At 61.3% G+C, this 56,948-nt stretch carries 55 protein-coding genes and 1 pseudogene (2 of these 56 only partly in view); 19 read left to right on the top strand and 37 right to left on the bottom strand.

The features are described 5' to 3' along the window. The 25 genes from VPH40_RS14965 to VPH40_RS15085 form a co-directional block, all read right to left on the bottom strand. A protein-coding gene (locus tag VPH40_RS14965; RefSeq protein ID WP_289897450.1) for a hypothetical protein crosses the window boundary here: on the bottom strand, positions 1–480 show its 5' portion. The gene continues 351 nt to the left of window position 1, outside the view; the window shows 480 of its 831 coding nt (coding positions 1–480); its start codon is at positions 478–480; the stop codon falls past the left edge of the window. A gap of 1 nt (position 481) precedes the next feature. Continuing rightward, entirely contained in the window at positions 482–1,324 is an 843-nt protein-coding gene (locus VPH40_RS14970) for a hypothetical protein (RefSeq protein ID WP_328573828.1), read from the bottom strand. Between the two features lie 376 nt (positions 1,325–1,700). Continuing rightward, a complete protein-coding gene (locus VPH40_RS14975; protein ID WP_328573829.1) occupies positions 1,701–2,732 on the bottom strand; it encodes a hypothetical protein in 1,032 nt (343 codons plus the stop codon). Further along, positions 2,729–4,198: a hypothetical protein gene (locus VPH40_RS14980; protein ID WP_328573830.1), complete on the bottom strand. Its 1,470-nt coding sequence runs from the start codon at positions 4,196–4,198 to the stop codon at positions 2,729–2,731. Before VPH40_RS14980 ends, VPH40_RS14975 begins: the two co-directional genes overlap by 4 nt. Next, entirely contained in the window at positions 4,195–9,168 is a 4,974-nt protein-coding gene (locus VPH40_RS14985; protein ID WP_328573831.1) for a phage tail length tape measure family protein, read from the bottom strand. The genes VPH40_RS14980 and VPH40_RS14985 overlap by 4 nt, the downstream gene beginning before the upstream one ends. 43 nt (positions 9,169–9,211) lie before the next feature. Next, on the bottom strand, positions 9,212–9,460 hold the full coding sequence (locus VPH40_RS14990; protein WP_328573832.1) for a DUF1799 domain-containing protein: 249 nt from the start codon (positions 9,458–9,460) through the stop codon (positions 9,212–9,214). Between the two features lie 62 nt (positions 9,461–9,522). Further along, a complete protein-coding gene (locus VPH40_RS14995) occupies positions 9,523–9,840 on the bottom strand; it encodes a phage tail assembly chaperone (RefSeq protein ID WP_328573833.1) in 318 nt (105 codons plus the stop codon). 98 nt (positions 9,841–9,938) lie between these two features. After that, positions 9,939–10,586 (bottom strand): phage tail tube protein, encoded by a 648-nt coding sequence (locus VPH40_RS15000; RefSeq protein WP_328573834.1) that lies wholly within the window; start codon positions 10,584–10,586, stop codon positions 9,939–9,941. A gap of 85 nt (positions 10,587–10,671) precedes the next feature. Beyond that, positions 10,672–11,022 carry a DUF3168 domain-containing protein gene (locus VPH40_RS15005; protein WP_328573835.1) on the bottom strand — a complete coding sequence of 117 codons (351 nt, stop codon included), beginning with the start codon at positions 11,020–11,022 and terminating at the stop codon, positions 10,672–10,674. After that, positions 11,019–11,420 (bottom strand): hypothetical protein, encoded by a 402-nt coding sequence (locus VPH40_RS15010; RefSeq protein ID WP_328573836.1) that lies wholly within the window; start codon positions 11,418–11,420, stop codon positions 11,019–11,021. Before VPH40_RS15010 ends, VPH40_RS15005 begins: the two co-directional genes overlap by 4 nt. Continuing rightward, positions 11,421–11,756, bottom strand: coding sequence for a phage head closure protein (locus tag VPH40_RS15015; RefSeq protein WP_328573837.1), 336 nt, complete (start codon positions 11,754–11,756; stop codon positions 11,421–11,423). Then, positions 11,753–12,310 (bottom strand): head-tail connector protein, encoded by a 558-nt coding sequence (locus VPH40_RS15020; protein ID WP_328573838.1) that lies wholly within the window; start codon positions 12,308–12,310, stop codon positions 11,753–11,755. The genes VPH40_RS15015 and VPH40_RS15020 overlap by 4 nt, the downstream gene beginning before the upstream one ends. A 25-nt stretch (positions 12,311–12,335) precedes the next feature. After that, entirely contained in the window at positions 12,336–12,749 is a 414-nt protein-coding gene (locus VPH40_RS15025; protein ID WP_328573839.1) for a hypothetical protein, read from the bottom strand. A 60-nt stretch (positions 12,750–12,809) separates the two neighbouring features. Next, a complete protein-coding gene (locus VPH40_RS15030; RefSeq protein ID WP_328573840.1) occupies positions 12,810–14,126 on the bottom strand; it encodes a phage major capsid protein in 1,317 nt (438 codons plus the stop codon). 8 nt (positions 14,127–14,134) lie between these two features. Then, positions 14,135–14,830 carry an HK97 family phage prohead protease gene (locus tag VPH40_RS15035; RefSeq protein ID WP_328573841.1) on the bottom strand — a complete coding sequence of 232 codons (696 nt, stop codon included), beginning with the start codon at positions 14,828–14,830 and terminating at the stop codon, positions 14,135–14,137. Next, positions 14,817–16,097, bottom strand: a complete 1,281-nt coding sequence (locus tag VPH40_RS15040; RefSeq protein WP_328573842.1) for a phage portal protein — start codon at positions 16,095–16,097, stop codon at positions 14,817–14,819. Before VPH40_RS15040 ends, VPH40_RS15035 begins: the two co-directional genes overlap by 14 nt. 4 nt (positions 16,098–16,101) lie before the next feature. Further along, positions 16,102–17,766 carry a terminase large subunit gene (locus VPH40_RS15045; RefSeq protein WP_328573843.1) on the bottom strand — a complete coding sequence of 555 codons (1,665 nt, stop codon included), beginning with the start codon at positions 17,764–17,766 and terminating at the stop codon, positions 16,102–16,104. Between the two features lie 44 nt (positions 17,767–17,810). Beyond that, positions 17,811–18,293: a hypothetical protein gene (locus VPH40_RS15050; protein ID WP_328573844.1), complete on the bottom strand. Its 483-nt coding sequence runs from the start codon at positions 18,291–18,293 to the stop codon at positions 17,811–17,813. Between the two features lie 156 nt (positions 18,294–18,449). Next, positions 18,450–18,791 carry an HNH endonuclease signature motif containing protein gene (locus VPH40_RS15055; RefSeq protein WP_328573845.1) on the bottom strand — a complete coding sequence of 114 codons (342 nt, stop codon included), beginning with the start codon at positions 18,789–18,791 and terminating at the stop codon, positions 18,450–18,452. Between the two features lie 280 nt (positions 18,792–19,071). After that, positions 19,072–19,749, bottom strand: coding sequence for a hypothetical protein (locus VPH40_RS15060; RefSeq protein ID WP_328573846.1), 678 nt, complete (start codon positions 19,747–19,749; stop codon positions 19,072–19,074). Between the two features lie 419 nt (positions 19,750–20,168). Beyond that, positions 20,169–20,816, bottom strand: coding sequence for a hypothetical protein (locus tag VPH40_RS15065; RefSeq protein ID WP_328573847.1), 648 nt, complete (start codon positions 20,814–20,816; stop codon positions 20,169–20,171). A 3-nt stretch (positions 20,817–20,819) separates the two neighbouring features. Then, positions 20,820–21,104 (bottom strand): hypothetical protein, encoded by a 285-nt coding sequence (locus VPH40_RS15070; RefSeq protein WP_328573848.1) that lies wholly within the window; start codon positions 21,102–21,104, stop codon positions 20,820–20,822. A gap of 303 nt (positions 21,105–21,407) precedes the next feature. Continuing rightward, a complete protein-coding gene (locus VPH40_RS15075) occupies positions 21,408–24,218 on the bottom strand; it encodes a DUF5906 domain-containing protein (RefSeq protein WP_328573849.1) in 2,811 nt (936 codons plus the stop codon). Positions 24,219–24,255: 37 nt separating this feature from the next. Then, positions 24,256–24,702, bottom strand: coding sequence for a hypothetical protein (locus VPH40_RS15080; protein WP_328573850.1), 447 nt, complete (start codon positions 24,700–24,702; stop codon positions 24,256–24,258). Further along, positions 24,699–25,235, bottom strand: a complete 537-nt coding sequence (locus VPH40_RS15085) for a YmfL family putative regulatory protein (RefSeq protein ID WP_328573851.1) — start codon at positions 25,233–25,235, stop codon at positions 24,699–24,701. The genes VPH40_RS15080 and VPH40_RS15085 overlap by 4 nt, the downstream gene beginning before the upstream one ends. 322 nt (positions 25,236–25,557) lie before the next feature. On the opposite strand from VPH40_RS15085, the gene VPH40_RS15090 reads away from it, so the two are divergent. The 10 genes from VPH40_RS15090 (at position 25,558) to VPH40_RS15135 (ending at position 34,642) form a co-directional block, all read left to right on the top strand. Continuing rightward, positions 25,558–26,247: a S24 family peptidase gene (locus VPH40_RS15090; RefSeq protein ID WP_328573852.1), complete on the top strand. Its 690-nt coding sequence runs from the start codon at positions 25,558–25,560 to the stop codon at positions 26,245–26,247. A gap of 368 nt (positions 26,248–26,615) precedes the next feature. Continuing rightward, positions 26,616–26,933 (top strand): hypothetical protein, encoded by a 318-nt coding sequence (locus VPH40_RS15095; RefSeq protein WP_328573853.1) that lies wholly within the window; start codon positions 26,616–26,618, stop codon positions 26,931–26,933. Beyond that, positions 26,930–27,133: a hypothetical protein gene (locus VPH40_RS15100; protein ID WP_328573854.1), complete on the top strand. Its 204-nt coding sequence runs from the start codon at positions 26,930–26,932 to the stop codon at positions 27,131–27,133. Before VPH40_RS15095 ends, VPH40_RS15100 begins: the two co-directional genes overlap by 4 nt. A gap of 34 nt (positions 27,134–27,167) precedes the next feature. After that, positions 27,168–29,327, top strand: a complete 2,160-nt coding sequence (locus VPH40_RS15105; RefSeq protein WP_328573855.1) for a ParB/RepB/Spo0J family partition protein — start codon at positions 27,168–27,170, stop codon at positions 29,325–29,327. After that, positions 29,324–29,974 (top strand): hypothetical protein, encoded by a 651-nt coding sequence (locus VPH40_RS15110; RefSeq protein WP_328573856.1) that lies wholly within the window; start codon positions 29,324–29,326, stop codon positions 29,972–29,974. The genes VPH40_RS15105 and VPH40_RS15110 overlap by 4 nt, the downstream gene beginning before the upstream one ends. After that, positions 29,971–30,240, top strand: a complete 270-nt coding sequence (locus VPH40_RS15115) for a hypothetical protein (RefSeq protein ID WP_328573857.1) — start codon at positions 29,971–29,973, stop codon at positions 30,238–30,240. Before VPH40_RS15110 ends, VPH40_RS15115 begins: the two co-directional genes overlap by 4 nt. A gap of 65 nt (positions 30,241–30,305) precedes the next feature. Then, positions 30,306–30,623 carry a hypothetical protein gene (locus VPH40_RS15120; protein WP_328573858.1) on the top strand — a complete coding sequence of 106 codons (318 nt, stop codon included), beginning with the start codon at positions 30,306–30,308 and terminating at the stop codon, positions 30,621–30,623. Between the two features lie 480 nt (positions 30,624–31,103). After that, positions 31,104–32,165: a radical SAM protein gene (locus VPH40_RS15125; protein WP_328573859.1), complete on the top strand. Its 1,062-nt coding sequence runs from the start codon at positions 31,104–31,106 to the stop codon at positions 32,163–32,165. Between the two features lie 4 nt (positions 32,166–32,169). Next, on the top strand, positions 32,170–33,600 hold the full coding sequence (locus VPH40_RS15130; protein WP_328573860.1) for an MBOAT family O-acyltransferase: 1,431 nt from the start codon (positions 32,170–32,172) through the stop codon (positions 33,598–33,600). Further along, entirely contained in the window at positions 33,587–34,642 is a 1,056-nt protein-coding gene (locus VPH40_RS15135; protein WP_328573861.1) for a hypothetical protein, read from the top strand. The genes VPH40_RS15130 and VPH40_RS15135 overlap by 14 nt, the downstream gene beginning before the upstream one ends. A 5-nt stretch (positions 34,643–34,647) precedes the next feature. On the opposite strand, the pseudogene VPH40_RS15140 reads toward VPH40_RS15135, so the two are convergent. The 3 genes and pseudogenes from VPH40_RS15140 to VPH40_RS15150 all read right to left on the bottom strand — a co-directional run. After that, positions 34,648–34,734, bottom strand: a pseudogene (locus VPH40_RS15140) (GNAT family N-acetyltransferase); the annotation flags it as partial. Further along, positions 34,735–35,349, bottom strand: coding sequence for an NnrU family protein (locus tag VPH40_RS15145; protein WP_328573862.1), 615 nt, complete (start codon positions 35,347–35,349; stop codon positions 34,735–34,737). 33 nt (positions 35,350–35,382) lie between these two features. Further along, complete coding sequence (locus VPH40_RS15150; protein ID WP_077408640.1) at positions 35,383–35,775, bottom strand: Imm10 family immunity protein; 393 nt, start codon at positions 35,773–35,775, stop codon at positions 35,383–35,385. A 147-nt stretch (positions 35,776–35,922) separates the two neighbouring features. Between VPH40_RS15150 and VPH40_RS15155 the strand changes: the two genes are divergently transcribed. From VPH40_RS15155 to VPH40_RS15165, 3 genes are all read left to right on the top strand, one after another. Beyond that, on the top strand, positions 35,923–36,339 hold the full coding sequence (locus VPH40_RS15155; RefSeq protein WP_328573863.1) for a GNAT family N-acetyltransferase: 417 nt from the start codon (positions 35,923–35,925) through the stop codon (positions 36,337–36,339). A gap of 7 nt (positions 36,340–36,346) precedes the next feature. Continuing rightward, positions 36,347–37,093, top strand: coding sequence for a M56 family metallopeptidase (locus tag VPH40_RS15160; protein ID WP_328573864.1), 747 nt, complete (start codon positions 36,347–36,349; stop codon positions 37,091–37,093). Positions 37,094–37,157: 64 nt separating this feature from the next. Beyond that, positions 37,158–37,658, top strand: a complete 501-nt coding sequence (locus VPH40_RS15165; RefSeq protein WP_305062834.1) for a hypothetical protein — start codon at positions 37,158–37,160, stop codon at positions 37,656–37,658. A 3-nt stretch (positions 37,659–37,661) separates the two neighbouring features. On the opposite strand, the gene VPH40_RS15170 is transcribed toward VPH40_RS15165, so the two are convergent. Continuing rightward, positions 37,662–38,468 carry a class I SAM-dependent methyltransferase gene (locus tag VPH40_RS15170; protein ID WP_328573865.1) on the bottom strand — a complete coding sequence of 269 codons (807 nt, stop codon included), beginning with the start codon at positions 38,466–38,468 and terminating at the stop codon, positions 37,662–37,664. 297 nt (positions 38,469–38,765) lie between these two features. On the opposite strand from VPH40_RS15170, the gene VPH40_RS15175 reads away from it, so the two are divergent. The 4 genes from VPH40_RS15175 (at position 38,766) to VPH40_RS15190 (ending at position 45,235) form a co-directional block, all read left to right on the top strand. Further along, a complete protein-coding gene (locus VPH40_RS15175; protein ID WP_328573866.1) occupies positions 38,766–42,137 on the top strand; it encodes an MHYT domain-containing protein in 3,372 nt (1,123 codons plus the stop codon). After that, a complete protein-coding gene (locus tag VPH40_RS15180) occupies positions 42,134–43,147 on the top strand; it encodes a response regulator (protein WP_328573867.1) in 1,014 nt (337 codons plus the stop codon). Before VPH40_RS15175 ends, VPH40_RS15180 begins: the two co-directional genes overlap by 4 nt. 312 nt (positions 43,148–43,459) lie before the next feature. Beyond that, positions 43,460–44,296, top strand: coding sequence for a universal stress protein (locus VPH40_RS15185; RefSeq protein ID WP_305054111.1), 837 nt, complete (start codon positions 43,460–43,462; stop codon positions 44,294–44,296). Positions 44,297–44,365: 69 nt separating this feature from the next. After that, the gene (locus tag VPH40_RS15190; RefSeq protein WP_328573868.1) at positions 44,366–45,235 is read left to right on the top strand and encodes a hypothetical protein; all 870 of its coding nucleotides are present in this window, start codon (positions 44,366–44,368) and stop codon (positions 45,233–45,235) included. Between the two features lie 53 nt (positions 45,236–45,288). Here the strand turns inward: VPH40_RS15190 and VPH40_RS15195 are convergent, their stop codons facing one another. The 4 genes from VPH40_RS15195 to VPH40_RS15210 all read right to left on the bottom strand — a co-directional run bounded on the left by VPH40_RS15195 (position 45,289) and on the right by VPH40_RS15210 (position 49,973). Further along, positions 45,289–47,607 carry an NADP-dependent malic enzyme gene (locus tag VPH40_RS15195; protein ID WP_099666388.1) on the bottom strand — a complete coding sequence of 773 codons (2,319 nt, stop codon included), beginning with the start codon at positions 47,605–47,607 and terminating at the stop codon, positions 45,289–45,291. A 192-nt stretch (positions 47,608–47,799) separates the two neighbouring features. After that, positions 47,800–48,159, bottom strand: coding sequence for a hypothetical protein (locus VPH40_RS15200; RefSeq protein WP_328573869.1), 360 nt, complete (start codon positions 48,157–48,159; stop codon positions 47,800–47,802). Next, a complete protein-coding gene (locus VPH40_RS15205) occupies positions 48,152–48,784 on the bottom strand; it encodes an SMI1/KNR4 family protein (protein ID WP_328573870.1) in 633 nt (210 codons plus the stop codon). Before VPH40_RS15205 ends, VPH40_RS15200 begins: the two co-directional genes overlap by 8 nt. Position 48,785: 1 nt before the next feature. Further along, a complete protein-coding gene (locus VPH40_RS15210) occupies positions 48,786–49,973 on the bottom strand; it encodes an MFS transporter (RefSeq protein WP_328573871.1) in 1,188 nt (395 codons plus the stop codon). Between the two features lie 125 nt (positions 49,974–50,098). Here VPH40_RS15210 and VPH40_RS15215 point away from each other — a divergent pair, with 125 nt between their 5' ends. Next, positions 50,099–50,620 (top strand): MarR family winged helix-turn-helix transcriptional regulator, encoded by a 522-nt coding sequence (locus VPH40_RS15215; protein WP_289903338.1) that lies wholly within the window; start codon positions 50,099–50,101, stop codon positions 50,618–50,620. A gap of 2 nt (positions 50,621–50,622) precedes the next feature. Here the strand turns inward: VPH40_RS15215 and VPH40_RS15220 are convergent, their stop codons facing one another. Then, on the bottom strand, positions 50,623–51,216 hold the full coding sequence (locus VPH40_RS15220; protein WP_328573872.1) for a hypothetical protein: 594 nt from the start codon (positions 51,214–51,216) through the stop codon (positions 50,623–50,625). 89 nt (positions 51,217–51,305) lie between these two features. On the opposite strand from VPH40_RS15220, the gene thiL reads away from it, so the two are divergent. After that, the gene (gene thiL / locus VPH40_RS15225; protein ID WP_328573873.1) at positions 51,306–52,286 is read left to right on the top strand and encodes a thiamine-phosphate kinase; all 981 of its coding nucleotides are present in this window, start codon (positions 51,306–51,308) and stop codon (positions 52,284–52,286) included. 3 nt (positions 52,287–52,289) lie between these two features. On the opposite strand, the gene VPH40_RS15230 is transcribed toward thiL, so the two are convergent. The 3 genes in view from VPH40_RS15230 to VPH40_RS15240 are tightly spaced (each overlapping or abutting the next) and all read right to left on the bottom strand, a layout consistent with a single transcriptional unit that may run on beyond the window. Continuing rightward, on the bottom strand, positions 52,290–54,866 hold the full coding sequence (locus tag VPH40_RS15230; protein WP_328573874.1) for an EAL domain-containing protein: 2,577 nt from the start codon (positions 54,864–54,866) through the stop codon (positions 52,290–52,292). Further along, positions 54,863–56,893 carry an ATP-binding protein gene (locus tag VPH40_RS15235; RefSeq protein ID WP_099666382.1) on the bottom strand — a complete coding sequence of 677 codons (2,031 nt, stop codon included), beginning with the start codon at positions 56,891–56,893 and terminating at the stop codon, positions 54,863–54,865. Before VPH40_RS15235 ends, VPH40_RS15230 begins: the two co-directional genes overlap by 4 nt. Then, positions 56,894–56,948, bottom strand: the 3' end of a protein-coding gene (locus tag VPH40_RS15240) for a YfiR family protein (protein ID WP_328573875.1). The gene runs 563 nt beyond the window's last position; the window shows 55 of its 618 coding nt (coding positions 564–618); its start codon lies beyond the right edge, outside the window; its stop codon occupies positions 56,894–56,896.

Genomic DNA, 56,948 nt, shown 5'->3' on the forward strand with positions numbered 1-56,948 from the left:
CCCCATCACCAGGCGCGAGAACTCGACGTAGCCGGCCGGATTGCCAGGGTCGGCGAGGTCGATCACAAAATGACGCGCGGTCTTGCGTGGGAACCAGGCCCGCGCATAGGCGCCGCCGCCAAATGAAAAAGCATTAGCTGCCAGTGCTGTGGCCCCAAAGTCCCAGGCACCCAGCGGCGCATAGCCGCAGGCCAGAATCAGGCCGGTATCAATCGCCGGCACGGTATCGCCTGGCTCGGTATAGCCACGCACACGGATTTTGGCATTCGAAGTCAGGTTGCAAAACGGCAAGACCACGCCGCCGACGATCTCGCCCAGCGGCAGCGTCGCGGTAATGGTCAGGGCCGTGCCGACCGAGCGCAGCACTGAAGACTTACGCTCGCGCTGCAGGTTGGCCGGGCCCAGCAGGCCAGCCTGGCTGGATGCGGTGAGCGCCGCGCGGTCGCCGGCGTTGTCGTAGATGATGCGAAGATTGGTCATATTATGGGAATTGGGAGTTGTCGATCACTGAAAGCCGCGAGTACACCGGCAAACGCCTGGAGTTATCAATAAAGTAAACCGATCCCGCTTGGGTGATGTATTGGTAGCGATCAGTCGGTATCCGTCGAACCCAGAGCCGCGAGCCAGATGCCCAGTACAGAGCATTGAACTTGAGAATGTCGTAATAATCCTCGAAGATACCCTCCCCGTTATTGAAGGTGCCTTGGTAGTACGCGCCACTAATCGTCCCGCGAGTGTTGGCCAGGATAGACTTGCCCACCAAGTTGAAAGGTGTATCAACAAAGGTGTCGCCCACATTTTCAGGATCATTCCCATTCTGTGCCGGAATATCCGCTTTCAGCACTGCCTGCGTATCGTAGGTGTTCCCTGCCTGCCGTAGCATGCGCACGGTACTGCAGAAAAGCATCGATCCATCCAGCGCCCGGACCATAATCCCCTTGCCATATGGGGGCCTTGGCGGGTTGAGATCAAGGCGTCCAAATATCCGCAGGCTGAGCCCCATATCTTCCACTACGCCCCCTGCTCCCAAAAGAACGATACGGGGGCTATAGATGAACGTCGCCCGCCAGGACGAGCCGCCAAGATTCTCCAATCGACACAAAGCGATTCCGGTCCTGGGCGCACCAGGAGCAGTTCCGACGACGTTATAGGGAACATCAAAATACACTTGAGGCACGCCGTTGCAGGAAAAGTCGACCGACGTAAATCGAGCGCCGCTTCCGGTCGGGATGGCCTTCTTGCCTAAATAAACGAACGCCCGATGACTGGCATCGATGGTGATGTTCCCCGCCGCTAGGTTCTTGGTCTCGATCCCGAATCTCAAAGCTTTGCCCCTGTGTAAAAAACTGATAACAGCCCATTGCTAGCCATGGGAAGCCTGTCATCCTCGTTGTCCGAGAAGACAGTGACGGTAGGTATCCCGGAGGGGTAGGAAACTTTGCAACTCAATACGCCGCCACCATCGTCCAGCCCATATCCATCACTCTGCCCACCGCCTGCCGGCAGCCCTGGTGCCTGATAGGGCGAGATCAGACTCGCACTGATTTTCTTTCCAGCGTACGCAGGATATGAAAAGGTCCGCGACACGTTCTGCCCTCGAGGGATCACCTCTTGGACAAGCCAGAACAGAGTGGACTCGATTCGTGAATCGTACGTAATGGCATTGCTATTCAAGTCCTTGCACAACACTCCATGGCTGCTCATGCGTCCAGGTCCCCGATTTGCACAACCACGACCTCGGCGCCGCTTGCGTTGATGCCGATTACCTTTTGCACATCGCCACGGATTTCCATGCGCGCGCCGTTGGCGCGACTACGCAGCAGGTCAATCGTGCCAGTAGCCGCCACCAGTTCACCGGAAAACCTCGCAACGGGGGCAGCTGTCGGCGTTCCAGGCGTCACGGTAAGTCCTGGCAGCTCAACGTAGCCCGTACTCGATAACTGGATAAATCCACCTGGCACATTGATATTGCCGATAAGCAAACCTTTGTCGCTTAAATGAAAGCCGGTTCCGCCATTGTTGGGCCAGCCGTAGTTACTGGACGGATACCCGGCGCCGCCATGCAGCGTCGCGCTGTAGATATCGCCTGCCGTCACCTTGCCCAGGTCGGCGCTGATTGCGCTCAACTGCCCCACCTTCAGCGCATTCAAATACGGTGCCGCCCACTTGGTGGTGCCGCTGGCCGGATTGAAAATGCCATCGGACCGGTACAGCGATTCGCCGGCGCCAAACAGCGGCGGCGAACCCTCCCATACCGTGCCGGCGCCCCAGGTATCAATCGGCGGATAGGATGTTGCCCCCTCCGTGCTGAGCGTCGCGGGCGCGCTGCCCAGGGACAGCAGACTGGTCTTGCTGTAGCAGACCCGTGCTGAATTACCCGTCACTCCGTCGAAAATCTTGCTGACCGTCTGGCTTGCTGTATAGGTCAAGCCGTCGACCACAATGCTGGCCGTCACCGTCACGCTGTCGCCCACCATGCCGCCATAGGTCATGCTGGCCACGTTGCCGACGCGCGTCAACACGCTGGCATTGCTGGCGGAAAACGCCACCTGGCCCTGCATGTTCACCAGGCCGGCCGTGAAATCGATGCTGACCGGCGCCGCGATTGTCGTAGCCGCCACCTTGAACGCCTGTGCCGTCGCTGCCAGCAGCAGCACGCGGTCGTTGGCCGGCTCGAAGCGCGGGACGGTGTTCATGATCAAGCGGTCACGAGTACCGCCGATAGAGGTCATACCAACACCCCGACGGTGACGCGGCCGGTCAGCCATGACGGCGAAAGGATCACCACCACGCCAGACGCGCCGTCTTGCAGGCCAAAACGTTTATCGCGCAGCACCACGGGCTGCCCAAGTTCCAACAGCATCATCTCCGGCTCTCCATCAAACTCGTAAATCGTGCGTTGCACCTTGTGCAGCGCCAGACGCCGCGCCGCTTCCGCGCGGGCGTCTTCCGTGGTTTTGAGGCAGGTATCGATCTGCGGCGGGTCATCCGTCAGGCGGTAGCGCGCCTTCACCGCCTCATCGACCACCGTTTCCGTCAGCCATTCCGTGGCGTACAGGTCCGCATGCGCGGGCGGGATGCTGGTCGTCAGGTTGGCCTGCACAGTCCAGTTCCGGTCGTAGCCAATCTTGACGGCCGCCACCACGGCCAGGCGCTGCGCCGGATGCAAAGAATCCTCCAGCATCTGGTCCGGGCCAATCTCAACCGGTACGCCAGCGGCCGGCAGCGCGATCTGGATCAGGCGCAGCTTGCCGGTGCGCGACATCAGCGCCTGCGCACCCACGCTGGCAGCCAACTGCTGGATAGCCTGCGCCTGGTTGGTACGATCCGCTACGTACAAGCCCACCAGCTGCGGATGGGCGGCATCGAAGGCGGCCAGATTGGCCAGGTCCAGGTCGGCGGCAGTGAAGCGGTCGCCTACCTTGCCGTAGCCGGTGGCGATGCGCTGCACCAGCGGTGCGATGCGTGGCGCATAGCCGCCAGCGCTGTCCCCCTGCACGCTGGCCGTCACCACGTTGGCCAGCGGGTTGATGGTCAATTTGAAGCGGCCCGCAGCGTTGTCGATCGTGATCGGGACCGGCTTGCCGTTGGTGCGCACCTCGAATATCGACTCGACACCGCCGAGAAACCCGTATTCCAGCGTCGCCGGGTTCGTCAGCAGCGGCGCTACGTTGTGGCATTCGCCAAGCGGGATGGGCAACGTGACATCCTTGTTCGTCGACACGCCGCCCAGCTTGACCTCGGTCATGGGCGTATCCAGGCGTTGCATCTTGTCGCGTAGCGCCAGGTTGAACGAATTGCGGTCCGTACTGCCAATGTCGGCAACGATGCCGTCGAAGACCAGGCGAAAATCCGCGCGCGGCCAGCGCAAGTCGCCCGACCAGACCTTGATCGCCCGGTTTCGCCAGACGTCGGCGAGCCAGCCATCGAGCGCGCCATCGGCATTGTCCAGCTCGATATCGCCGCCGGACAATCCCGCCTCGCCCGTCAGGCTGACCTGCTCGGTAAAGGCCAGGCCACCGGTGGCCAGCGGCAGATACTCGGTATTTGCTGGTACTTCAAGCGGTCCGGTGAGGAAAGGCCGGGAGGCGATATACCGCGTCACCTCCTGGCCGGCCACGTTCACTTGCACCTCGATAAGCACCATGCGGATGGCTGACGGTGTCTCCAGCCATTCCAGGAACTGTGCATCTATCATTTACTGTACTCCACCTGTTTTACCCGAGCGGCTGCTCGAGCAGATTTGTCAACGCCATCCACCACGGTTTTCGCGGCAACGACGTTCGATTCAACCGTGGCCTTGATTGCGGCGCCGGTCTGCTTGTCCTGGTCGGCGCGCAACCCTTTGACCTCTTCCCGCAGGCTCTTGATTTCGGCCACCAAGGCGTCGGCATTGCCGCCGCCTTGGCTTGGCGCCCCACCGAAATACCGGCGCATGGCAGCGGCAGCTTGCGCATCCACCACCACTTCGCCACGGTGCAGCTCGGCCGCATAGCCATCAAACGGCACATTGGCCAGGCCGCCGGCATGGGAACCGTCGAACTGCACGCCCAAGCCGCTCGCCGTGCCCGTCGCGGCCCGAAGGTTGGCGATGGCTTGCGCCACCGTCAGCACGCTGTCGTTGATGGTAATCAGGCCCGACACCTGGGCCTTGAGGGCATCCAGGCTGGCCTGCTGCACGTCGACCTGGGCCGAGGCCCACTTGGCGGCGTCTTCGTTGGCAGCGATGACGCGCGCATAGTCCGCCGCATACTTGGCATCCGACGCGTTCACCACCTGAGAAGCCGTCAAGAACGCTTGCTCGGCAGCCGACAAGCCGGACTGTGCCGTCGTGTCGCCGGCGTTGGCTGCTGCCAGGGTCTTCTCGAACTGGGCGCGCGCCTCGGCATACTTCTGCTCCGGCGTCAGCGTGGACTGGTTGCCCAGGGCCATGCTGGCGTTCAAGCCGTTGAGCGTGGCCACCCACGATTTCGATTTATCCAGCGCCGTCTGGGCCGCTGCCGCCTCTTTATCGTAAGCCCTGCCCAGCGCGTCCTTGGCTGAAACCACCGCCTTGGCCGCCTGCACCTGGTCGAACAGCGCGCGGTTGACGGCGGCAATGCCGGAGCGCTGGATGGCCAGCAGTTCCGTTTCGCTTCTCGTCAATTCGTTTAGCTGCTGCTGCAGGTCCATGCGCTCGCTGGCGATTTCGCTGGCAGACTTGACCACGGCGGCATAGTTACCGGTCGCAGCGGCCAGCTGGCTGCTGTAGTCGGCGGCAGCCTTGAAGGCTGGTGCCAGGGCCAGGAGCTTGATGTACAGTTCCTGGTCCGCAGCGCTGGCCAAGTTCAGGCCTAGCACCTTCTTCTTGTAGTCGTCCATGGTCGTGGTGCCGGCCATGCCGAGCTTGCCCAGCGTATCGGCCACCGTCGACAGCACGGGCGCCATCTGCTCCGCTTCCGTCAGGAAGTTTTCGGCAAAGAAGCTGGTCCCGCTGCTGAGCGAGTCCAGGCTACCGGCCAGCTTGATCAGGTTCTCGCGCGCACCAATAGTGGCCACGCCCACGGCGCCAAACGCGTCTTGCGACGTGCGACCGATCAGCTGCAGAGCAGCGTCGACGCCGGCGTAATTCCCGGCTACGCGCTGCAGGGTCGTGCTCAGCTCCTCGTTGCCAACCTTGAACTGGCCGAGGCTCGGGACCAGCTCCAACGCAATCGCGTTGCCTACGCCTTCGAAGAACTTGGTGACGGCACCCAATCTATCCGCTTCCGTGGTGAGACCGGTCAGGTTGATGTTGAGCGCCTGGGCGCGCGTGGCCAGGCTGGACGTATCGATGCCCAGTGTATTGGCCAAGGTGGCCGACACGTTGCGAATGGCGGCGTAGGTTTCCACAAACGCATTGGACGTCGTGGCGTCGACAGCTTTACGGTCAGTGTCCGACTTGTCGCTGCGCAGCAAGCCACCCTTTTGCGTCCATTTGGCATACTCATTGCCCGTGAACCCGGAACCTGACAGCGTTCCGGTAATGCCAGTCTCCCCATATTTCTTGTCGCCCATACCGAAGACGCGGTTGCCGATGCCGCCTATCACGCCGCCCAAGGCGCCGCCGATGGCCGCGCCGATAGGGCCGCCCATAAACGCCCCGGCGATTGCGCCGATGCCGGTGCCAGCGTTCACAGTCGAGTTGCTGCCATACTGGCCAGAAATCATCCGACCACCCAGTACGCCAGCAGCGATGCCAGCGGCGGCCGTAACCGCCGCGCCAGCATAGGCGCCGGCAGTAACGGCACCAGCGCTCCCCACACCGCCCGAAGCTGCATACAGGCCAGCAGCATCTGCTGCGCCCACCAGGCCCGTGCTGCCCAGGCCGGCGCCGAAGGCTTCGATGGCAGTCGAACCAAACAGTGTACCCAGGCTCACCACACTGGTGCCCAGGCCGGCGGTAATGCCTGCAAATCCCTGCGTCACCAGGCCGTAAGCAGTCTTGGCGCTTTGCAAAAGACCGCCGACGCTACTAAAACTGCTCGCGCCTCCCGCGTCACCCAAGACTGCGGCCGATGCCAAACCAACAGCCCCAGTTCCAGACACGGATGCTCCAATGTTTAACACCCATTTTCTGATGCTCATCTGGTACAGCAAGTCGAACAGTCCGTTTTTGAGGGTATCCCGCAGGCGGTCTAACGTCGATTTTCCCGAATCAAAGATCGACACGAAGGTGTCTTTGGCAGTGCGATCCAGGCTCTCCAACATCGCCTTATTTGCCTCAAAGTCCATTGACTTCTGCGCACCTTCGCGCTGCGCTGCAGTGAGATTGCGAATCTCGGCGGCCTGAGCACGCAACAGTTCCGCTTCCTTTTCGCGCCCAAGAATGGTGTCCAGAATGGCAGCATCCGACTCCTTGCGCGTAGCGACTTCTTCCTGCAGGACCGCATTAAAATCCACGATCTGCTTTTTGCTTTTGCCAATCAGGCTGTTCGCCGTTGTTTGCTCGATCACCTGCTTCCTGATCGCAGCCACGTCAGCATCACGCTTATCCACCAGGTCAGCGTAATCACTTGCCGCAGCACGAGTAGCTTTCACATCCAGCACGAACTGCTCATTCGTGGCGGCACGGCGCCGACTGGCGATTTGCTCATCGATCAATGCAGCTTGACCGCGCAACGCAGCCTGTTCTTTTTCGCTGTTCGCCTTTCCCTTGGTCAAGGAAAGCTCTTCCATTACCTGGGATTTTCGGCGATTGAAATCTTTAGTCTCCAGATCGGCAACGGCCTGAGAAAACTTGATCTGCGCATCCAGACTGGTCGCCAGCCCAGCGTCACGGCTCGCTACAAGGTTGGCCATCGAACGCTCGGACACTACGTCCTCGATGGCACCACGCCGCTTGATCGCCTCGATTTGCGTATCGATGCCACCGTTGAACAGATCGGCGTACTTTTTCTGAATTCCAAGCGCGCGCTCGCTCAGTTGCTCTTCAGATGCTCCGGCCTCCAACCCCCGGTTGCGGCTGGCCTCAAGTTCCTTTTCCATCTGCTGCCGGCGAGTAAGGTACTTGTCCCCCTCCTTTGCCCAGTCGATGAAACTATCCTGCAACTGCCGGTCAATCCCCTGCAGCTGAGCGTTTGATTCAATAGCATCCTTTTGGTCCTGCAAGAACGCGACCCGTTTTTCAGCGGCGATTAAATCCGCTTTACCATCGGCGCCAGCTCCAACGAAGGTGAACCGACGCTGCTTTGCCAGCTTGAGTGCCGCCTGCGCAGCCTTCAATTTCTCATCGAGCGTATCTTCCCGTCCGACGTTCAACATGTAGTCCCAGGCCGTTTTGGCACCGCTACCCAGCGATGCCCACGCCTTTTCCAAGTAGCCCAGTGATTCTGTGACGCTCTTCGAACGGTTTTCCACCATATCGGCATATGCGTTCTGAGCCACCTTCGCGGCCTCAGTCGTCTTGCCTTGATCCACCAGTGCATTGATCTGGCTGTAAGTTGAAGCAGTCAGGAATCGGTACTTCTCATTTAATGACTCAAGGGCATCCAGGGGGGATTTACCCAGCTCGGAAAAATCCTTCGCCAAATCGATGGCACTAATGCTCAGCGCCTTCTGAGCGCGCACCGATACAGTTGCAAAGCGCTCCAGGTTCTCTGCAGCCACCTCTCCGGTTGCCGCAAGCGCGGCCAGCGATTCAGCGGCGGCACCTTGAGTTCCAACACTTTTACTGATATTTCGCGCCATGTCGGCAAGTTGACCGGCAGAGGTGCCGGCAGCATTGCCCGTCATCACCAGCGCTGTGCGGTATGCCGTTATTTCCTTGCTGCCCTGATAGTAGGCGAGCGCCGCACCCGCCACCGCAGCGACGCTGAGGGCTACAGCCGCAACCATGCTAAGGCTCACAGTGCCGACACCCCTCATTGCAATGCGGGTATTTGCCACAGCCTCCGCCGTCGTGTTGGCCTGGCCGGCCAAATCGCTTAAACCAGCCCCAACCTGCTCAATACCCGCGCTCGCGGCTTGCTGCTCTCTCGCCACATCGGCGAGGGCGCCGCCCACATCAGCAATGCCTGCAGCCGCTGACGCTGCCCCTGCCGACGACGAGAAGAAGGACGCCACTTCGCTACCCAAGATTTTGACGGTGTTCGAAACGCCACCAAATGCGTCTTTGATCTGGCCACCTTGCTGGATCAATACCAACAAAGGATTTTGCCCGCCCGCCAAACTGGTAAAAATATCGGTCAACTGCGCTGGCATCTGACGCAGCGCGGCCGTGGTCTGCGCGGACGAAATGCCGAATTCCTTCATGACTGGATCAGTCGAACGCAGAGCGTTTTCGGCAAGCTTTTGCTTGGCCGTAACGGAATCGAGTTGCGCTAGGTACGGCTTCAGGACGTCAACATTGACGCCACGCTGGCTGGCCAACGTCTCGTAATACTTAGCACTGGACTTCGATCCTGACTCAAGCGTCGCAATAGTGCGCTGGATCGAGCCGATCATATTTCTCGTCGCAGACTCGACCTTTTTGGACGATGTGTCGCCAGCAGCGCCAATATCGGTGAAGCCCTTGCCAGCCTTGCCGCTGAGATTCTCAAGCGACTTGCTGGTCCGGGTGCCTGCCGCGCCGATTTTGGCAAAGCCGGATTCAGCCGCCGTAGAATCGACACCGACTGCGATGGTTGCGCTACCAATGATTTCTGACATGATCGTCCAATAAAAAGGCCACCTCCAGGGTGGCTGCGATACATCATTTCGGTGCGTGTATACAGGCTAGAGCGGCCTCTTCCATAATCTGGATTTGCAGCTCCAGCTCCTCATACTCTTCAGCACCCAGGTTCAAACGATCCATCTTGTGGAATAGAACGCCATAGTCCAGGCCGGTTGGCCCGTTCGTCGACGTCCGCCACTGAGTGGAAAGGAAGCCGAACAGATGAAATGCCTGAACGTTCTCTGGCCAGACATCGACTGGGCCCGTCGCCACGTCATCGAGCGTCATACCAAACGCGGCCAACTCCTTCTCATCCGGGCTACGCTCATAAAGCGCCGTGGCGACGGCCTTTAGTTTTTTGCGCGGGCGCCCGACAGTTCACGCATGTACGTCTCGATGATTGCGCGGGTAGAACCGATATAGTTTTCAGCCATCTTTTCAATGTTCTCAGCATCGAATGACTCTTCCAGCTCCCAGCCGCTGGCGATGTCCTTGATGACATCGATGTCCTCGCGATCACTCAGACCTTCAACAAATTCGCGGAATTGCCCCTTGCCGCGGTGCTTGAAGGTGAACTCGACATTCACGCTTTTCCCGCCTGGAACTGGAATGGAAACATCTGCTTTAAAGGTCGGAACAGCAGTCAGGTTAAATTTTGGCTTTGCCATTTTCTTCTCTCAAATGTAAAAAAACCCGACAAGGTGCGACCGAGCGGGCTAAAACCCGCCTGAGCAGGCGGGCAAGGGAAACGGATACAGCGCTGCTGTTACGCCGCGTAGCGCACTGGTGGTGTCTTCAGCGAGAAGGTCGCCGTTACAGCCATTACTTCGTTCTTTGTGAACGTCGGCGTCTCGTTCAACGAGACAATGGCGTTGTAAAGAATCAGCGAACCGCTGGGCAACATGGCAACCAGGGCACGTGGCGTGCGGGCTTCGGATGCTGCCTTGACGGCGATATAGCCAGGCAACGTGGGATCGTCGGCAATTTTCAGTGCCAGCGACTGTGCGCTGGCCTGGGTAGGCAGTTGACTGGAAAAATCGTCTTCGAGGAATGACACTTCGGTGAAGCCCATTTCACCACCACTGGAGGAGTTTTCCAGCACCTGGGTAATTTGCTCCTGCGTTTCAATCTCACGCACCGAAACGCGTCCGCCACCAGGACGGAACATGCTGGTTTTGGTGGTATCGGTGCCTTCCAGCGCGAAGGTGCCGGCCAGGGACGCGCTAACGCGGAAGATGCGGTTATTCAACTTCGACCAGCTCGATGTGACTTCCACCAGGTCGCCATCCTGCAGCCCGTGTGCAGCGGCCGTACATACGGCGGGCTTGGCATTGCTAATCGCCGTAACGGCAATAGGGGCGCCATACGACACCCCCAACGAGAACGTGCTGCCATTTGGCAGTGATACAGCCATGATATTTCCTTTCAATGGACGAAAAAAAACCGCATATAGCGGCAGGGAATGCCCAAGAAGGGCTAGGTAAAGTGGAAAGGCCGAGCTAGAACCAGATCGAATAGTCCTGGCGTGCGCCGCGCAGCTGCGTCTCATCTTCGTATATGGAAACCGGCGCCGCCTGTACGGCAACAGACAAACCAGCAGCTCCTCGCAATGCAAGTTCCACCTGTTCGATTAGGCCGGATGCCTCGATACGCGCCTCAGCCCAGACGCAGACTTGCATCCAGCTGTTGCGCTTTGACGGGGTAGTACGATCAAGGAAATTCACCGCAGCGCCGCCCACCTGCTGATAGACAATATAGGGACGTGCACTGCCGGGCGGCGCCACATCAGGATAAACACGGCCCTCAACGAGCGCCTGCAGCGCCTGGAATACTTGGGCTTCTACAATCATGGGCGCCCCTTGGTCTCCATAAGCCTTTCGGCCATGCGGTCATTTCCGGCAATAATTGCATCACCTGCGAGTGCCATGGCCGGCCGCAAGAACGGGAATGCAGGAGACCGAGAATTGCCGAATTCGATCTGGTAGCCGTGCGGCGCTCGCTTCTTGTTCCAGCTGACATGATAGGTTTTCAGGGTCGCGCTGGAATCGTCCTCAGCATAAACACGGTAAATGGCGCTCAGCAGCAAACCGCTTTTGCGATTTCGCTCGGCGTTGCCGCGCGCTCCCTGGTAGATCACGGTGGCCATGGCTGCAGCGCCGGAGAATGCGACCTCGGCCTGCACCCGCTTGCTGTACCTCTGGACCTGCTCGGCCAAGCCGGCCAAGGCCGATGCATCGATGGTGAGCATTTATATGGTTCCTTTCGAGCACATGAGTGCTAACGTCCTGCCGTCCTGGCCCAGCACTGCTTCGATGTTGTAGACAAGACCGCCATGCAGGACGCGCATTTTCGCCTCGATGCCGGCACGATACCGAATCGTAATGGTCGACACCACTTGGTTTTGCGTGGCACCAGCGGCCGCAAACTCGCGGCCGCTTACATCGCGGATACCGGCCCACACCTTTCCGTCGCCGTCAGCCAGTAGGTTGCCCCATGCAGCAGGTGAAGGCTGACCAGCGGCGTCCTGGCCGGCGGCATGCACTTGAATGAGGACACGCTTGTCCAGTTTCAGCGCGAGGTTCATACGCTGCTCCTGCATGCATCGAGCAAGCGAGCGATAAAGGGGGATGGCGCTGACTCCCTCTCCGCGCGCGTATTCGGGTCAAACTGGTCGACCAGCTTCGCCAGCAGATATAGCTGCACGTTGGATGGAACCTTATTCGGCGTGTAACCGTAGCCACATTCCACTGTCACAATCACGGCATGGGACTCTACCGATGTGGCCGGCCAAGTTGCTTCCCGTGCAAGCGCGAGAGTCGTCTGGTAACGCGTCGCCACCAGCTTATAGGTCGCAGGCTCCAGAACTCGTTCGACGCCGTTAGCGTCCAAGTACACCACGGATACGACATTCAGCACCGGATGCGGCAAATCGATGGCAGCGGGGAATTCATCCAAACGCACCTCCCAGGTCTGGGGCATCAGACACTGACCGATTTCGTGCTCGAGCGCACTGATGATGCCCCGCAACCAGAATTCGATCAGAGCATCGAGGTAATCCCCGTCCACACGCAGGTTAAGCTTGGCCTGCTCCAGCGTCACTGCGAGGATGGCTGGAGGGATGATGCATAATTGGCTCATAGCAGTATGTCTGGCTATGAGCGCATCAGGCAGCCGCGACGTCAGCAGCCAGGCCAGCCGGCCCGGCACTACCGCCGCCGTCTGCGAGAGACACCGTATCAGCTGCTGCCTGTGGCGCATTCAAATCCTGCTGGGCGCCGCCCACAAGAACGCCAGGCTTTTCTGTGCAGACGTCTGCACTAGCACCAGTCCGCGTATCAGCATCGATCACATCCGGCCGTGCTTTGCTCGACTTTCCGCCCTTGTTGCGCGCCGGCGGCGCCATCTTGTTGGCGACAGCCGGTGCCGCTTCGTTTTCATTGGCATGGTTTGCCAACACGACCAGGCCAGCCGCCTGAAGGTCCTTGGCCAATTGTTCTGGCAAACTCGCTTCGCCGCGCTTGCTCATTTCAAGCTTGCCGTGGATAAAATCACTGGTTGCTACGACATCGATTGTCATCTCACTCTCCAAATAAAAAGCGGCCAGCAATTTCTCGCCAGCCGCATAAGCCAATGAAAATTAGGCCGGGGTCATATCGCCCTTGACGAAAGCTTCTGGGCGATACACCGCCAACGCCAAACGCTCTTCCGCAAGGATGGTGACCAGGTTGGTGAGGAAGTCATCCTCATTCTCGGTCGCAATCGTGATAGTCGCCTGCTGACGGTCGAACACCTGGGCGCCGAGACGAAATGCGCCAACCAGGAACTGGTCGAAAGTCATCGCCTGAGTGGTAACAACCGGGCGCCCCCACAGGCCTGGCTGCGCCAAGGATTGCGGGTTGGCGAAGATATATGCGCCGTTGTCATCCTTCAGCAGCTCAATGGCCGTCCAGTCCGCAGGGTGCAGCACGATACCTGTCGACGGGTATTCCGCCAGCTCAGCCTGCAGTAGCGCCAAGCGCAGCACATCGATGCGGGTGGCATTGGCGATGACAAGGGGTGCGGCATAGTCGCTCGCCTGGGTATATACACCCTTGAGGTTGTTGCCAACGCCAGACCCCTTCAACAGCTGCGCTTCTTCGGCCAGCATCAAACCGTAGTTGAGCTTTTCATCGACGATTGATTGCAGTGCCGGAAAGTCCGACAAGATCTCGGTCGACGCCTTGATGTAATGCGGGATTTTCACCACGTTCGCATTCTTCAGTTCGAAGGCAATGTCCGATTGCGGCTTGCGGATGCCCTCGCCGGTGGTCGCCGCAGCGTTCGTGAAACCAGTTTCCTGCAAATACTGATACAGATTGGAGCTTGTATTGCCGGGCGAAAGCAGATCGCGCACCGTCATACGGCGCTGCGGCAGCATTTGCACGCCCGCAGCACGATCTGGTACTACGCCCTGCCCAGCACTACCCACCTGGCTGGTAATGGCTTTCATTCCGATCGAAACCTTGCTGCTTTTACTCCAGCCATCGGCAAGGCGTTCTTTCAAACTTTCGGATTCGATCAACTGCTGGCCCGCTGATTTGGTGCCGCCCGCATCTTCGCCACCACCGCGCCGCGCTTGCTTCTGCTGAACTTCCAGCAGTTGCGCCTGCAGCTCACCTTGCTTGACCAGCAGCTCGTCAACCTTGGCCTTTGTTTCGGTGTTCATATCGCCGGACTTTTTCGCTTCGGCCAGCGCTTTTTCGCCCTGCTCTTTGACCTGGTCACCGATTTTCTCCAGCAGTTTCGCCACATCGTCGACCGACTTGACCTCGCCAACCAGGCTAAATGCAGCCAGCGCGCTCAAGCCAGCGACATGGGGTGCAACCACGGCGCCGAGGTCAATACCGAAGGCATACGCGCCGCCATACGCTACGCAGACGAGTACAGCGAATACCGCAATAATTTTGTTTTTCATGATGGTCCTTAGGATGGGAAGTTAAATTTGAAGTTTTGCAATACGTTCAGGAGTTCGCCGGTTTCGCCACCGGGCTCACCCCGGGAAAGCAGTTCTTTCAAGCCACGGCCAGCGATGACCGTTGCCTGACTTTTCGAAAACCCTGCCTCGCGCAGGTAGTCTTCAAATTCTGGAAGGCTGGGCAGTCTGCCCGCCTTGATGATGTGCCCCATGGACTTGACGCTGTCAATCTGCGCCTCGGCATTGGCCGGAAAGGTTACGATGCTGATCTCTTGCAGATCGAGCTTGGTCAAGGTGCGGAGACGGTCCTTTTCGTTCCAGCTATCTTCCAGCACGTAGTAGCCAATCGACAGCCCCTTGACGATGCGCCGCTTCATCAACTGGTAAGCCTCAGCGGCCTTGACGATGTGATCCTTGAGCAGGAATCCCTCGACCCTCAAGCCGCGCTCGTCCTCGGCCAGCACCTCATAGCCGCCTATCGGCTGGCTGGACTGGTGCTGCCACAGTGCAGGCAGTGGGTCACCGCTCGCCTTGATCGCCGCCAAGCTCTCGGCAAAGGCGCCAGGTGCGACGATTTCGCGGTAACTGTCCACGTTGCCGAAGACCGAGCCGTAGCCGCTGAAGGTACCGTCGTCATTGACCGCGTCCGCCTTGAACGCAAACTGCTTGTGCTGCAATGTTTCACCGCTTTTATGTTTCATCATCGTCCTTTGAAGTATCGATACCGAGCCAGGTAAGAATCGCTGACTTGGCCGCCTGCGCAGAGTTGGTAATTTTGCCGAGAAGGGTCAGCGGTATCAGGTTGCTTTGGACTGTCAGTTCATCGCCACCCGGCATTGGCGGGAGGTTCTCAAATGCGCGTATCTCGTTTCGCGTCAGCCAGCCGTTTTGCCCGCCAGATGCGTAGAAGGCACTGCGCGCCGCAGCATCCGCACGCAGCAGACCTTCCAAGCTGAACTCCGCGAAATAGCTCAAGCGCTCTGGCGCCGACAGCAACCCTTTTTTGATACCCTGCTCGATGCGGGTCAGGTATGGCCGCAGCGCGAAAGTGAGGAAGCCGAGCATGATCTGTTCACGGCCGGTCCCCCAGTTCGAGACCGCCGTACCGTGGCCGATCATTGAAGGTGGCACGCCAAACCAACGACACATCTCCTCGATGTTGAAGGTCCGCGTTTCCAGCATTTGCGCATCCATCGGGTTAATACTGAGCGGGACATAATTGGTTTCGCCCTCCAGCAGCATCATGCGGCCGCCCGTCTCCGCGCTGCCGAACAAGCTGTCCATCAGCTTTTCTTTCATCAAGCCGCGCTGCTCTTTGTTCATAAATCCCTTCATGGACAGCACCGCTGTCGGACGCATGCCGTTTGCAAACATCTTCGCGCTGGCCCTGTCGGCCGCCATCGCCGCGCCGAAGCTGCGTCGGGCATAGGCAATCGGCGATAGTCCGCACAACCCATTCGTGCCGAAGCCCTTCACGTGCCATACCTCGGCGTCGGTGTACTCCTTCAGGCCGAGCGGATCGGAGTACACGTACGTCACGCTGCCATCACGCTCACGGCGCACGCGCATCAGATCCGGCCGCAGCGGATCCAGCGAGATTAGCTTCAGCCCCGCGTAGGTTTTCAGGCAGTACGCATTACCCCACAGGCAAAGCTGCGCGATGATCGCCTCCCAGAATTCAACCGCCGTCATATCCGCGTTCGGCGAATCGTGGAGGATCGTGTACAGCGGATGCGCGCGCGCGACCTGTCGTGCCTCGCCGTTGCGCTGGTAGACCATCAGCGGCAATGTGGAGATGGTTTCCGAGATCAACCGCACGCATGCCCACACCGTGGCCATCTGCATTGCCGTCTTGTGATTGACCACATGCCCCGATTCCGGGTCGCGACCGCCTGCCTCGCGATAGCCCTTTGCGTCGGAGATCGAGAACGATTTCCGCGCAAAGGCCATCACCTTTTTGAATAACTTCATGTGGTCACCGGTTAGATAAATACTCGTCAAGACTGCCCTGGTCCTCATGCGAGGTTGCCCGGGTCAGCGCCATCACGGTCGCGACAATTCCGTCGATGCGCCCATTGGCGTTCGACTTCTTTTTGTCGGGGCGGAAGTTGCCATTTGAATCGAAAAGAAGCGCGGTATTTGCCGCGCACCAGCGCAAGACGGGATTGCCGCCATGCTGGAATACCAGCCCGTAGACCAGCTCCTCAAGCCGCTTGCTGCCCGGATGCATGCCACCAGTGTTCTGCGGCACTTCCACCAGCGGCACGCCCTCGTCGATCAGGTCGTTCGCCAGCTGTAGCGCGTTCCATCGATCAAAGCCGATTTCGACCACGTCATACTCCTTGCGCGACGCCAGGATGCGCTCGCGTACCGGTTTGTAGTCGGTGACGTTGCCCTCGGTGCCGGTGATCCAGCCAGCCTCAGCCCAAGCCTTGTAGGGCGCAGCATCGTCATGTTCCTCGAAGTCGATCTTCGCCTGGGGACACCAGAACCAGAGCAGCACGTACCACTCGTCGCCATCCTCGTCTGGCGGAAACACCAGCGAGTAGCATGTCAAATCGCGAGTGCTGGCCAGGTCAAGACCGCCAAAACAGCGCCGTCCCCGCAACATCGCAGGGTCGAATTTGGACTTGCCCTTGTCCCATACGCTGATATCAAACCAGCCATCAGCGCTGTTGCACCAGATGTTCAAATCCTTAGTCTTGAAGTTGGCACGGGCGCCCGGCAGCGCTGCCGCTTTGCGGGCCATGCCGCGCATGTACTCCAACGTCTTCGACCTGCCCAGGCCGGGATTCGCCTTGATCCAGTTACGTTCATCGAATGGATCGTCGTCGTCGTCGAGGGTATAGACGTAGCCGAAAAACGCATCGTCAACACGCTTGCCTTCCAGTACCGATATCAGGTAGTCCCGCACCTCGGTACAGATCCCGTCCAGGATGAAGCCAGCCGTTGTAATGGCCGACAGCAGCGGCTGCAGCCGGGCGCCCAACGCGGACTCCATGACGTCCCAAACATCACGGTTGCGCTGCGCATGCAGCTCATCGAACAGGATCGCTGATGGGTTCAAACCGTCCAGGTTCTCGGCATTCGCCGGCAGCGGCGCGAACACCGACAGCCCGACGGAACTATCCAGCTCAACCTTCTCCTGGTTCAATCCACCAAACACCTTGAAGGACTTGGCCGCCCCCTTGGAGCGACGCACCCAGCGCTTGATGTTGTCGAAAGCGGGCCTGAATACCGTCATCGCCTGCGCCCTGGTGGTGGCCACTGCGTAAACTTCTGCTCCAACCTCACCATCCATGCTGAACAGGTAGCTACCCTGCGGCCCCTTCCAGGTGGACTTGCCATTCTTCCTGGCCACCTCTTCATAGCCACGATTGAAGCGGCGCGCACCATCAACTTGCCTGCGCCAGCCGTATAAAACGGCGGTCCAGAACTTCTGCCACGGGTCCAGGTAAATGGGCTTGCCCGCCAGCGGGCCTTTTATGTGTACAAAGAACTTTTCGATGTACTCGATGATGTGCCAGCCATGCGCCGGTACGAACACCAGGCCGCGCGCACCAGCCTTAAGCATGTCGTCGTAATGCCTCTTGACCGCTAGGTAAACCAACCGACCAACTACGATTTCACCGCGCAGCACAGGCAGGCCGTAGCCCGTGTCCCACTCCTCAGGATTGGATGGCGTTAATTGATCGACCTTCTTCCTGGTGAGCTGGTGGCGTGGGCGACGAGATCGCCGAACAGATCGTCCTGGCCGCCCCTCTCGCCCGTGTCCTTCCTTACCCTCGCCAGCGACGGGATTGTCAAACACGCTTTTGGTAGCCATTGGCCCAACTCCATTTTGAGCCGCTTCTCATCATCGGCCCAGGGTAACGGCGTAACCCATCCGGTTTTTGAAACTTGCGTACGGCCTTTTTCAGCACACATCTTCGACGCCTTGATCCAGTCGCAGAATGTTCTAACAATGACTGCAATCGGCATGCCGGCAGTGAGGTGCTCAATTCCCGCCAGGCGCAGCGATTCACACAGGTATTCGTAGACCTGCAGCTCCTCACCACTCAGGTCGACGACCGGAGGCGGACGTGGCGAAGTCGTATCGCCACCTGATATGACGTGATCAGCGCCAACTGCGGGCAAGCCGGTCTTGAAGTTCGGGTTTTGGTCCATGGGTTTCTCCTGCATGATCAGTGGCCGAAACCCCCCGGGGGTAGTTTTCGATTTCCATAAATTTGACGCTACATGGCCGGTCTTTCGCGATTTCCGGCTAAACTTTCGACCCACCCCGGATATGTCAAAAAATAAACATTTCACATGTGAAACGTTTCAAATTTGAAACACTTCCTTGCCCGGCCTTTCTCGTCGCCCGAACGCGCCCTCTTCCGTTCCTGTCTTGAAGTCGTGATGCGGCTTGCAAAGCGGCTGCCAGTTGTTCTCGCTATCCCAAAAGAGCGCCTTTGCCTTGGCGATTGCGGCAGCATCACCGCTGTCCATCGCGGCCTTGAACTTATGATTGATGATATGGTCGACGACCGACGCGGGCACCGCGCGCCCCTCAGCCAAGCAGTGCACGCAAAGCGGATGTTTGCCAAGATAGCCGGCCCGTGCCTTCGCCCAGGCCGATGTGTACCCGCGCTCATGCGCCGTGCCACGTGTTGCCGCATCCATAGCCCGCATTTGCTTCCTGTGCTTGTCGCATCTACCTCGCCCATCACTGACAAGCGTGCGGCAGGCTGGAAAAGCGCAAGGCCGAGGGGCAGCTGTAGGCATAGGTTCACCGGTTAGAACGACGATGTGCAGACGTCTGCACAAAAACACCCGACAAGAAATCCGGGTGCCTAGAGGTTGATGCGCGTTCCCTGATGGCACCATCATCAATACAAATAAAAAAACCGCCCGAAGGCGGCAGGGAACAGCTCAGCGACAGCACAGTGTCACATGTGCGTTTCTACTTAGTCATAACTGTCGAAGGCTTTGTTTCAGCCTTAACTTGCTCTTTGTCTGCGTTACATTTACTAACGAGCTTATCAAGATTATCCGGATTAATAACACTTTCTGAAATTCCATCCTTCAGAAGTTTCTGCCGCTGGTCCTTGAATTTTTTAGCTGACTCGCACATCTCTGGCAACTGTCCTAAGTAATCAGTTGCAGCTTTAGTGGCAGCCTCATTCGCCCGCAGTGCCGACTTGACGGCATACTCGACCGCATACCCAGATGCAGAACGTACTGCCTTCATCTCCTCGTCCGAGCGTTGTCGCGTCGCACTCACAGTCAAACTCTTCTTACTCAATCCAGCTAAACTGCGGGTAAGAACTTGTCCAGCCCGGAGATACTCAACAGCCAAAGTTTGCTTTCCTGGAGCAATGGAAGCGTCCAAGCTCTGCAACTCGATAATCTTTTTGTCTATCTCCGACGTGTTCTCGTCCAGCTTTTTAATCGCCTCGCCAAAAGTAATATTCCCGGGATCAACTTCGACCAATACCGAATCGTTGACTCTGATCGACCCATTCTTTACCAGGGGCGCCATTGCAGCAACGAGCTGTGACTCTCTATATTTAACAGAGCCCCAATAGCCCCCGATAGCAACACAGACCACTACAAAACCAACGCCAAGCGCCTTTTTCATGCTGAATCCTCAAGTGATTTTTAAGCATGATACAGCACAGCAACTAATGGATGACCTTCCAAATTCTCAACTAGCCTGATTCCGACAATTTCCCTTATGCATCCGCTAAATCCGCATCGTCATTCGTGGTTAATATTACGTGCAGACGCCTGCACATAATTGCCACCAAGATCAATCACTGGTTGTGGTTGATCGCAGGGCGTCTCGCCGGTACGATCAACACAAGTAAAAAAGCCCACCGAAGTGGGCAAGCACGAGAAACGAATGTATCCCCCGCTATGGAGCGGATCGAGATAGATCACCTCTTTCGCTGTTGAGAAATCGTCTCGCAAAATGCAAAAAGCCCGCTTGTGCGGGCTTTAGGCGTTACTGCTGCGAGAATGACCGAAATATACACCCGCTGTAACAGCCGCGTCAAGCTATTGCAAAAACCCCTCGACCACGCCATCAGCGACAAAGCTTGGCGCCAGCCGGATAAAGGCCATCTGCTCCAGCTCCCGCAAATGGCCCTGCATCCTTGTCGATGCGCGCTGGTACGTCATATGGTGACTGCCGAAAGACTTGGCCAGGTCACGCACCGTGATGTCTAGCTGCTTGTGATTGGCGAATAGGCGGCCAAGCATGCAGTCAATAGCCAACGGATTCAGGTCAGGATACATTGGCCGGAACCACTCGGCCAACCCCTTGATCGCCTCGATGCGCTCGGCAGAGAAAGCAAAACGACGCTTGCCATCCACATCTTCGAAATCCGTCTGCCCGTACTTCGCCTGGAGCACCCACATTTCCGTCTTCGGCAGCCGATGCTTTACCGCCTGCAGCACCATGGCGCACTGGGCGCGGACCTCGTTGCCATCCAGGCCGCCGAAATTGATTGTGCCTGACGCTGTGCCGCGCAGCTGCTCTAGCCAGCAACGCTGCCGGCCGTTCAACTGCACCGACTCCATCGCCTTGATCAACGCCGCCCGCAACGGCGCGTCCTGCTTTGCCTCCTGGGCCATGATCAGGAATGAGACATGCACCGCCTGCCCCACATTTTCAAATACCGCATCTTCCGCTTTCACTTCCATCGCCTAGCCCCTTTTCTCGTTATCAATCGCTTGCTGATCCAATGCTGCCTGCCACGCCACTTCACCCATCCGCCCCACATACCCCCCAGGCGTTCTATCCAGCGGCACGCCCCGATAAACCGGCGTGCCCACCTCATGCCCATTCTCAGTAGCGTGGAACCCCTGCCCACCACGCATGCCGCGCCGAATCGCCGCATCCACCACCTCCGCCCCAAATGCCTCGCGGAACGCATCGATGATCGCCGCCACCTGGGGCATTTGCTCCCGCATGCTCACCTTCTTGTTCATCGTCCTGCCCTCCACTTCCTTCTTCGATGAAAACCAGCCGTACTCCGCTAACCCTTCATACCCATCACATACCCATCACATCGCTAACCCGCATGGATACTTACTTGTGATGGGTATGAGTACTGTTACTACTTCTTTCTACTTTCTGACAAAAAAAATACAGCGAAGCATCGACATTCAAACGGCCTTGCCCATCAATACGCGCATGTGTGCGTGCGCGAGAACCCGTAATACCCTTCATACCCATCACATTCGAACATCCATGCGGGTTTGCGATGTGATGGCTTGGTACGATGTGATGGCTTAACCCTCAACATCGGCCGCATCAACCCCACTGCGACTCCGGTATGCCCTCAAACTTTTTTCGAACAGGCCTGATGCATCAGCCGCCCACTCTGCAAGCGTCTTGCCCTCTGGCTTCTTCCCGGCTAAAAACACGTTGCGCTGCTTGACCACCGATCCCAGCTCATACTTGATCAGGTGCTTTTCCAGCGCCTCGCCGGCGTACCGCAGCACGGTGGGCGAGAAGATGGTCTGCGAGATGTACTTCGATTCCCCGCTCTTGTCGCACCAGACCTTGTAGGCGTCGTATAGCTGGGTAGCGCCGCACGTGATGAAGGGCAGCGGCAGGAAACCCCGGCTCCAGTCGCGGTAGAAGCGCTCGGCTGGCGTCAGGCTTTTCTCGATCAGGTCGTCCTTGGCGTCGGTGTAGATCGGTTTGGTGTGCTCGTCAAAGTCGCCCATATCCAGCTCGTGCATAAGGTAGTGGTAGTACGCCTCGATGCCGCCATTGGCGATCTCTTCGGCCACCTGGACATAGAACTCGCGCGACAATGCCGGCGGCGTCCAGATCACCAGGTAGCGCCGGTCCGTCTTGTCCAGGGCCAGCGGCTGCAGCTCGTTCGACAAGAACACGAAGTTCATGTGGTTCGCCTCACCATGCTCAGGCAACCCCTTCGGGTTGATGATGATCATGTCGCCTGACACCAGGTACTTGAGCTTGCCCTTCATGTGCTTGAGCTCCGAGCGCGTCACCACCTCATCGGCCACCATGAACAGCTTCATCGAGGCCCAGTCGTTGAACTGGCTCTCCAGCTGCGCATTGCCGATCACATAGCCATACTCGCCGTAGATTTTCTTGATGACTTTCTCGAAGAAGAAGTTCTTACCGCTACCCTCGTCGCCGTGCATGATGATCGACGTCTCCATCTTCGCGCCGCGATTGCGCAGCGGATAGGCCAGCCAACGCTCCACCCACTCGACCAGGGCGTCATTGCCGTCGCACAAGTGCGCGATCAGTGTCTGGATGCGCAAGCAGCTGCCGCGTCGTGCCTGCATCTTCCAGCCATTGAACAGGTTCACCGTGGCCGTGGCGCCGCTCGATGCCGGCGACGGTATGTCCTGTGGGTCGAAGACGATGTTTTTCTTCAGCACCCAGCGCCGTGCATCGCCACCCCAAAACTTCATGACGTCGTTGTTGGCCACGATGGTGCGCATGCTGGAAATCTTCATCAGCATGCGCTGCGACACATCCCACACCAGGTCCTCGCCATAAACAAGCACAAAGTTCTTCAGCACGTACTCAACCTGGTTCCAGTGGTCGGCGCCGTAAACTTTTTTCGGTTTGTCCTTCGCCTGTTTGCCGTCACCCCCCGCCCCCGGCGCGGAAGCGGAGCCGCCCTCGTCAGGAGGCTCAGGCAGCGATCCATCGGCGTATCCCGCTTCCAACGTGGCGGCAAGACGCGCCTCACTATCGTCCGCCTCTGCGTCGACAGTGCTCCTGCGGGCTGGCTGCTCCGCACCAGGGGGAGGGGGGGATTCGTCCGTCACGCCTTCTAGGAACAACACCCCGAGGTCAAGCACTGGCGCGATCACGCCGGCGTCGGGAAAACCAGAATCTGGCTGCTGCGCAGCAGGGGGAATGGGGGACACGCCACCGGCCACCGGAACAGCTACAGGCGGAACCATTGAATTGGCCGCTGGCGCGGCGGAAGGGACAGGAAGGGCAGATTTAGGCTGCTGCGCAGCAAGGATGGCAACCCCGATCTGCGCCGCTACCGCCTCAAGTCCCTCCTCAATCTGCAGGTCATTGAAATCGCTAAGCTTGCGCCCTACCCTATCGGCAAACGCAGGCATGACCATCGACGTGCGCTGCATCTTGCGGCACAGCGCCGAGCAGCTGGCCACGCCGGCGTTCTTGAACGTGTAGCGCTGTTGCCGGCGGCCGGTACGCACGTCCGCCTCGATGTACGGCACGCCGGCCGCGTCCGTGCGCCACCAGGCAGTCACATCGACGTCGACGCCATCATCGGCCAGAACCAAATGCGACGCGCCGTCGATTCGCACGGCAGCCAGAACCTGATAGTCCTCGCGCAAGCGCTCGATGAAACGCTCCACCACCTGGTCATCATCGTCCGTCAGAAAAAGCAGATGCGCCTGCGGGAACGCCTCACGCAAAGCGGCAGCCACGGACGCCAAAGAGCCGGCATCAAAAGCCACGGCCACCGGCAGATCGACGCCAGCCAGCGCTGCGGCCGCACGCGCACTTGCACACGTGGCGTAACCCTCGCCAACGCCGATGATAGGCGCATCGAGCGGCTGGCCGAGCATATGGAACGCGCCCGGCTTGTCCATGCCGGCGTTATAGCGCTTCTCACCAGCCTGATCAATCTTTTGCAGGCCAATGATCTGGCCAGCACGCTGCAGCGGGATCAGCAATGATCCGGCGCGGTCGACGCGTACACCCTCGCCAGTAACCTGCTTGCGGTCCAGGTAAGGATGTTGCACGACGTTGCCTGCGGCCTTCATCCACTGATCGCGCGCGCGGTTGGCGGCCAGCTGCGCTTCGCGCTGCTTCTTCTCGGCCTCGCGCTTTTCGTTCTCGCGCAGCTTGGTAGAAAATTCAGCGCGCTCGTCTTCCGTCATCGCCTCGGCGTCGATGGTGACAGGTACGGTATTCCGGTTGTCACCCTGGTGAAAACCGAAAGCGCCAGTGACGACCCTGCGACCGGTCTTGAGAACCAGTTCACGCAGAATGTACCAGCCCTTTTTCTTAGGGCCGAAACGATGAAACTTGCCATCTAGTACGGGATGATTCGTTGGAAGCGGCGGCATATCACAGTCCGCCATTTGAGCAATTACCTGGGCAACATTACTCACTGACCATCGCTCCCAGCACCCCAGGCATAGCCAGGACGTGCGGCACGCGCTGGCTGCCCATTCGGGAGGGTATCGTTGCATAGTCAAACGAACCAGGACGTGCCAGCGGCGCACGCACCATGTTCGCGGGAGACAATGGGAGTTTCTTTCCGACGTAGCGTGGCCCTGCAATCTGGCCTGCCGGCGCCGCCTTGGTTGCAGGCGCGCGGCCAACAAAATCCCAGCCTTTCTGGGTCACCACGTAATCGCCAGCCTCGCGGCGCACTACGTGGCAGCGCATCAGCGAGTTCACAATTTCACGCTCAAAGGCTGTAATCGGGCGCGTCCAGGCAATGGCATTCATCCAGCCATGCAAGCCGGCACGCCCACCCAGCTGGGCCAGCTTGCGAAAGGCGAGATCAGGGCGCGTTCCGGTGCGCGGGCCGTAATGGGCACTCATGCAGCACCATCCTGGTTGCCATCCGGCTTGCAATACACGCGAATGCTCAGCGCCATCATTTCGGAAAGCGATTGGTGAACACCATCCAGAATGGCATCGAGTTCAGCACGTTCCTTCGCGTCGATTTCATCGTCGCCGGCGATGGCCTCCTCGAAACGCTCAGCGAAGCGGCCCAAGCGGATATAGACCTCACGGAACTTCTTGGCAATTACTTCGTTGCCATCCGAAAGATCAGCTGGCAGCTTCACGAAGGCACCGCCGCTCGATGCCGCTACGGCTTCAGCAAACAGCGTCGTGTTGGAGAACGCCTGCAGTTGCAGGGCCGTGTCAACAGCAACGCCCTGCCCCTTGCGTTCGTAAACGCGGTTTTCCAGTCCATTGCGGCTCATGCCCAGGGCGGCCGCGATTGCGTCCCAACCGCCAGGAAATGCCTTGATCATTCCAAGGTACGATTTTTTTATTTTCACAACAGTTCCTTCAAAGTGGTGGTTGTGGCCCGCAGTAGCAAAACGGTATTCTTGGAAATCAATCACTGACCCGGTGTCGCTGGAACACCCGCGCGGAGATACTCCCAATCAACATCCCCGCGCAAATCCTCACACCGGACGGCTCTTGAGGACTCACGCTCGATCTTGATACAGAGACCTTCACCAAGCTTTTGCTGGATGCTGATCGCTTTACGTAGGTAACCCTCACTCGTTCCGACCCGCGCAAAAAATGAGGCTCTGGCGTCCTTTGTGAGGCTATTTAGGTAACGGTGTAATTTATCCATGCCAAATATTACCAAACGGTAATGATAAAGGTCAACACCCTTTGGTAATTTACTAAGCGGTAATGAAGGGGGACAATCTGCAGATGACTATTCAAGACATCCGCCGCGCACGACTAGCCAAGCTAATACAGGAGCACTACGAGTCTCAGGCCGACTTCGTTGCAAAAACGGGTGAAAGCCAAAGCGAAATTTCTGGGTTACTCAAGACCAAATCTTTTGGCGAAAAAAAGGCCCGCAAGATTGAAGCCAGGGCTGGCGTCCCAACTGGCTGGCTTGATGGCCTGGCGGAACTCGCGCCAACAGACAACCTGATCAAATTCCAGCGAGTTGTTCTTGCGGACCCAGATGAAAACAGCATGGTTTTCATTCGCAGGGTCAAGTTGCGACTATCTGCAGGCATTACTGGCTTTCAAGTAGAGGATGACCGTCGAGAAGGCGGCGTATATGCTTTAAGCCGCGAATTCATTAGAGACCACGGCCTTGATCCTGATCGCCTAATCGCCATCCAGGTGAAGGGGGATAGCATGATGCCCGCCCTCTACGATGGAGACACGGTAGTCGTCAATACCGCCGACACAAAACCCGTCGACTCGGCCGTATTTGCCGTCAACTATGACGGCGAAGCCGTGGTAAAGCGGCTGACGAGGGATGTCGGGGAGTGGTGGCTGAGCTCCGATAATCGAGACCAAGCGAAATATGGACGAAAGCTTTGCCGCGACCGGGAGTGCCTGATCATAGGTCGCGTCGTCAAGAAAGATAGCAACTACGTCTAGCACTCACGAGCACAGAAGCGCAGCACCAAGCGAGCAAGATCACCAAATAGCACAGTAAAAGGCCCCAATCGGGGCTTTTTTTTCGCCCTCAATTTGTAACTCCTTCCCCCAAAAATCCCAATATCACCATTTAGTGTTGACTGACTCATTACCATTTAGTAATATCCGCCAAAGGTCAACCACATCAATGGAGCAAAAGTAATGGGTCCAATAGGTATCTTTGCCGTCACGGTTCGCATGCCTGGCCAACTGCCTTGCGATGCTCTTCCAATTGCCGCCATCGCTGTAGACGCTGCGTCCGCGATCATGAACATGATCGACATTTTCGGTCCGTGCTTGGTATCCGTTCAGCCGCTCAAGGCAGCGCAATGAAGACCGCCACCAAGCCGCTGGCACACGACCAGCGTCTGAGCCAAGCACTGGCCGCGAACGCCGCACTGGCGCGCCTGCAGCACCTGGCCAAGTCTGTTCGCTGCGATCCGACAGACCTGTCGTCTGACGGCGGCCGCAGTATCGACATGCTGCGCTTGCTCGACGTCATGCGTGCACGAGGCTACCGCATCGATCCGCCCGTCATGGCCACCGCGCAGCCCAGCCCGCTGCACACCATCTGGCTGATCAACATCGTCGTGCCGACGGGCGTCGGAGTCAGGTTGGGCGTACCACTGCCGCGGGTGCCAGCATGACCGCCCCGCTCGTCCACCTGGCAATCGACGTACGCAGCGTGCTGGCCAGGCCACTACACGAGCTGCGCGGTTTCACCCACCCGGACGGCCGCGCCATGACTCCCCGCCAGGCCAAGGCCGCATTGGTGGCGCAGCTGGCCGAAGGCCATGAGCTGCTGGCCATCGGCCGCAGCACTCCTTTCGATTTCATTAAACGCTAACCGGGCCGTACCCGCCCACAACCAGGAGCCGCACATGAGTAGCGACCTCGTAATACCCACCATCGGAGGCATGAAGAAAGCCCCGGCCCGCAGCGAAAAACGCATCGTCGTCGACGAGCTGGTCGACGACCAGGTGTTCGCCATCACCGAATGGGCTGACATCCGCCCCAGCTACACCAACCGCAAACGGTTCAACCAGACCGCGCTGGAGCAACTTGCCGCCAACATCAAGGAAGTCGGAATTGTCCAGCCCATCCTGATTCGCCCTGTCACGCCAACCGCTGACGCGCCACAGCATTTCGAGATCGTCGCCGGCGAGCGCCGCTGGCGCGCCGGTAACATCGCCGAGCTGCAGCGCGGGCCGACCATGATCCGCAAGCTGACGGACCTGCAGGCGCGCGAAATCCAGCTGCTGGAGAACCTGCAGCGCGAAGACCCACACCCGATGGAAGAAGCCGAAGGGTTCCAGGAGCTGATGCTCAATGCCGGCTACACCGCTGATCGCCTGGTAGAAAAACTGAAAAAATCGCGTAGCCACATCTACGGCCGCCTGAAACTGTGCGCCCTGACGACCGAGGTGCGCGAGAAATTCCTCGATGACGCGATCTCGCCGTCGACCGCGCTGCTAATCGCACGCATTCCCGTGCCGGCGCTGCAGATCAAAGCTCTCGGTGAGATAAGCACCCCTACCTACCAGGGTACTGGCGAACCTATGCCCTATCGCGCCGCACTTCGGCACATCCAGCAAAACTACATGGTCGATCTGACGCGCGCACTGTTCAAACTGACCGACGCAACCCTGCTGCCACTGGCTGGTGCCTGTACCAAATGCCCTAAAAAATCCGGCAATCAACCGGAGGTATTTAGCGACACCAAAAGTGCAGACGTCTGCACAGACCCTAATTGCTACGCCGAGAAGCGCCTGGCGCACGATGCGTTGACGATTGTTGCAGCTGCCAAGGGCGGCATCCCTGTCTATGAAGGCGAGGAGGGAGCAACGCGATACCACCGAAACACCAACGACAAATACACCCTGTTCGTCAAAGCCGACGCAGCCTTATGGATGTTTGACCGTAACGCACCGGCCACGCAAAACTACGGGAATGCAACCATGTTCCTCGAAGGCGGCCTGCTGCCTGAGCCGGCATGGTATGTCAAGCAGCCCAACGGCGACCTGATCCCCTTCTATGACAAAGCACTCATCCAAAAACTACTGGAAGACGCTGGCGCATGCGAAACGGTCGAAGTTCATGCCGCACGCATGGCTGATGTGCGCGCCATGGCGGAGATAAAGGAAGCGGCAGCGAACACGCCGGCCAAGCAGGCAGAAGCAGCCAAGGCTCGCGCGGAAGAGGCCGCAGCCGAAAAACAGGACGAACAGGACGAACGCTACCGCATCGAACTGTACAAACGTCTACGCGCTAAAGGCGCGAACGGATTCTCACTGGCCTCGCTGCGCGAATTCACCAAACTGGCGCTGACCACCCACGAGCTGCCGGATCAGGAACTGGACTATCCGTTTGACACGTCGACCACCGAGAGCATTCACGCATACATCGACCAGGCCGGCCTGCCCGACGTACAACTGCTACTGGTCGACATGCTGCTGGGCGACTGCCTGGCAGGTAGTCGATGGCTCGACGATGATGAATATGTAAATCAAGAAGCCGCCATGCACGCCATGGCCAGGCATGAAGGTCTTGATCCAGATGCCGTGCGCCTGCAGCTGGAAATGGAAGAGATTCCATTCGAAGACGTCCAGGTACAGCAACTGGGCGACATCATCGCCAACTCACCAGGCCGCCTGAACGATCTCACCAAGTTCATCCTCGCCGAGTGCCCGCTGATGATCAAAGCCCTTGAACAGGCTGCAAATACCCACGGCTGGTATTACGCGCCTGGTCAAGTCTGGCTGCGCGCCGAAGAAACAAGCACACCTGGCGCGGCCCACGTGGTGCGGGAGCAATCCGACGAAGAAGATGCCGACGACCTCGCAGATCAAATCAACTTGGCGCCGCAGGACGAAGTCGCCGCAATCGAGCCGCCTGCAGCAACTGCGGACAACCAGCCAGAGCCAGAAACCAAGAAGCCGGCGCCGCGTGTACGCAAACCCAAAAGTCCTACGAAGCCAGCAGCATGGCCTTGGCCAACATCCGCAACCGCATCACCTACCACCGCGAAGGAAACACAATGAACAGCGAGAACATCGCGGCCACGCCCGCCCAGGAACGTATTGACGCAGTCGAAGTCCAAGAGCGCCTGGCCTGGCCAAGCGCACCAGCCACCGGTTACTGCGATACCTGGCTGATGGTCAACGCCGGCGCACTCAATTTCAAAGCCAGCAATGACCACCAGGTCGCGGCCATGGCCAACATTGGCTACCAGCTGCTGCAGGAGATCGCCGCCTATCGGCCGGAATTCAAATGGGCCACCAGCCCGGTCGAGATCGTCGGCGCACTGATCGAGGAATTCGGCACTAAGCATCCCACGCAAACACTAGTCGAAATCGCGCCAGAAATGTGGCAATCCAGGATCGCAGCGGTAAAGGAACGGTTTCCGGCCATGACCCATCAGCAAGCCCAAAATAACGCAATTCTGTCAGAGGTAGTTGATCTGCGCCGGGCACTTGCCAATTCCTTGGTCGCAATCCCAAGCGGACAATCGCAATCATCGACCGGTCCAGCGGACTCCGAGATGATCGACTTTCTTGAGCGCGCGGGAGCAGTGAATTGGGATGAGGAAAGCTGCACTATCCGGATTGAAGTTCCAGACGACCTCACGTCCGGGACAGTGCGTGAAATCTTGAAAGCAGCACTCGTTGCCGACGAGGAGAAAGCATGAACACTTTTTCCAACCAAGGACTTGTTCGACGACTGCGCTGCCTGGAGAAGCGCCTCGCCCAAAAGGCCGAGCAGCGCGAAAACAGCTCTATCGCGGCGCACATTGCGGCCGTCAACGCATCGCTTGGCAAACCAAGCAAACGGCGCCAGGGTCGCGCTGAGCCAATGCCATACCGCTTGCATATCGCCGTCGCGTTTGCGTCGCTGGCCGTCGCGTTTGCGTCGCTGGCCAGCGCGTTGTTCAGCCTGTACTGGTCGTATCCGTGATGCAGGGTGCCCACAACGCAGCCAAGCCTCCACCTGCATTACCACTTACTGAGAAACAAAACGATATGGACATTCAACACACCACTAAAACCGGCAAGCACTCCAGGGAGCAAAATATGAGTGACGTTGATCTGATTGAGCGCCTGGCCGATGCGGTCGCCCAGCGGATGACACCATCGATTCCGCTGGCCATTGACCTGTGGGACATTGCCACTATTGCCGCGTACTTGAAACGCGAACCAGGTACGGTTCGTGAACAGATGGCATGCCTGCCATCGTTTCCCAAAGCAATCCGCCTGCCGACATCAAAGGGCCGCGCGCAGCCCCTGTACAATGCCAAAGAGGTGATCGCGTGGGCACAATCGTACCGCGAGAAAAATTAATTTCGATTACGCACGAATTACGCACGAACACCGCAAAGCCGCATTAATACAGGAGAGACGATTCCGGCTCCCGGCACCACCAGACATCGCAACACCAGAAAACAACCACTCATTCTCAGGATCGGGTGGTTTTTTTTCGCCTGATTTTCCACACTTTCACCGCCCCCTCCGTGTCAAATGCGCACCCTGTGCACCCAACTTGCTAGTCACGCGCCGCAGCACCGGCCGCGCACGCCCTGCAAACGGTAAAAATGGAGTATTTCATACTGTCAAGAAAATCTTGCATTGCAATAAAAAGATGTGGCTCAAAAGTAAATTAATTTATAGCCAATATTTCATTTTGCCGGAGCAAGCGGCATACTAAAGCCTCAGGCCCTCGCCCACTTTACGGCTCACGTCTGGGCATGCAAGCTGCCGTCATGCCTCGCCGTACGGGATGCTCAATGTCCATAAATTTTTCGATCCTACCTTCCGGTGCCTATGAACTCCCTCTCTGAACTTGCGTCCGCCACGAAGCAAAATGACTTCGCCTATTTTCGTGAACTCAATGCGCGGCTGGGAACCCTCAAGGCGGCCAACTATGATGTGGCGTCAAAATGCAATTTGCGTTGCGAGGGCTGCCTGTTTTTCGAAGGCGAGGAAAACGAAGGACACGAAGACAGCCGTTCGCTTGCCGAATGGGATGCCCTGTTTGCCGCCGATGCGGCGCGTGGCGTCACGCTGGCCTACATGGCGGGCGCGGAACCGAGCCTGGTGCCCGACCGGCTGCGTGCGGCCCAAAAATACATCCCGCATGGCATTGTGTTTACCAATGGTACGATACGCTTGCCGGACGATATCTTTTATCGCATCCATATCTCTTCCTGGGGTGTCGATGAAATCGGCAGTTCATTGCGCGCCGGCGACGTGCTGACCAAGGCGATGAACAATTACCGCGACGACCCGCGTGCCGTTTGCGTGTTTACCATTACCTCCCTGAATATCAATCAGATCATGATCATGGCAGAGCTTGCCAACAGTCACGGCTTGCCGCTCACCTTCAGCTATTTCAGTCCCACCACCCGCTATCTGGACAAGCTGGAAAACAAGGCCGATAACGACAAGGCGTATTTCCGCATCAGCAGTGCCACGCAAAGCCTGGCCCTGACGCAAGCCGACTTTGCCCATGCACGCGCGGAAATTGTGCGCGCCATGCTGGCCTATCCGGAAACGGTCCAATACTCCCTGCACTATGACGACTGGGTCACGGGCGACAAGCTGTATGACATCGATCCCGTCACCAAGATCGCCAGGAACTGCGGTTTTCGCGTCACCAAGCAAGTGCATGTGCATGTCGATCATCAACCGGGCAAGGGCAAGTGCTGCAGTTCGAATATCGATTGCAGCAACTGCCGCGCTTATGCGATGGGACAATCGACCTATCTGTCGCGTATCCGTGAAGCCGTCAGAAAACCGGAAGAACTCGCCAAATGGCTGGAAGTGCGGGAAATCTGGGCCAAGCTGTTTTTGAACGCCACCAACTCGGCCAAGGCACGCCTGTAATACGATGAGTTTTACCTCGTACTGGTTTGCCCTCGCCTTCCTGCCCCTGTCCGCGTATGGCTATCGCCACTTGCTGTCGACAAGCCATGTCAAGCTGCTGCTGCCGCTGCTGATTTCGCTGGCTTTTTATTACCTCAACGATGCGCACAACCTGCTGCTGTTTTGTGCATCGATGGGCGCCAACTGGCTGCTCGCCGGCGTCATCGGCAGGAACCGCGGGAAAACCCGCTACCTGGCGCTGGCCATTGCGGGAAATTTATGTTTTCTTGCCGCGTACAAGTATGCGAAATTCTTTGTCGTGCCCGGGATGGCGATCCCAGCCTTACCGCTGGGCATCTCGTACTTCACGTTTACGCAAATCGCCTTCCTGGTCGATACGGCGCGGGGACAGGCCCGCAGCACCAATCCGCTCGAATACGCGCTCTTCGTGGCCTGGTTTCCCCACTTGCCTGCCGGCCCCCTGCTGTCGCACAAGGACATGCTGCCGCAATTCCTGGGCGCGCCGGGCACGTCGTCGGCCTTGCATCCGGCGCCGCGCGACTATGCCGTCGGCCTCACCCTGTTTACCATGGGCCTGTTCAAGAAATCCTGCATTTCCCCCATTTTCCTGTACGCGCAAGGCGACGTTTTCCTGCGCGCGGGACAAGGCGACCCCATCGGCCTCGTCGAGACCTGGATCGCCTGCCTGGGTTTCCTGTTTGAAACGTACTATGATTTTTGCGGCTATTCGGAAATGGCCATGGGCATCAGCCGCATGTTCGGCATCCACTTGCCCGTCAATTTCCATGCCCCGTTCAAGTCGTCCAGCCCGGTCGAATTCTGGACCCGCTGGCATGTGACCCTGGGTGCCTTCATGCGCGACTACCTGTATCGGCCCCTGACCAGGAAACGCCAGGTATGGCGGCATTACGCAGCCCTGTTCGTGGTGATGATGGCTGTCGCCATCTGGCATGGCGCCACCATTCCGCTGCTGATCTTTGGCATTTATCAAGGGCTGCTCGTCACGGGCAACCACGCCTTGCGGAGCTGGAATCTGGTGTCGCGCAAAGGCGGCAAGCTGCAGCACTGGGCTGGCAGGGCCTTCACGCTGGCGGCCATCGGCTTTTCCGTCAGCCTGTGGGCCACGCCCGACTGGCAGGAGGCCAGGCACGTCATGCTCGGCTTGCTGGGTGCCGGGCAGGCAAGCGCCTGGCCTGGAGGTTTTTTCGGCATCACCGCCATCCTCGCCGCCGTGGCATTTAACTGGTCGGCCCCTTCCCTGATCGACCTGATGGCGAAAGAGCTCCCCGCCTGGAGCGTGCAGCTGAAAAAGTCCACGACCAGCTCGCTGGCCTGGAAACCCAGCCTGGCGTGGGCGGTAGCAGTCGCCGTCGCGCTGTGCCTGGCACTCATCAATTTGTCCGCTGTCAAAGAGTTCAAATATGCAGGGTTTTAATCAAGACATCCCCATCGCGCGCTTTTTCGCCTGCGTTTTTTTCATTGCGCTCGGATTCGCGCTCCTTGTTGCCGGACTCGTTTTTATCGTCGATCCCTATGCCATCTGGCGGCACCAGTCGAGCCATAAGATCAATACCATCAGACTGGAGATTCCTAACAGTAGCCAGACAAGCGCGGCTGTATTGCGCAGCACGCTGAACCCGCCTGACGTGCTGATTCTTGGTTCTTCCCGGGTACGGCGTGGTTTCAACGAAACACTCGCCTCCAGCTTATACGGCGGCAACGTTCAAGTGGCTGGCATCGATGCCCTGCCGCTATCAACAGCCAGGGATCTGTTTTTCACCCTGAGCCAAGGGGCACGCATTCGAAGGCTGTATTTGGAAGTCAATTACCTCACATCCAATGCCTGCGAAACGAAAAATGAAAATGCGGTGACAAAAAATGAGCTCGACTTGCCGTTTCATTATCTGTCGCCCGAAAATGCCGTCATATACAGCCTAAGAACGCTGAAAATAAATCTGTTCCCTCCGCGCTCCTTCGACAGCTATTTTGACAAACAAGGACGTTACTATGACGATCAGGCTAAAGGGGCGACACGTGCAGGGGGAGCGCAAGCACATGAGTCGCGCTTTAAGCAGCTCTTCAAGACGATTGCAAGCGCTTGTCAAAATCATGCAAACAATGCCGCCGATATCAGGGATTTGACGGCCATCTTCCATCTCGCGCAAACCAGGCAGATAGAAGTTATTTTGCTGATTTTGCCTGTTAGCGAAAAATGGCAAACACGTATCCGCCAGGCCGGACTCGTGCCTCAAGCCGCGCAGTGGAAAAGGGAGGTCACCTTGCTCGCATCGCAATTCCATGTGCCTTTGCTTGACTATGAGCTGCGCAACGGTGAAAGTGATCATTCTGACAATGTCTCTCCTTCCATGCCCATGTTTTGGGATGAGACGCACTTCTCAAACCGCCTGGGCGACCAGCTGTTACGCGCTATGCTGGACGCCAGCGGCCGCTCTTCCATCCGGCCAAAAATCCCCTGACACCGCAGCCTGCCCTCCAGGCCCGCCTTCACCGCCGCCCACTCCGTATCGATAATGCTGAAACGCACGGAATTGCGTTTGCGCCCGTCCGGCTATCCAAACGGCCGCACGCCAAACAGCACGCCGTGCAGCCAGAACGCCAGCAGCAGCCACAGCGCACAGCCCGCGCCGACCGCGATCAGGGTGCCTGCCATGGTGCCGCCCTCGTACGCCACTCCGGCCGCGCGGTCGCGTTGCACGGCGGCATACAGATCGATTGACGACCAGACGAGAAAGCCGCCGAACAGCAGCACATCGGCCACGTTGCCGTTGGCCAGCAGATGCGCCACGGCCCAGAATTGCGTGCCCAGCAGCATGGGGTGGTGCACCAGGGTCTTGATATGGTTGCGCGGCACATTGGCCGCCGCCAATAAAATCAGCGAGAACAGCATCAGCAGGGCACTGATGTGGCGCAAGCCCATGGGCGGCGACCACAGCACTTGCGGCTGCTGGCGCGCCAGGGCGTAGCCCCAGATGATCAGGCCCAGCCCCACGAACGCCACGAGCGAATACAGGCCCTTCCAGCGCTTTTCGCCGAGGCGCGCCAGCTGGGCGCTGCGCCAGCCGTCAGCGACGATGCGCACCGAGTGCAAGCCCAGGAACAGCAGCAAACCGAGTATCAGCACCGTCATCGTCCACTCCCCCAGTCCATATCCTCTATCCAGCATACCCGACATCATGGCCGGCGGCGTCCGCGCAGATCAACGTTCTTCGCGATAGTAGTCGCAGCCCTCGAACGTGGTGCGCAGCGCCTGCTGCAGCTGGGCGTAGCGCTCCGGCGTCAAATTGAAACGCACGTCGATCTGGCCGTCGTCGTCCATCTGCATGGCGGCCTCGGCATCCATCTGCACGGACAAACGGTTCGGATGCAGGATGACGGCGTGCATGTGGCCATACCAGGCAAATTCCTGGCCGCCATATTCGATGTAGGGCTCGTCCATGCCCATGGCCACGTCCTGCTCGTCATACTCGTCGGCGCGCTGCAGCATCAGGTAGACGGGCTCGCCTTTGCCGGCTGGCGCGGCCAGGGTGGTGATCAGGGCGTCGTCTTCATTGATGACGGACAACTCGGTGGCGGTAAATCCTGCGGACATGGCGTGCTTTCAACAAATATGGGGATGGCGCCACCATAGCGCAAAAGCGGCACGGACGACATAGCGCGCGATGAATAAAGCCTGCCGTCACGAAAATCCATCGCCGCCTATAATTGCCGCTCCAAACTATTTCTACAGGAGACCGCCTTGACCGCAGCATCGCCCTACACCACCCGCCTGGCCATCCCTTCCATCGCCACCTACCAGCACCTGCGCGTCGCCGCCGGCCTGAGCGCGAAAACCACGGCTGCCGCGGCCAGGGGCTTGCCGAATTCCCTGTTTGCCGTGCAAGTGCTGCATGGCGACGAGGTGGTGGGCATGGGCCGCATCATCGGCGACGGCGGCTGTTTCTTCCAGGTCGTCGATATCGCCGTGCTGCCGGCCCACCAGGGCAAGGGATTGGGCAAGCTGATCATGCGCGAAATCCGCCAGTTCATCGATCGCGGCGTGCCGGAAAGCGCGTATGTCAGCCTGATCGCCGATGGCCAGGCGCAAGACCTGTATGCGCAGTTCGGTTTCAAGCACACGGCGCCCGCCTCCGTCGGCATGGCGCTGAAGCGCTAGGCGCCCGATGCCGGCCTGGTTGCTGTGCACCATGGCGCTGGCGCTGCTGTTGAGCGCCGCCGCCTGGCGCGCCGAGCGCACGCAGCAAAGGCGCGGCCGCACGACGCGCTGGCTGTGGCTGGCGGCCATCGCCGCGTCCGCCATCGTGCCCCTGGCATGGCTGCCCGGCGTGCTGGCGGCCATGCCCGCGGAACAGGCGCAGCTGAAACTGGGCTGGTTCATGCTATCGAGCGGCATGCTGATGCTGCTGGCGCTGCGCAGCGTCTGGCTGCTGTCGCACCAGCGGCGCTGGCAAAAGAGCACCTTGCTGGGCACGCCCGTCTTCCTGAGCGGCGGCATCGGTCCCTGCGTGGCGGGACTGCTGCGGCCGCGCATCGTAATGCCCGTCTGGCTGCGATTGATTTCGTCCCAGCAACAGGCGCTGCTGCTGGCGCACGCCCAATGCCGGCTGGCCGCGCGCGACCCGCAGCTGCTGGCCGTGGCGTACGCCCTGATTATTCTCATGCCGTGGAATGTGTCCCTGTGGTGGCAGTTGCACCGGCTGCGCTTTGCCATCGAAGTCGATTGCGACGCGCGCATGCTGGCGCAGGGCCACGTGCTGCGCGACTATGCCATCGTCCTGCGCCAGCACGGCCAGTATTACTCGGGCTTGACGGGCGCCTCGCCCATCGTGCTGAACGACCCGCGCGCACTGCGCCGGCGGCGCCGCCTGATGGCCAGATTTACCCGGAACCAGGCGGCGAACTTGCTATAGTAGCGGCAACGCCGCGCAATGCGCCCGCGCCACCGGCTTCCCCTTCAGAAATCAGAGAGATACCATGCTTTACCTGCTTGCCATCGTGATCGTCATCGCCCTGCTGTACTACGTCTTCAGCGGCCGCACGCCCGCCAAACCGCTGCACAAGCCGCTCATGTCGGTGCGCCAGTACGTGCCGGCGATTCCTGCGGGCGCACCCGCGCATCACTGGACCGATGAGGGGCGCTTTGCGTCGGAAGTGGAAAACGAATCGATGTACCAGCCCGCCATCGCCAGACTGGCCGGCGAGCACGGTCCCGGCAATGCGGAAGAGAAATGCCTGGCCCTGCTCGTCTGCGACGATGCCAACCCGTTCCAGGACAAGGCCATCGCCGTCTTCATCGATGGCCAGCTGGTCGGCTACCTGTCGCACAACGACGCGCTGCGCCTGCGCCGCAACCTGGGCCGCATGGACCTGGTGGGCCAGCTGACCTCGTGCGACGCCGTCATCCGCGGCGGCGGACTGTGGAATGGCAAGCGCCTGTCGTATGCCGTCTGGCTGGACTTGCAGCCCTACAACTAAACGCTATCCCGCGCGCGCCAGCCTGACGGCGCGCGTGGCGATAAAGCTGGGCAGGTATTTTTCAATTTCAAAACGCGGGTGGGGATGCATTTCCTCGTGGTATCCCGCCAGCACGAAGCCCGCCGCCAGCTGGCCGCCGATCTGGCTGTCCAGGCCGTGGCCAAAGATCAGTGCCTCGCCCCTTTCCATGCGCGCCGCCAGCGCATCGGCATCCATATCCGCCACATCCGAGTACGGCAGCACGAAACGGGGCCGTATCAAGCCCTGTTTTGCCCATTGCGGGTCGCGGTCGCCGATGAACACGGCCGGGTTGAAGAAACTGCTCAACAGCACGCCACCGTCCGCCAGCACGCGCGCGCATTCGCGCCACACGGGGGCGATATCGGGCACGTACTGGTTCGACACGGGATGGACGATGACATCGAAACTGGCGTCGGCGAAGCAGGCCAGGTCGCGCATGTCGCCCTGTACGGTGATTAACTGCAAGCCGTCGCGCTCGGCCACCATGCGGTCTTGCGCCAGTTGCTGCTCAGACAGATCAAAGACGGTCACGTGCGCGCCGGCGGCCGCCAGCACGGGCGCCTGTTGCCCGCCAGCACCGGCCAGGCACAGGATGCGCTTGCCACGCACGTCATCCAGCCAGCCGGCCGGCAAGGGGCCGGGCGTCAGGTGGATGAGCCACTGTCCGGCGCGCGCCGCGGCGATGGTGGCGCTGTCGACGGGCTGCGACCAGGGACTGTTCCGGGCCGCCTGGGCATCCCAGGCTTGCTGATTATGCCGCAAGAAGTTGTTACCTAAAGGCATCGTCATCCTTTCAGAAAAAAGCAGGACGCGAATGTAGCATGACACAAGGCAAGACGTCGCACTTTGCAAAAAAACCACACAATTCCTGATGGAAACTTCTTCGCCCGCACCGCCATTCCCTTGGTGCGGCGAGGCCTGCGCCCCGCTTTTCCGCCTGCGCACGGCTTGCACGACAGAGAAAATAATTACAAATAAGATATTTGTTTCCAGAAATCTGGTAAGGTCATTTGCATCGGCCACCCGCAGCGATGGCCGGCCCCGATCCTGTTTTCAGCGCCACGACGCTCTCTTTGCCTGCCCACGATGATACCTGCCAGCGTCCAGCACCTGTTCCACCTTCCCGCCGATCCGGCCCAGCTGCACCACGGCCAGCATGCGCCGGGCCTGGTGCTGCTGTCGCTCGTGATCGCCATTTTCACGTCGTGGATGGCCTTCCAGATGACGGCGTACAGCCGCGCGCAGGCGAGCATCAGCCGCCGCTTGCACTTGCTGTGCCTGCTGGCCGGCAGCCTGGCGCTGGGCTGCGGCGTGTGGGCCATGCATTTCATCGGCATGCTGGCCTTCGAGCTGGGCACCAGCGTCGCCTACGATCCGGGCCTGACCTTGCTATCCATCGTACCCAGCGTGGCGGCCTCGTTCGTGGCCCTGGCCACCATCAGCCGGCGCGCCGTCACGGCGCCGCTGCTGCTCAGGAGCGGCTTGCTGGTGGGCCTGGGCATCGGCGCCATGCATTACACGGGCATGCACGCCATGCGCATGGGCCTGTCGCTGCGCTACGAGCCGCTGCTGTTCGCGCTGTCGCTCGTCGTTGCCGTGGCGCTGGCCACCGTGGCCCTGTGGATACGCTTCGGCCTGCGCGGCTGGAGCGGCCGCATGTCCGCCTCGCGGCGCACCTTGATCAGCGCTGGCGTCATGGGTTGCGCGATTGCCGGGATGCATTACATGGGCATGCAAGCCGCCCGCTTCGTGGGGACGATTCCCCCAGGCAATGATGCCGATGCCAACCGGCCCATGCTGGTGATCAGCGTGACCCTGCTGACCATCGCCCTGACGATCCTCGTCGCCTCGGCCGTGGGCATCTTGCGCTACCGCGAACTGTTTCGCCACCTGAACCAGAGCGAACACTGGACACGGTCGCTGTTGACGAGCACGGTCGACGGCGTCATCACCATCGACCGGCATGGCAGCATCATCGACTTCAACGGCGCCGCCGAGCGCATCCTCGGCTGGCGGGCGGCGGAAATTGTCGGCCGCCACGTCAGCCTGCTGGTCAGCGACGTGCGCCAGTCGGAACAGCAGGGCCTGCTGCACTACCTGCGCACGGGCGAAGGCGAGGCGGTTCACACCAGCGAGGAAATCGTCTACCTGCGCAAGGATGGAGTACCGGTCGCCGTGCAGCGCTCGATGGCCAGCGCGCGCCTGGCCGACCAGGATTTATATGTGCTGTTCATTACGGACATCAGCGAACGGCGCGCCATGCTGGCCGCCCTGCGCGAAAGCGAGCAGCAGTTGCGCTCGCTGATCGGCAATCTGCCCGGCATCGCCTTTCGCTGCACCACGGCGGAAAACCAGCCCATGCTGTTCATCAGCGACGGCGTGGAAGGGGTCACCGGCTATCCGCCCGCCGACTTTCTCGGCGCGGCGCCGCGCCGCACCATCACGGGCCTGATCGCCAGCGAAGAGCGCGCCTACGTCATCGATGTCTTCAACCGCAGCGTCGCCAGCGGCGAGCCCTACCTGCTCGAATACCGGCTGCTGCATGCGGACGGCACGGCGCGCTGGCTGTGGGAGCGGGGCACCGTCGTGCACGACGCGGCAGGCGCCGTACGCTGGGTCGACGGCGTCATCCTCGACATCAGCGAACGGCGGCAAATGGAGGAAGACTTGCGCATGGCCAAGGAAAAAGCGGAGCTGGCGGCCGCCACGCGGGCCAGCTTTGTCGCCAACATGAGCCATGAAATCCGCACGCCGATGAATTCCATCCTCGGTTTTACCGATGTGCTGCTCGACTCGCCGCTGGCGCCCGAGCAGCGGCGCCACCTCGATACCGTACGCCAGTCCGGCCGCTCGCTGTTGCGCCTGCTCAACGAAGTGCTCGATACTGCCAAGCTGGACAAGGGCGCCGTGGCGCTGGAATTGCGCGACTACAGCCTGCTGGCGCTGGTCGACGAGCTGGCGTCCACGTATGGCATCCATGCGCGCGCCAAGGGCTTGCGCATGGAGGTGCAGTACGACCCGCAACTGCCGGCCATGCTGCATGGCGACGAATTGCGCATGCGGCAAGTGCTGGGCAACCTGCTCGACAACGCCATCAAGTTCACGCCCGGCGGCGCCGTCAGCCTGGCGGCGCGCCGCGACGATGGCCAGCTGCACCTGCTGGTGCAGGACAGCGGCATCGGCATCCCCGCGGAACGGCGCGACGCCATTTTTGATCCCTTCGTGCAAGCGGACGCCTCGACCACGCGGCGCTTCGGCGGCACGGGCCTGGGCACCACCATCAGCCGGCAGCTGGTGACCCTGATGCAGGGGCGCATCTGGGCCGATGCCGCCTTGCCGCACGGCAGCGTGTTCCACGTCATGCTGCCCTTGCTGCCGGCGCGCCAGGCGGCGCTGCCCGCCAGCGAACGGCGCAGCGTGCGCCTGCCGCCCCTGCGCGTGCTGGCCGCCGACGACGTGCCGCAAAACCTGGAACTGCTGAGCTTACTGCTGGGCAAGCGTGGCCACACGGTGGTCACGGCCGGCGATGGCGCGCAAGCCTTGCAACTGGCGCAGCAGGATGACTTCGACGTGCTGCTGCTGGACTTGCAAATGCCACACATGGATGGCCTGGCCGCCACGCAAGCCATCCGTGCCGCCGCCCTGCGCGACGGACGCCCGCGCGTGCCCGTGATCGCCATGACGGCCAGCGTGCTCGAAGCGCACCGCAAGGCGGCGCGGGCGGCCGGCATGGACGGTTTTGCCACCAAGCCCGTCGAATGGCAGGCGCTGGCGCTGGAAATCGCGCGCGTGCTGGGCCTGGCGGCGGACCCGGCCGACGATAGCCTCGCACCGCCGCCCGCTGGCGGACGGGTGCTGCACCATGCGGGCGCCCTGCAGCGCTGGGCCGGCAACGACAGCGCCTACCGCGCGGCGCTGGCCCGTTTCGGACGCGAGCATCCGCGCCTGCCTCCCGCCCTGCTGGCCGCCATCGAGGCACGCGACCACGCGGCGCTCTTGTCGCACAGCCACCAACTGCGCGGCGTGGCCGCCAACCTGGGACTGGAGCAACTGGCCGCCAGCCTGGCGGCGCTGGAGCAATGCTGCGCCGGTCCCGGTCTCGGTCTCGGTCCCGCTCCCGCCACGGCACTGCAGCTCGACGAAATCCTGGGCGCCCTGCTGACGCAATGGCCGGCGGCAACGGCCGCCATCGCCCGGCTGGCGCCGCCTGCCTTGCCAGCGGCAACGGCGGCGGCGGCCATCGACGCGCCCGCCGTCCGGCAAGCGGCCAGTGCCCTGTTAAGCGCCTTGCGGCGCGGCGAACTCGATGACGCGGCGCAAGCACAGTTGCAGCACGCCATGGGCGCGCAAGCGGACGAGCTGACGCCGCTGCTGCATGCCATCGACGACTTTGATTTCCCCCAAGCACAGTCGCTGCTGCACGACTTGCTGCACACCTACGCCCCGGAGTCCCCATGAATGCACCAGCCAGGCCCGTGATTCTCATCGTCGACGATGAGGCGGCCAATTTGCAATTGCTGCGCCAGATCTTGCAGAACGACTATGCGCTGCTGTTCGCCAAGGATGGCGCGCGGGCGCTGGCGCTGGCGCAGCAGGAGCGCCCGGCCCTGATCCTGCTCGACGTGATGATGCCCGGCATGAGCGGCCACGACGCCTGCCGCCAGCTGAAGGCCGCGCCGCTGACGGCCGCCATCCCCGTCATTTTCGTCACGGCCCTGAACGACATGCGCGACGAACTGAGCGGTTTTGAGGCGGGCGCCGTCGATTACATCACCAAGCCGCTCAGCCCCGCCATCGTGCGCGCCCGCGTGCGCACGCATCTGTCGCTGGTGCGCATCGATGAATTGAAGGAAACGCGGCTGCAGATCGTCCAGCGCCTGGGCCTGGCGGCCGAATACAAGGACAATGAAACAGGCTTGCACGTGATCCGCATGAGCCATTACGCGCGCCTGCTGGGCGTGGCCGCCGGCATGGACGAGGCCGCCGCGGACGACCTGCTGCACGCGGCGCCCATGCACGACGTGGGCAAGATCGGCATCCCCGACCGCATCCTGCAAAAGCCGGGCAAGCTCGACGCGGACGAATGGAGCATCATGCAGACGCATGCGCGCATCGGCGGCGACATCATCGGCGAACATGCGGAAGGCGGCATGCTGGCGCTGGCGCGCGCCATCGCCGTGTCGCACCATGAAAAATGGGATGGCAGCGGTTACCCGAACGGCTTGGCAGGCGAAGCGATCCCGCTGGCGGGGCGCATCGTCGCCGTGGCGGACGTATTCGACGCGCTGACCTCGGTGCGCCCGTACAAGCGCGCGTGGTCGGTGTCGGACGCCGTGGGCTATCTGCAAGCGCAACAAGGCAGCCATTTCGATGCGCGGCTGGTCGACCTGTTTGTCGGGGAATTGCCCGCCATCGACGCCATCCGGCTGCGCTGGGCAGAGAAAGCGGAACACCACGCGCCCGCTTGAAGAGTGAACTCCCGCCACGGCCAGCGTTGTTGCGTCACACAAGCAAGTGCCGGACAGATGGCGCCGGCGCCGATGCAGACCACTGGAGGGGCCAGGAGTTCAATGCCATTATGGCTGGCGCTGGGGCAGGCATTTTGATGCACATCAAACAGCTCGCACTTTCCTGGCTGCGCACTTGCAGATGGCCCTGGCCTCTCTTTTTTTGACTTACATCAAGCCCAGCATAAGAAAAGCCCCGGCCAGCACGGCAATGCTGGACTTGCCCGTGTTGCCGTTCTAGCCTTGTTGCCATCCTGACTACCGAGTGACAACATGGCTTACAAATCCATCCTCGTCCACGCCGACCTGTCGCGCCATGCGCCGCAGCGCATCGCCATCGCGGCGCGGCTGGCGCACGCGCACCAGGCGCACCTGATCGGCGCCGCCATGACGGGCATGTCGCGCTTTACCCTGGAAAACAACCGCGGCATGCGCGGCGGCGCCGTGGCGGCGCAGATTTCAGCCTTGCATGGGCAGGCGGAACAGGCGCTGGACCAGTTCGAGACGCTGGCGCGCCAGGCCGGCGCCGCCTCGCTCGAGCGCCGCCTGATCGAAGACGACGAGGATGGCGGCATGGCCGTCAGCGCCCGCTACAGCGATCTGACCGTGCTGAGCCAGCACGACGCCGGCGAAGCCTTGCCCGGCGCCATGAGCGACCTGGTGCCCTACGTGATGCTGAACGCTGCCCGTCCCGTGCTGATCGTGCCGCGCAGCGGCCAGTTCGCACAGGTGGACAACACGGTCGTGGTGGCCTGGGATGGCAGCATGGAAGCGACGCGCGCCATCGGCCACGCCCTGCCCCTCTTGCGCGCGGCGCGCCTGGTGGTGCTGGCCCTGCTGCATCCGCCGGTCGGCCACGCGCAGCCGGCGCGCCATCCGGGCGCCGACATCGCCGCCTACCTGAGCCGCCACGGCGTGCCCGTGGAAGTGCGCCCGGCCGTCGCCACGGGCGACATCGGCGCGGCGCTGCTGGCCATGGCCGCCGAAGTGCATGCGGATCTGCTGGTGATGGGCGGCTACGGCCACGCGCGCTTCCGCGAAATCCTGCTGGGCGGCGTGACGGAAACCGTGCTGCGCCAGATGACCTTGCCGGTGCTGATGGCGCACTGACACCAAGCGCGCTCCATGTCGTTGCACAATGGGTATACTTGCCTGTTTATCCATATCAAAGCAATGTACATGAACCAACAACTCCTCAATTGGGGCAATAGCCTGGTGCCGTTCGGCGGCGAACTGCTGTGGACCGCCCTGCCGTGGATGCTGCTGTGCAGCGCGGCCGGCTTCGTGCTGGCGCTCGGCATCTGCTACCAGCTGGCCAGAAAATGCCTGCTGGTGCGCCGTCCCCGCGCCTGGCATGTGGCCGCCAAGCTCAGCTATGTGCTGATCCTGCTCGCGCTGCCGCTCCTCGGTGCCGGATTTGGCGCCGTGCACAGCGTGCACCGCGTGGTCAACCAGGCCCTCGAGCGCGACTTGCAGCCTGTGGTCGAAGCGCAGATGCCGGCGCTGCGCGTCTACCTGGAACAGCAGGTCAAGCTGATCGCCCCGGGCCAGCCCATCAGCGTGCGCAGCCTGCTCGAACCGTTCGTGCAAGGCATGTATTACCAGCCCACATCGAGCAGCTACTGGGAACGCAGCAAGGCGCGCTGGATCAATGAATTCATTCTGCGCCGCGGCAGCGTGCTGCTGACGCAGGTGCTGCAGGAACAGCTGATCGCCAGGGTCGGCCTGCTCGGCGAAGCGCTCAAGGGCGCCAACTTCCGTGGCCAGGCGACTGGCGAGCTGGCCGCGCTGGGCACCGACCTGGCCGTGCGCCTGACCACCGACGTGGCGCGCCATGCCGACTTCAGCAAACTCGACAAGTCAGTGCCGATGATTTTCATCGACGCCATCAAACGGCAAGCCGGCGCCTATTTCAATTCGCTCAAGATCACGCTGGGCCTGTTCGCGCTGGTGGCGCTGCTGCTGGTATGGGGCGAGATCATGCTGTACCGCCATTACTACCTGCGCCGCCATCCGCCCGCCGCGGCCCTGCCCGTGTCGCCCATGTAAAAAAAGCCGCGCCTCCTTGCGGATGGCGCGGCTTTCAGGCGGCAGCTAACAGCTTAGGCTTTGCGCTGTGCCACGGCGTCGACGACGCACAGGGCCGTCATGTTGACGATGCGGCGCACGGTGGCCGATGGCGTCAGGATGTGCACGGGCTTGGCGCAACCGAGCAGGATCGGACCGACGGCGATGCCGTTGCCGGCCGCCGTCTTCACCAGGTTGTAGGCGATGTTGGCCGATTCGATGTTCGGCATGACGAGCAGGTTGGCGTCGTTCTTCAGTGCCGAATTCGGCATGATTTTCTGACGCAGCTTGCTGTCGAGGGCCGTATCGCCGTGCATTTCGCCGTCGATTTCCAGGTCCGGCGCGCGTTCCTTGATGATGGCGAGCGCGGCGCGCATCTTTTGCGCCGAGGCGCTATCGCTGGAACCGAAGTTCGAGTGCGACAGCAGGGCTGCGCGCGGCGACAGGCCGAAACGGGTCATCTCTTCGGCGGCCATGATGGTGATCTCGGCCAACTGGTCCGCGTCCGGGTTTTCATTGACGTGCGTGTCGACCATCACCAGCTGGCGTTCCGGCATGATCAGCACGTTCATGGCGGCGTAGACATTGCTGCCGGCGCGCTTGCCCAGCACCTGGTCGATGTATTTCAGGTGCAGCTGGGTGGTGCCGAAGGTGCCGCAGATCATGCCGTCGGCGTCGCCCTTGTGGATCATCATCGAACCGATCAGGGTGTGACGGCGGCGCATTTCCAGTTTAGCGTATTCCTCGGTGACGCCTTTGCGGCTGGTCATGGCGTAGTACGTATTCCAGTAATCGCGATAGCGCTCGTCGAAGTCCGGGTTGATGACGTCGAAGTCGACGCCTTGCTTGAGGCGCAGGCCGAACTTCTGGATGCGCGCTTCGAGCACCGGTGGACGGCCGACCAGGATGGGACGCGCCAGTTTTTCATCGACCACCACTTGCACGGCGCGCAGCACGCGCTCTTCTTCGCCTTCGGCGTAGACGATGCGTTTGAGTTCGGCCGGCGTGGATTTGGCCATCAGGAACAGCGGCTTCATGAAGGTGCCGCTGCGGTAGACGAATTGCTGCAGGCTGTCTGCGTACGCTTGCAAGTCCTTGATCGGACGCGTGGCGACGCCCGAATCCTCGGCCGCCTTGGCGACCGCCGGTGCGATCTTGATCAGAAGGCGCGGATCGAACGGCATCGGGATCAGGTATTCAGGACCGAACGACAGGTTGCTGATGCCGTAGGTGGTGGCCACGATGTCGGACTGCTCGGCATGCGCCAGGTCGGCGATCGCGTGCACGACGGCGATTTCCATCTCGCGCGTGATGGTGGTGGCGCCGCAATCGAGGGCGCCGCGGAAGATGTACGGGAAGCACAGCACGTTGTTGACCTGGTTCGGATAGTCCGAACGGCCCGTGGCGATGATGGCGTCGCTGCGCACGGCCTTGACTTCTTCCGGCAGGATTTCCGGATTCGGGTTGGCCAGCGCCAGGATCAGCGGGTTCGGCGCCATCTTGCGCACCATGTCTTGCTTCAGCACGCCGCCGGCGGAGACGCCGAGGAAGATGTCGGCGTCCGGGATGATCTCGGCCAGGGTGCGCAGCGGCGTGTCTTGCGCGAAGCGTTCCTTGTCCGGGTCCATCAGTTCCGTGCGGCCCTTGTAGACGACGCCGGCCAGGTCGGTGACGTAGATGTTTTTCAGGGGGAAGCCCAGGTCGACGATCAGGTCCAGGCAGGCCAGCGCCGCGGCGCCCGCGCCCGATACGACCAGCTTGCAATCCTCAATTTTCTTGCCGACGGCTTTCAAGCCGTTCAGGATGGCCGCGCCGACGATGATGGCGGTGCCGTGCTGGTCGTCATGAAAGACGGGAATCTTCATGCGGTCGCGCAGCTGGCGCTCGATGTAGAAGCACTCGGGCGCCTTGATGTCTTCCAGGTTCACGCCGCCGAAGGTCGGTTCCAGCGAAGCGATGATGTCGACCAGCTTGTCCGGGTCCATCTCGTTGATTTCGATGTCGAAGACGTCGATGCCGGCGAACTTCTTGAACAGCACGCCCTTGCCTTCCATCACCGGCTTGGCGGCCAGCGGGCCGATATTGCCCAGTCCCAGCACGGCCGTGCCGTTGGTGATGACGGCCACCAGGTTGCCGCGCGCCGTATATTTATAGGCATTCGCCGGATCGATGACGATTTCTTCGCAGGGAGCGGCCACGCCTGGCGAGTAGGCCAGCGCCAGGTCGCGCTGGTTGGTCAGTTGTTTGGTCGGCGTCACGCTGATTTTGCCGGGGCGCGGGCACTCGTGATACTCGAGTGCGGCCAAGCGCAATTGTTGACGCAATTCTTCTTTTTTATCAGATGACGAATCCATGCTGTGCTGCCTTCCTGTTTGGTCGATCGGGTGTTCCGGATTTTATCAGACCGATTCTTTCAATTAGCTAGGTATTTTCCGCTAGCCACAGTCTGATATCACGAAAACGCATAACCTAGCATTGTAAGGCCGTGCGGCGGCACAAACGTCCTGAACAGGAAAAACTATCAAATTTTAGATTTCAATTAGTTTTTATGATGGAATATCGGCGGCGCGCCACAGCGGCAGCGCGGCGACGGCCCGCTCGATATCGTCCATGTCGTCCGCGCCGAGGGTGCCGTCGAACGGCGCGGACAAAATGCGGCGCATCAGCGCCAGGCGCGTCGTCGCTTGCTGCGCGTCGATGAAGCGCGTCGTCTCCGCGCAATACTGCGCGCGGCGCAGGGCATCGGCGCCGTCATCGTCGCCATCGGGATAATAATGGCGGCCGATGTGATGCAGCGACTGCAGCAGGAATTCGATCTCGCGCAGGATGCGCAGCGCATCCTCGCCGGACAGCACGATGCGGCGGTTGGCGGGCAGCAGGGACGGCGGCGCGGCCCGGTTATTCAAAATTCTCATCTGTCAGGAAGGCATAGCCGTCATCGATAAGCATCTGCAAATACGAGTCGAAGCTGTCGGCGATGACCAGGTAGCTGTCGGGATCGTGCAGGAAGCGCACCACCTGCCCCACCTTGCCCGACGCCGTGGGCGTGAAATCGATATACAGCCGGGACGAGCCGCCATTGTTCATGCAATGCGAAAAACACAGGCGCTGGCCCTGCCGGATGCCGGCGTCGATGCGGGCGTCGACAATGCCGGGATCGTCGTCCAGATAATGGCCGTAGATGTCGGCGATGCTGCGCTGGTTCGCCTGCCCATCCTTGAGGATCTGCTCGACGGAGCTCAGGTAATACGGATACTCGAACACGTCCGACCCCAGCATGTACACCAGCACCATGCCGCCCGCATACTTCTGATAATAGGTGCCGTTGTACTGGCCCAGCAAGCGCAGCAGGCTGTCCGGGCACAGCGGATACGTTTCGCGCAGGCTGGCCAGTTGCGCCGCGCTGGCGCCGCTGGCCAGCGCCAGCTCCGCCAACGGCTCCGGCGGCATGGCCTGGCGCAATCCTGTCAAATAGTGGTCGACGATGTTCATGAGCGAAATATAGCAGCTGCCGGCACCCGGCAGGCGCACGCTAATCCAATGGGGCCAGGCGCGCGCGGGGTGCGAAGCGCACGGCGATCAGCAGCAAGACCACCACGCCGCCGGCCATCACCATCCACGCCTGGGCCAGGCTGGACGAATGCTGGCGGATCAGGCCGGCAATGAAGGGCATGCTGCTGGCGATGATGTAGCCGCCGCCCTGCACAAAACCCAGCAGCGCACCGGCGCCGGCCGGGTCCGTCACATGGTCCATGCTGACGATCAGCGACAGGGGAAACAGGGCGCCGATGCCGCAGCCCAGCAATATCACGGCGGGCAGCGCCAGTTGCGCGGGCGCCACGATCAGGCAAGCCAGGCCGGCCAGCACGGCCAGCAGGACGGACAGCAGCAGGATGCGGCGGTCGGGAAAGCGGTGGATGACGCTGGAAATAACCAGTCCCGCCAGCACTTCCACCAGGGTCAGGCCGCCCAGCAGCAAGCCGCTGTCGGCCGCGCTCCAGCCCAGTTCCGTATAAAACGGCGGCAGCCAGGCCAGCACCAGGGTGTAAGCGCCCGTGCCGATGCCGAAAAACACCATCAGCAGCCAGGCGCGGCCACTGCCCACGGGCAGGCTGGCGCCGGCACCGCCGGCCACGTCCACGCGCGAAGCCGACGCGCGGCGCCACAGCAGCGCGGCCGCCACGGCGGGCAGCGCCCACAGGGCCAGCAGCGCCTGCCAACCCAGCGACTGTGCCAGCGGCGAGGCGGACGCGGCGGCAATGGCCGCGCCGCCCATGATGCCCGTCGTATAAAACCCCATCAGCTGCCCTGCCCGCGCGGGGAAATGGCGCTTGATGAAGGCCGGCAACAGCGCCTGCACCAGCGCGATGCCCAGGCCGCCCAAGGCCGCCGTGGCGATCAAGCCGCCGCTGCCGTGCAAGGGCCAGCGCAGCGCGCAGGCACAAGCGATGATGGCGATGCCGATACCGATGCCGCGCGCCACGCCCAGGCGGCGCTGCAGCTGCGCACCCAGCAAGGCGCACACGCCCATGGCGAACACGGGCACGGTGGTCAGCAAGCCCGCGTCGGCATTGCTGAGGCCCGTGCCGGCCTGGATGCTATCCAGCAAGGGGCCGATGGCGGCCAGGATGGGCCGCAGGTTCAGGCCCAGCAGGATGATGGCGGCCACCACCAGGGCGGACGAGGGAAGCGGGGAAGAGACGGGGCGTTCGGATGGCATGGGAGAGTAGTCCTTGCCTCGCTGGGAGGCACATGGTTTAATGCGTCATATAAAATAACTCGATGAAAAGTATCTTAACATAAAGATAGAAATGTATCTTGATGTCGAGATAAATGGATGGCACCATGACCGATACCCCGCAAGAACACACGCGCGCGCAATTTGCCGCCGCACAATGGCAGCGCGAACTGCCGCAGATGGATACGAACGCCATGCAGCTGGTGGGCCAGCTGGGCACGGTGGCGCAGCTGATGGCGCGCGACTGGCTCAACCCCCTGTTTGCGGAACACGGCTTGCAGCCGGGCGAATTCGACGTGCTGGCCACCCTGCGCCGCTCCGGCGCGCCATATGCGCTGACGCCGACGGCCCTGTACGAGGCGGCCATGCTGTCCTCGGGCGGCATGACCAACCGCATCGACCGCCTGGAAGCGGCCGGCCTGATCGAACGCCAAAAGCATCCGACGGACCGGCGCGGCGTGCTGGTGGCCCTGACGCAAAGGGGATTGGAATTGATTGAACGGCTGGTGCTGTTGCACGTGGACAACGAGCGCGCGATGCTCTCGGCTTTGAACTCGGACGAGCAGCGCCAGCTCGACCAGTTGCTGGCCAAGCTGCTGCACGGCATGGCGCAGGCGAAGAAAGTCTAAGTTTAGGAAAGCAGGCGCGCCAGCTCGCGCAGGGCCGCATGGCCGCGCCGGGCTTGGCGCTGCAATTCTTCCGGCGCGCAGTGTCCATACAGGGCCTGGACGTGGCCCTCGCTGGCGGCGCGCAGGTCGAGTTCGCCCGCACCGGGATCGGGCAACTGCCCCTCGACCAGGGTCAGGAAATAATGGCGGGGCGCGCCATGCAGGTTGGTCGCGAACTGCAGCACCAGGCCGCTGTCGAACAGCAGCGCCCCGCTGTGGGCGCCACTTTCCAGCAGCAGCCGGAACGGCGGCAGGGGGCGCCGCGCCGCGCGCAGCACGCTGGCCAGGCGCACTTGATAGCCGAGCTCCAGCCCGTTCGCGTGCAAGCGGCCCTGCTGCAGATACACCTTGAACGAGGCCTGCACGGCGCGGCCGGCACGGCGGAAGTAACGTTCGTCCTCATACAGGCACAGCTGGCCGCCATCGCACAGCTCGTAAAACCCGCGCGCCAGCAGTTCCGGCGCCGTAAACGTGTCCAGGCCGACGGCCTGCGGCTCGCGCAGCCAGCCGTCGTCAAGATAGGATTGCATCAGGGCGTGGATATCGTGGAAGGGCATAGGGGCATGATCGGCGGTGGCAAAGGCCTGTATTGTAGGCCAGCCTATAATAGCCGGGCCACACCATCATTCAACGAACAGACCACGCCATGGCCCCACACGACGCGCTTTCCGAATTCGACCTGATCAAACAATATTTCGTGCGCCAGCGCCCCGGCCGCGCCACCCTGGGCATCGGCGACGATTGCGCGCTGCTCACGCCCGGCGCGGGCAAGCAGATCGCCATCTCCTCGGACATGCTGGTCGAGGACCGGCACTTCTTTGCCGGCGCCGACGCGCGCATGCTCGGCCACAAAAGCCTGGCCGTGAATTTGTCCGACCTGGCCGCCATGGGAGCGCGTCCCGTCGCATTTACTTTGGCGCTGGCGCTGCCGCAGGCGGAACGCGCCTGGCTGGCCGGCTTTGCCGAAGGCCTGTTCGCGCTGGCCGACGCCTTTGATTGCGAACTCATCGGCGGCGACACCACCAAGGGCCCCTTAAATATCTGCATCACCGTGTTTGGCGAACTGACGCCGGGCCAGGCCCTGCGCCGCAGCGCGGCCGTGGCGGGCGACGATATCTGGGTCAGCGGCACGGTCGGCGACGCGCGCCTGGCGCTGGCCGGCTACCGCATGGAACAGGAGCTGGCGCCCGCCGACCTGCTGACAGCGGCCGCGCGCATGCACACGCCCACGCCGCGCGTGGCGCTGGGCTGCGCCCTGGCCGAGGCGGGCCTGGCGCATGCGGCCATCGACATCTCGGACGGCCTGGCGGGAGACCTGGGCCACATCTTGAAAGCGTCGCAAGTGGGCGCCACCCTCGACGTCGACGCCCTGCCCGCCGGCCCCGTGCTGGCGCGGCAAGCGGCCAGCGTGCGCCGCCGCTACACGGCCGCCGGCGGCGACGACTATGAACTGTGCTTCACGGCGCCGACATCATCGCGCGAGGCCATCGCCGCCCTGGCGGCAAGCTGCGGCACGCCCGTCACGCGCGTGGGCAGCATCGAGGCGCAGGCGGGCCTGCGGCTGGTGGATGCAAGGGGGCAGCCGCTCGACCTGCGCTTATCGTCTTTCGACCACTTCAGCGACTAAGTTCTACCGCACCGCCACCCGCGCCAGCCCCGGCTGGTTCACCATCCAGTAGTGCTGGAAGGCCAGGCGGATGTTGTCGCGCAGCTGGGTGTCGTCCCACGGCTTCGTATAAAAACGGTAGATGGCGCCGCGGTTGATCGAATCGAGCACGGCTTCCAGGCCCGTGTAACCGGACAGGATGATGCGGATGGTTTCCGGGTACAGTTCCTTGACCTTACTGAGGAATTCCGTGCCGCTCATGCTGGGCATGCGCTGGTCGCAGACGATGACGTGCACGCGGTGCAGGGCCAGCATCTCGAAACCTTCGGCCGGCGTGCTGGCCGTGAGGATGTGATAGCCCTCGGGACGGAACAGGCGGTGCAGCGATGACAGCACGTTGACGTCGTCGTCGACGATGAGCAGGGTTTGCGCCGGCTGCGCGGCCGGGTCGTGGCCGGGCGGCAGGCCGGCGCCGGCCACGATCATCTGCCCCAGTTCCAGCGCCGGCAGGGCGCGGCTGAAATAGAAGCCCTGGATTTCGTCGCAGCGGTTGCGCCGCAGGTATTCCAGCTGCGGGCGCGATTCCACGCCCTCGGCCACCACGCTCAGTTTCAGGCTGTGCGCCATGCTGACGATGGCCAGCGCGATGGCCGCGTCGTTCGGGTTGCTGGTGATGTTGCGCACGAAGGCGATGTCGATCTTCAGCTTGTCGATGGGGAAGCGCTGCAGATACGCCAGGCTCGAGTAACCGGTGCCGAAATCGTCGATGGCCACCTTCACGCCGATTTTCTTCAGTTTGCCCAGCACGACGATGGTGCGCTCGGCGTTCGACATCAGCGCCGTTTCCGTCAATTCCAGCTCCAGCAATTCCGGCGCCACGCCGTGCAGCGCCAGCGCCCGCGTTACTTCGCCTTCCAGATCGCCTTCGGCAAACTGGCGGCTCGACACGTTCACGGCCACGTGCACGGGCCCCACCTCGCTGTCGCGCCACTCGGCGATCTGGCGGCAGGCGGCCTGGATCACCCAGGCGCCCACGCGCACGATCAGCCCCGTGTCTTCCAGCACCGGCACGAATTCGGCCGGCGCCACCAGGCCGTAGCCGGGACGGCGCCAGCGCAGCAGCGCTTCCACGCCGCTGATGCGGCCCGTGCGCAAATCCACCTTGGGCTGGTAGTACAGGATGAACTGCTCGTGTTCGAGCGCATGGCGCAGCGCCAGTTCCAGGTCCAGCCGCGCCAGCACCTGCACGTTCATGCCGGCCGTGAAAAAGCGGTAGCCGTCGCGGCCCGCCTGCTTGGCGCCGCCCATGGCCGTATTCGCGTATTTGATCAGGGTTTCCGGGTCGGTGGCGTCGTCCGGATACATGGCGATGCCGATGCTGGCCGTCAGGGTGGCCGCATGGCCGCGCAAGTCGAATGGCGCGCGCAAGGCTTCGCGCACCTGGTTCGCCACGGCCACGGCTTCCTGCTGGTTACGGCTCATGGTCAATATGAGCGCGAATTCGTCATTGCCCAGGCGTCCCACCGTGTCGCGCAGGCGCACGCATTCGACCAGGCGGTTGCTGAACTGGCGCAGCAGTTCGTCGCCCAGCGCCGCGCCCAGGGTGTCGTTGATGCTTTTGAAGCGGTCGAGCGCGATGAACAGCACCACGATGCGCCAGCTTTTTTCCTGCGCCAGTTCGACGGCCTGGGCCAGGGTCTGGTAAAACAGGCTGCGGTTCGGCAGCCCCGTCAAGCCATCGTAATGGGCCAGGTGCTTCAGGCGCTCCTGCGCCTGGCGCCGTTCGCTGATGTCGCGCGCCACGGCGATCAGCAGCAGGCCGCCCGCGCCCTGCCCGCCCGCCACGGGCGCCTGCGCATACCAGTGCCAGCCCAGTTCCACGGGCACCAGGCTCAGGTCGCGCCGCACCAGTTCGCATTCCGTCACTTCCGTGGCCAGGTGCGCCGGGCCGCCCGGCAGCCCGGCCAGCGGCGGGGCCGGCGGCGACGGCAGCAAGGTGCCGGGCGCCAGCGCCAGCAGTTCGGCGCGCGCATAGCCGAGCAGGCGGCACGCGCCATCGTTGACGTCGACCAGGGTCATGCCCAGCACGTCGACGAGGAAGATGGCGTCGGTGGTGGCGTCCATGGCGCCGCGAAAGCGCTGCAGTTCGGCCGTGCGCTGGCCCACCGTGCGTTCGAGCAAGGTGTTGTAGTGGCGCGCGGCGCGGTGCAGCAGCCGCACTTCGAGCATGTTGCGGATGCGCGTGAGCACCTCGAGCGCGTCGAACGGCTTGCTGATGAAGTCGCGCGCCCCCGCTTCCAGCGCCGCCAGCTTGGCGTCCGGGTCGGCGGCGATCACCAGCACGGGCAGATAACCTTCCAGTTCCAGCGGGCGCAAGGCATCCATCACCTCGTAGCCGCTCATGCCGGGCATCGCCAGGTCGAGGATGATCAGGTCGAACTGCTGGCGCTGGTGCAGGCCGGCCACGGCGCGCGCGTCGAGGGTGCTGGTGACGGCCGTGTAGCCGCCGCTCTGCAGCAAATGCTCGAGCAGGCGCAGATTGACTTCCTGGTCGTCGACGATGAGAATTTTCGCCGCGTAGATATCGGCCTGGCTGATCATGGCGCGCCTGTTCCCTTCTGCCGGCGCTGCTGCGCCACGTAAGCCAGGGTGCTGTTGATCGCCTCGGTAAATTCATCGAGGTTGATCGGCTTGGTCAGATAGCGGTAAAAGCCCAGCGCCAGGCTGCGCTCCACGTCGCCCGGCATGGCGTTGGCCGTCAGGGCGATGACGGGAATGTGCGCCGTGCGGGGATCGGCGCGCAGCAGTTTCAGCGCGTCCGTGCCGTTCACGTGCGGCAGGTTGATATCCATCAAGATCAGCTGCGGCAGGTGCGTGCGCGCCATTTCCACGCCCAGGCGGCCATCCGTGGCCGTCAGCAGCTGCAATTGCGGGCAATAGCGCACGATTTCCTCGACCAGGGTCAGGTTGGCGGGATTGTCTTCCACGTACAGCAAGGTCACGGGGGCGCTGTGCTCGAGCAGCGCGCCGGCCAGGTCCGGCCGCGGCAAGGCCAGGGTGGCGGGCGCGGGCAAGGCATCGACCACGCGCAGCTCGATCCAGAACGTGCTGCCCTCGCCGGGCGCGCTGGTCACGCCGATGCTGCCATCCATCAGCTCCACCAGGCGCTTGGTGACCACCAGGCCGATGCCGCTGCCCTCTTCCGTGCCGCCCTCCTGTCCCAGCCGGTTGAAAGGCTGGAACAGCAGCGCCACCTGTTCGCCGTCGAGGCCCACGCCCGTGTCGCGCACGCTGATGCGCACGCGCCCGCCCGCCTGCGGCGCGCAAGCGATGCTCACTTCGCCCTGCTCGCGGTTGTACTTGAGCGCATTCGACAGCAGGTTCAACAAGATCTGCTTGAGGCGCGTACGGTCGGCCAGCACGTTCAGGGGGCAGGCGTCGGGGAAAGCCATGCCGATGCCGCGCTGGCTGGCCAGCGGCGCGATCATGTCGCGGCATTCCTGCAAGATGGCGTCGAGGCCCACCGGTTCGAGCGACAGGCTGACCGTACCCGATTCCACCTTCGCCAGGTCGAGGATTTCATTGATCAAGGTCAACAGGTGGCGCCCCGATTTCAGGATATGGCCGGCGAACTCCTTCTTTTGCTCCAGGGTCGACGGCAGGCGGTCGGAACTGAGGATTTGCGCGAAGCCCAGGATGGCGTTGAGCGGCGTGCGCAATTCATGGCTCATCGACGACAAAAACGCCGATTTGGCATAGTTGGCGCTGCGCGCCTCTTCCATCGCCATGGCCAGTTCGCCATTCGTCATTTCCAGCTGCACCGTGCGCTCGTGCACGCGCACTTCGAGCTCCTGGTTCAGGCGCATGACTTCCTGCTGCGCCTGGGTGCGCTGCTCGCCTTCGCGCGCCAGCTCGCCGTTCGAGCGCTCCAGCGCCTGCGTGCGCAGCTCGATCTCGGCCAGCATCTTGTTGAAGGAATCGACCAGCTGCGCCACTTCGTCGACGCTGAGCTTGCGCGCGCGGCGCGAATAGTCGCCCGTCTCGATCACTTCGCGCGCCACGTCGGCGATATCGAGGATCGGTTGCGTGATGACGAAATCGAGGCGGCGCAGCAGCAGCAAGGCCACCAGCAGCGCCAGCACCGTCACGCCCAGCGCGATGGCCAGGTAATCGGCCGTGCGGCCGGCCAGCTCGTAATCGGCGCGCAAATACACGGTGCCCAGCAGTTCGCCATTGTCGACGATGGGCTTGAACAGCTCCACCGAGGTGCCCTGGATGCTTTCGCCTTCCTTGCCCACCTTCGCCGGCAGCTCGCCCACATTCTGGTTCGCGCGGTAGCTGGCGAACAGGCTGCCGTCGGCCTTGTACAGGGCGCCGGCCGTCACGCGCGGGCGGATGCGCATCAGGTTGAGGTTTTCCAGCGCCAGGCGTTCGTCGTCGAAGGCCAGCGCAGCCGAGCTCATGTGCCCCAGCAGCTCGGCCTGGGTACTGATATCGGCCACCAGGTTGCGGTGGTAGGCGCGCAAGTCGTAGACGACGATGGTGCCCAGCGAAATGACGAGGGCCACCAGGGTGGTCAGCAAGACCACCGACATCAGCTTGTGGCGGATGGAGCGCAGTCGTATCATCTAGGCGCCTCCCGTCTGCACGCGGTAGGCGGCCAGCAGCATGCGCGCACTGATG

Source organism: Janthinobacterium sp. P210005 (assembly GCF_036231865.1).
Taxonomy (GTDB): Bacteria; Pseudomonadota; Gammaproteobacteria; order Burkholderiales; family Burkholderiaceae_D; genus Janthinobacterium; species Janthinobacterium kumbetense.

Excerpts from the sequence above, each read along its gene's own strand:
- VPH40_RS14975 (WP_328573829.1), bottom strand. The coding sequence starts at position 2,732 with ATGACCTCTATCGGCGGTACTCGTGACCGCTTGATCATGAACACCGTC.
- VPH40_RS14980 (WP_328573830.1), bottom strand. The coding sequence starts at position 4,198 with ATGATAGATGCACAGTTCCTGGAATGGCTGGAGACACCGTCAGCCATC.
- VPH40_RS14985 (WP_328573831.1), bottom strand. The coding sequence starts at position 9,168 with ATGTCAGAAATCATTGGTAGCGCAACCATCGCAGTCGGTGTCGATTCT.
- VPH40_RS14990 (WP_328573832.1), bottom strand. The coding sequence starts at position 9,460 with ATGACGCTCGATGACGTGGCGACGGGCCCAGTCGATGTCTGGCCAGAG.
- VPH40_RS14995 (WP_328573833.1), bottom strand. The coding sequence starts at position 9,840 with ATGGCAAAGCCAAAATTTAACCTGACTGCTGTTCCGACCTTTAAAGCA.
- VPH40_RS15000 (WP_328573834.1), bottom strand. The coding sequence starts at position 10,586 with ATGGCTGTATCACTGCCAAATGGCAGCACGTTCTCGTTGGGGGTGTCG.
- VPH40_RS15005 (WP_328573835.1), bottom strand. The coding sequence starts at position 11,022 with ATGATTGTAGAAGCCCAAGTATTCCAGGCGCTGCAGGCGCTCGTTGAG.
- VPH40_RS15010 (WP_328573836.1), bottom strand. The coding sequence starts at position 11,420 with ATGCTCACCATCGATGCATCGGCCTTGGCCGGCTTGGCCGAGCAGGTC.
- VPH40_RS15015 (WP_328573837.1), bottom strand. The coding sequence starts at position 11,756 with ATGAACCTCGCGCTGAAACTGGACAAGCGTGTCCTCATTCAAGTGCAT.
- VPH40_RS15020 (WP_328573838.1), bottom strand. The coding sequence starts at position 12,310 with ATGAGCCAATTATGCATCATCCCTCCAGCCATCCTCGCAGTGACGCTG.
- VPH40_RS15025 (WP_328573839.1), bottom strand. The coding sequence starts at position 12,749 with ATGACAATCGATGTCGTAGCAACCAGTGATTTTATCCACGGCAAGCTT.
- VPH40_RS15030 (WP_328573840.1), bottom strand. The coding sequence starts at position 14,126 with ATGAAAAACAAAATTATTGCGGTATTCGCTGTACTCGTCTGCGTAGCG.
- VPH40_RS15035 (WP_328573841.1), bottom strand. The coding sequence starts at position 14,830 with ATGATGAAACATAAAAGCGGTGAAACATTGCAGCACAAGCAGTTTGCG.
- VPH40_RS15040 (WP_328573842.1), bottom strand. The coding sequence starts at position 16,097 with ATGAAGTTATTCAAAAAGGTGATGGCCTTTGCGCGGAAATCGTTCTCG.
- VPH40_RS15050 (WP_328573844.1), bottom strand. The coding sequence starts at position 18,293 with ATGGACCAAAACCCGAACTTCAAGACCGGCTTGCCCGCAGTTGGCGCT.
- VPH40_RS15055 (WP_328573845.1), bottom strand. The coding sequence starts at position 18,791 with ATGGATGCGGCAACACGTGGCACGGCGCATGAGCGCGGGTACACATCG.
- VPH40_RS15060 (WP_328573846.1), bottom strand. The coding sequence starts at position 19,749 with ATGAAAAAGGCGCTTGGCGTTGGTTTTGTAGTGGTCTGTGTTGCTATC.
- VPH40_RS15065 (WP_328573847.1), bottom strand. The coding sequence starts at position 20,816 with ATGGAAGTGAAAGCGGAAGATGCGGTATTTGAAAATGTGGGGCAGGCG.
- VPH40_RS15070 (WP_328573848.1), bottom strand. The coding sequence starts at position 21,104 with ATGAACAAGAAGGTGAGCATGCGGGAGCAAATGCCCCAGGTGGCGGCG.
- VPH40_RS15075 (WP_328573849.1), bottom strand. The coding sequence starts at position 24,218 with ATGCCGCCGCTTCCAACGAATCATCCCGTACTAGATGGCAAGTTTCAT.
- VPH40_RS15080 (WP_328573850.1), bottom strand. The coding sequence starts at position 24,702 with ATGAGTGCCCATTACGGCCCGCGCACCGGAACGCGCCCTGATCTCGCC.
- VPH40_RS15090 (WP_328573852.1), top strand. The coding sequence starts at position 25,558 with ATGACTATTCAAGACATCCGCCGCGCACGACTAGCCAAGCTAATACAG.
- VPH40_RS15095 (WP_328573853.1), top strand. The coding sequence starts at position 26,616 with ATGAAGACCGCCACCAAGCCGCTGGCACACGACCAGCGTCTGAGCCAA.
- VPH40_RS15100 (WP_328573854.1), top strand. The coding sequence starts at position 26,930 with ATGACCGCCCCGCTCGTCCACCTGGCAATCGACGTACGCAGCGTGCTG.
- VPH40_RS15105 (WP_328573855.1), top strand. The coding sequence starts at position 27,168 with ATGAGTAGCGACCTCGTAATACCCACCATCGGAGGCATGAAGAAAGCC.
- VPH40_RS15110 (WP_328573856.1), top strand. The coding sequence starts at position 29,324 with ATGAACAGCGAGAACATCGCGGCCACGCCCGCCCAGGAACGTATTGAC.
- VPH40_RS15115 (WP_328573857.1), top strand. The coding sequence starts at position 29,971 with ATGAACACTTTTTCCAACCAAGGACTTGTTCGACGACTGCGCTGCCTG.
- VPH40_RS15120 (WP_328573858.1), top strand. The coding sequence starts at position 30,306 with ATGGACATTCAACACACCACTAAAACCGGCAAGCACTCCAGGGAGCAA.
- VPH40_RS15125 (WP_328573859.1), top strand. The coding sequence starts at position 31,104 with ATGAACTCCCTCTCTGAACTTGCGTCCGCCACGAAGCAAAATGACTTC.
- VPH40_RS15130 (WP_328573860.1), top strand. The coding sequence starts at position 32,170 with ATGAGTTTTACCTCGTACTGGTTTGCCCTCGCCTTCCTGCCCCTGTCC.
- VPH40_RS15135 (WP_328573861.1), top strand. The coding sequence starts at position 33,587 with ATGCAGGGTTTTAATCAAGACATCCCCATCGCGCGCTTTTTCGCCTGC.
- VPH40_RS15145 (WP_328573862.1), bottom strand. The coding sequence starts at position 35,349 with ATGCTGGATAGAGGATATGGACTGGGGGAGTGGACGATGACGGTGCTG.
- VPH40_RS15150 (WP_077408640.1), bottom strand. The coding sequence starts at position 35,775 with ATGTCCGCAGGATTTACCGCCACCGAGTTGTCCGTCATCAATGAAGAC.
- VPH40_RS15160 (WP_328573864.1), top strand. The coding sequence starts at position 36,347 with ATGCCGGCCTGGTTGCTGTGCACCATGGCGCTGGCGCTGCTGTTGAGC.
- VPH40_RS15165 (WP_305062834.1), top strand. The coding sequence starts at position 37,158 with ATGCTTTACCTGCTTGCCATCGTGATCGTCATCGCCCTGCTGTACTAC.
- VPH40_RS15170 (WP_328573865.1), bottom strand. The coding sequence starts at position 38,468 with ATGACGATGCCTTTAGGTAACAACTTCTTGCGGCATAATCAGCAAGCC.
- VPH40_RS15175 (WP_328573866.1), top strand. The coding sequence starts at position 38,766 with ATGATACCTGCCAGCGTCCAGCACCTGTTCCACCTTCCCGCCGATCCG.
- VPH40_RS15180 (WP_328573867.1), top strand. The coding sequence starts at position 42,134 with ATGAATGCACCAGCCAGGCCCGTGATTCTCATCGTCGACGATGAGGCG.
- VPH40_RS15185 (WP_305054111.1), top strand. The coding sequence starts at position 43,460 with ATGGCTTACAAATCCATCCTCGTCCACGCCGACCTGTCGCGCCATGCG.
- VPH40_RS15190 (WP_328573868.1), top strand. The coding sequence starts at position 44,366 with ATGAACCAACAACTCCTCAATTGGGGCAATAGCCTGGTGCCGTTCGGC.
- VPH40_RS15195 (WP_099666388.1), bottom strand. The coding sequence starts at position 47,607 with ATGGATTCGTCATCTGATAAAAAAGAAGAATTGCGTCAACAATTGCGC.
- VPH40_RS15210 (WP_328573871.1), bottom strand. The coding sequence starts at position 49,973 with ATGCCATCCGAACGCCCCGTCTCTTCCCCGCTTCCCTCGTCCGCCCTG.
- VPH40_RS15215 (WP_289903338.1), top strand. The coding sequence starts at position 50,099 with ATGACCGATACCCCGCAAGAACACACGCGCGCGCAATTTGCCGCCGCA.
- VPH40_RS15220 (WP_328573872.1), bottom strand. The coding sequence starts at position 51,216 with ATGCCCTTCCACGATATCCACGCCCTGATGCAATCCTATCTTGACGAC.
- thiL (WP_328573873.1), top strand. The coding sequence starts at position 51,306 with ATGGCCCCACACGACGCGCTTTCCGAATTCGACCTGATCAAACAATAT.
- VPH40_RS15230 (WP_328573874.1), bottom strand. The coding sequence starts at position 54,866 with ATGATCAGCCAGGCCGATATCTACGCGGCGAAAATTCTCATCGTCGAC.
- VPH40_RS15235 (WP_099666382.1), bottom strand. The coding sequence starts at position 56,893 with ATGATACGACTGCGCTCCATCCGCCACAAGCTGATGTCGGTGGTCTTG.